Below are 57,671 nucleotides of genomic sequence, written 5' to 3'. Positions count from 1 at the left end.
GGCAGCGAGAAGGACAGCCCGCTGCGCGTCTCCAACGTCGTCTTCATGGGGATGGGGGAGGCGCTGGCCAACTACAAGGCCGCCATCGGCGCGATCCGTCGCCTGACCGACCCGGCGCCCGACGGGCTGGGCCTCTCGGCCCGCGGCATCACGATGTCGACGGTCGGCCTCGTCCCGGCGATCGACAAGCTGGCGGCGGAGGGTATCCCCGTGACGCTCGCGCTGTCGCTGCACGCGCCCGACGACGCCCTGCGCGACGAGCTCGTGCCGATCAACACCCGGTGGACCGTCGACGAGGCCCTCGACAGCGCCAAGCGCTACTACGACGTGACCGGGCGGCGGGTGTCGATCGAGTACGCCCTCATCCGCGACATCAACGACCAGGCCTGGCGCGCCGACCTGCTCGGCGACAAGCTGCGGGCCCGCGGCAAGGGCTGGGTGCACGTCAACCCCATCCCGCTCAACCCCACCCCCGGCTCGAAGTGGACTGCCTCGCGCCCGGGTGTCGAGCAGCAGTTCGTCGAGCGGCTCCGCGCCCACGGCATCCCCACCACGGTGCGCGACACCCGGGGCCAGGAGATCGACGGGGCCTGCGGGCAGCTCGCGGCCTCGACCGCCTGACCGGCCGCGGTCATGTGAACGGTTCACGTGCCCGGAGCCTGCTCACCTGACAGGAACCCTGGGCAGCCGGGACGATGGGCCTCAGGGCGTCTCTGCGTACCGTCTTGCTCTCGGCAAGGTAGGAGCATGACTTTGCTGAAGAGGCACTGGCCCACCGCAGCACCCGCGACGGCTTCACCGCCGTGGCCAGGGTGACCACGGCCAGCCGTCAGTTCACCCTGACCGGGGTGACCGTGCCGGTCAGCGCCGAGCTCGGGGCCACCGCGCCGCCCGAGGGACGGCGGCACCAGGAACGGCTCCAACCTCGCCTCGGTCATGTCTCGACGGCGACCACTACGTCATCGACGGAGAGAAGATCTCCGTCACCTCCGGCGACCGCAGCGACGCCGTGGTGGTCTGGGCGACCCTCGACAAGTCGCTCGGACGGGAACTCGCCCGGGCCCTCCGGCCGTTCACCGGCCGAGCCCACCCCACTGAAAGCAGCGATGGACCACCACGACAGACCCTCGGCCGCCCCTCGACGCCCGGAGCGGGGAGTAGGCGGCCGGTGAGCGTGCTCGTGTCCGTCGCGACCCTCCTGCTCGGCGTCGTCGTCGTGCTGCTCATCACGGTGGCGACCGGCTGGTTCGTGGCACAGGAGTTCGCCTTCATGACGGTCGACCGCTCACGGCTGGCGGCTGCGGCGGCGGGGGGTGACCGCGGCGCCGCCCGCGCGCTCGGCGTCACCGGCCGGACCTCGTTCATGCTCTCGGGCGCGCAACTCGGCATCACCGTGACCGGCCTGCTCGTGGGCTACGTCGCCGAGCCGTTGATCGGCTCGGCCCTGGGTGACCTGCTCGGGGGTGCAGGCATCCCCACGGCGGTCGGCCTCACCGTCGGCACCGTGCTCGCACTGCTCTTCTCCACCGTCGTGCAGATGGTGTTCGGCGAGCTCGTCCCCAAGAACCTCGCGATCGCTCGGCCCGAGCCGGTGGCGCGGCGACTCGCCCGCTCCACGACCATCTACCTCGCCGCGGCAGGCTGGCTGGTGGGCATCTTCGACGCCGCGTCCAACACCCTGCTGCGGCTGCTGCGCATCGAGCCCGTGCACGACGTCGAGCACGCCGCCTCCCGGCGCGACCTCGAGCACATCGTGGCCGACTCCGAGCGCAGTGGTGACCTGCCACCCGAGCTGTCGCTCCTGCTCGACCGGGTGCTCGACTTCCCGACCCGCGACGTCGAGCACGCGATGGTGCCGGGCTCGCGGGTCGACGTGGTCCACGAGGGCACCGGGATCGAGCACGTGCGCGGGCTGATGGTGACCGGGCACTCTCGCTATCCCGTGCTCGACCACGACGGGCAGGTCGTCGGCGTGGTGCACCTGCGCGACGTCCTCGGCTGGTCGCCGAGCTCGGGCGAGGTCCGGGCCGCCGACCTCGCGCGTCCGGCGCTGGTCGTGGCCGGGGCGATGACCCTGCCCCACGCGCTGGCCGAGATCTCCGGCCGCCGTGAGCAGCTGGCCTGCGTGGTCGACGAGTACGGCGGCTTCGCCGGCATCCTCACGCTCGAGGACCTCGCCGAGGAGCTGGTCGGTGAGATCAGTGACGAGCACGACGGCCCCGACGTCGGCTCCGGCGGGCCGGTCGGCCCCCAGCGGGTCGGAGCCGACCTCCTCTGGGTCCTGCCCGGCGACCTCCCGCTCGACGAGGCCGAGCGGGTGCTCGGACGTGACCTGCCCCGCGGCGGCTACGAGACCGTGGCCGGGCTGCTGATCGCCGAGCACGGGCGCCTGCCGCAGGTGGGTGACCAGCTGCGGGTGGCGCTGGTGGAGCAGGTTGCCGACCTGCTCGGCGACGCCGAGCCGCCCACCGCGCTGCTCGAGGTGCTCGCCCTCGCCCGGCACGTGCCGTCGCGGGTGCAGGTGCGCCTGGCCGCCGACGCGACGCGGGGGCAGGAGCCGGCGTGAACGACCTCCTCGTTCTGGGCGTGAGCGTGGCCCTGGTGGCCGCGAGCGCGTTCTTCGTCGCCGTCGAGTTCGCCCTGCTCGCGGCCCGACGGCACCGGCTCGCGGATGAGGCCGGGTCGAGCCCGGCCGCCCGGGCGGCGCTGCGCAGCGCGTCCGAGCTCACGCTGCTGCTGGCGGGCTCCCAGCTCGGCATCACCGTGTGCACGCTCGCCCTCGGTGCCGTCACCAAGCCCGCCGTCCACCACTGGTTGACGCCGGTCTTCACCGGATGGGGGGTGCCGGCCTGGGCCGCCGATGTGCTGGGCTTCGTGCTGGCCCTGCTCGTGGTGACCTTCGTGCACCTCGTCGTGGGTGAGATGGCCCCGAAGTCGTGGGCCATCGCCCACCCCGAGCGGTCGGCGCGGATGCTGGCCCTGCCCATGCAGGGCTTCATCCGGCTCACGCGGCCGTTGCTGGTCGCCCTCAACGAGGCCGCCAACTGGTGCCTGCGACGGGTCGGGGTCGAGCCCGTCGACGAGACGTCGATGGGGCGCGACCCGCAGACCCTGCGCCACCTGGTCGAGCACTCGGGCCGGGCCGGCACCCTCGAGGCGGGTCAGTCGACCCAGCTGAGCAGCGTGCTGCAGCTCGCCGACCTGACCCTGGGTGACGTCGTGAGCACCGGGGCGGCGACCGCGGTGTCGGTGGGTGCCACCGCCGCCGACGTGCAGGAGGCGAGCCGGCGCACGGGGCACCTGCGCATCCTCCTGCGCGGTGCCGACGGGCGGGCGCAGGCGATGGTCCACGCGCGGGACACGCTCGCGCTGCCGGCGGAGGCGGGGGTCGAGTCGGTCAGCCGACCGCTGCACCTCGAGCCCGCGGATGCCCCCGTCTACGCCGTGCTCGCCCGCATGCGGGCCACGAGCACGCACCTGGTGGTCGTGCGCGACGCCGAAGCCCACGCCGACCGTGGCGTGGTCACCCTCACCGACATCCTCACCCGCCTCCTCCCGTCCGGGCCGGATGGATCGGCGGTCCCCTGAGCCCGGGTCAGATCGACCCGTGGCGCCAGAGGGCATCCACGTGGCGGCTGTCCGTCCCGCAGCAGCCGCCGAGCACGTTGAGCTGGGGCAGCCGGTCGCGGATGAGCGCGACGTCGGCGACGAGGGTCTCGGGGTCGCCCTCGTCCAGACCCTCGGCCTCGTCGAGCTCGGCGTGGCTGAGGAGGGAGGCGTTCGGGCGCAGGGTGACGATCCGGTCGTGCCAGTCGGCGGGTGCGCCGAGCGCCCGGTCGATGTGGCGGGGGTGGGCGCAGTTGACGCCGAAGTAGTCCGGCGCGGCGGCGTCGTCGACGGCGCGAACGGCGTCGGCCAGCGTGGTGCCGTCGGGCAGCCGACCGTCGGTCTCGACGGTGAAGGACACGGCCACCGGGAGGCCGACGTCACGGGCGGCCCACACCAGGCCGACGGCCTCACCCACGTGGGTGAACGTGTAGCCGGTGGCGAGGTCGGCCCCTCCCTGCGCCAGGGCCGCCAGCTGCGCGGAGTGGTAGGTAGCGGCCTCGTCGGGCTGGAGCAGCAGGTCGGGCGCATAGCCGTCGCGCCGCGGGCCGATCGTGCCGACGACGAGCACGTCCTGGATGCCCTCGTGCGTGAGGTAGCGAGTGGCCAGCTGGCGCAGCTGCTCCACCGCCTCGACGTTGACCGCGGCGACGTCGCCCGCCGACCACCCCAGCAGGGCTCCCCAGTCGGTGCTGGCTCGCCAGGTGCCCGTCTCGAGGAGCAGGCCGGCGCGCGCCGTGGCGGCCGTCGAGGCATACGCCTCGTAGTAGCTCTCGAGCAGCCGTCGTCCGTCGGCGGTGCGCACGAGGGGGAACGCCGCGAAGTGCGGGAGGTCCTCGCCGTGGTGGAAGATGAGGTCGGTCTCCAGCCCGCCGTCGGTGACGAACGGGTGGGCGCTGTGGTGCGGCAGGCGACTCACCCCGCCTTCCTACCACCCCTCCCCGTTCCGAACCAGGGAAACCCTTGGTTCTGGAGGTCCCGGCCCTCGAAACCACTGGTTTCCTTGGTCCGGAACGCGGGGGCGGGGTCAGGGCGCGAGGAGGGCGATGGCGGCGTCGACGTCAGCCACGACGTGCACGGCGGCACCGAGCGCTCGTCCGGCGCCCAGTGACGCGAGGAGCGGCGCCACGGGAAGCGTTTCGTGCCAGTGCTTCTCGTCGACGAGCACCAGCCGGGGCAGGGGCGTCCGGGGCGGTGCGTAGTAGAGCCGGGTCGCGAGCTGGAAGACCTCCTGCACCGTGCCTGCGGCGCCGGGCATGACGACCACGCCCGCGTCGCAGCGGGCGAGCAGGCCGTCCTCGCGGATGGCGTTGGAGAAGTACTTCGCGATGCCGTCGGCGAAGACGTTGGGCGGCTCGTGACCGTAGAACCACGTGGGGATGCCGAGGGAGCGTGGTGGCCCGGGCGCGCGCCCGAGCGCGGCGCGCACGTCGAGCGCCAGCCTGGCCCAGGCGGTGACGTCGGGGGAGAAGGACGGTATGGAGCCGAGCCTCGTCAGCGCCTGCTCGAGGGCCGCGTCGGACGGGGCGACCGCCCCGAGGTTGGCCGCCTCCATCGCCCCCGGTCCGCCCCCCGTCGCGACGAGCAGACCCGTCTGGGCGAGGCCGCGACCGAGGCGGGCCGCGGCGGCATACGGGGAGGTGCCGCGGTCGGCGGCGTGCCCGCCCATGACGCCGACGACCCGCCGACCGAGCGTCCACTCGTCGAGGGCGTCGGTCACCGAGTCGTCGTGGATCGCGCGCAGCAGGGTGGCGTAGGCGTCGTGAGCCAGGCGCTTGTCGCGCGACCACTCATGGGCGCGGGCATCGGGCGTGTGCGAATAGCCTTGTGAAAGATGGGAGTAGAGCTCGTCGCCGGTGTAAAGGGTCGCTCGGTAGACGTCGACGGGGGCGTCGGGTGCCGGGGGGAAGACGATGGCGCCGTGCGTGCGCAGGTGGTGGGCCGCCCGCTCGGGGAGGATGCCGCCGAGCACGACCAGGCCGCGGGCGTCACGGGTGGCGAGCAGCGCGTCGGTGCACGAGGTGAGGTCGAGGTCCTGCAGCCGCAGACCGTGCAGGGAGCGCCCGGCCGCCAGCCACTGCGCGAGGACGGCTGCCTCGTGGATCTCGTGGATCTGCTGGTGCACACCGGCATCGTAGGCGAGCGGGCCCCACGCGCCCAGTGCTCCAGCGGCGCTAGCGTGCTGCCATGACGACCAGCACCGGTGCCGAGTGAACCCCGCCGACCCCTGTCCCTGCGGCGGCGGCGAGCGGCTCGGCGCGTGCTGCGGTCCCTACCTCGCAGGCGAGCTGCTGCCGACGGCCGAGGCGACCATGCGCTCGCGCTACACCGCCTACGTGCTGGGCGACCGCGAGCACCTCCTGCGCACGTGGCACCCGCGCACGAGGCCTTCCAGCCTCGAGATCGCCGGCCCCGACGACGACTGGCTCGGCCTCACCGTGCTCCGGGTGGAGGCAGGCGGGCTCGACGACGAGACCGGGGTCGTGGAGTTCGAGGCGCGGCACGCGGGCGCCACACCCTCGGACGACGCCGAGGTGATGCACGAGGTCAGCCGCTTCGGGCGGCGGGGCGGCCGCTGGGTCTACGCCGACCCCGAGTGACCCCTTGAGCAGCCAGAGAATCACCCCCGGAGGCCCTGCAGGGGGCGGCTGCGTGACTTGAGCTCGACCAGGGTGTCCACCGTGAGCCTCGTCTCGCCGTCAGCGGCCGCGGCGCCCGATCGCCCCCACTGCCCGACCCGAGGTGGCGGTAGTGGCGGGTCAGCGCCTCCCGGTCGGCCACCCGCGCGACGAGCGCGAGCAGGGCGTCACGGAAGGCGGCGTCGCCGCTGTAGACCAGGGGCGAGCAGAGCCACTCACCGACGGTCGCGTTGCCCCGCACCGCCAGTCGGGCGGCCTTGGCCAGATCCCACCGCCCACGTCGAAGACGGCGTCCACCGGGGTCTCGACCAAGTCGCGCACCGGCCAGGGCGAGGCGTATCGCTCGAGGGAGCGCACGTAGAGGAAGCGGCAGTCGTCGTCGCTGTCAGGGCTGGGGAAGCCCCACGCACGGCTGCCGCTCTCGATGGCCCAGGGGATGGTGACGTGCTCGGAGGCCGCCACGCGCGCGAGCCGCCGGTCGATCTCGGCGACGACGTCGCGGTCCATGTCAGGGTCGAGGTGGCGCACGGCCAGATCCTCGCACGCGGACGGAGGCGAGGCCGCTGCACACCGGCTGGGAGGATCAGGGCGTGACCGGTGTGCTCGAGGGCTTCGCGACGATCGCGGTCGTCGTCGCGGTCGGGTGGCTGCTCGCGCACCTCGACATCCTCGACGCGACCGCACAGAACGTGCTGAGCAGGCTGGCGTTCTACGTCGCCTCGCCTGCCCTGCTGGTCGTCGTCATGGCGCGCACCCCGCTCAGTGCGGTCTTCTCGGCCAACCTCGTCTCGTCGGTGGGGAGCGTGGTGGTCACCGTGCTCGTCTACCTTGCGCTCAGTCGTTGGCGCTGGCCGACTCCGTTGGGAGAGAGCACGATCGGTGCACTGTGCGCCTCCTACGTCAACGCGGGCAACCTCGGCATCCCCATCGCGCTCTATGTGCTCGGCGACGTCTCGCTCATGGCGCCGACCCTGCTCCTGCAGCTGCTGATCATCACCCCGGTCGCGATGGCGCTGCTCGACGCCGACGCGAGGGGGACCCGACCGACCCTCGGCCGCAGCCTCGGGCGGGTCCTGCGCAACCCCGTGACCATCGGCGCCCTCGTCGGCATCGTCGTGTCGGCGGTGCGCAGCCACGTGCCCGACCTCGTGCTCCAGCCGGTCGAGCTGCTCGGCAACCTGGCGGTTCCGGCCATGCTGATCGCCTTCGGCATCTCGCTGCGACGGGGGCCGCTGCCCGGAGCCGGGGGCTCGTGGGGTCACGTGAGCACGCTGGTGGCCCTCAAGCTCGTCGTGCAGCCGGTGGCCGCTGTGGCGATCGGGGCGGGGCTCGTGGGTCTGCGGGGGAACGCGCTCTTCGCGGCGGCGGTGACGGCAGCCCTGCCGACGGCGCAGAACATCTTCACCTACGCCAACCGCTACAACCGGGGGCTGCTGCTGGCTCGCGACGCGATCTTCGTCAGCACCCTGGCCTCGGTGCCGGTCATCCTCGTCATCGCCGCCGTCTTCGAGCTCATGGGCCGGTGAGCTCGGCAGCAGGGTGAGATGACTGGATGACACGCGACCGTCGCGTCGCCGCCCGGCGGGTCCTCGTTGAGGGGGCCGGCGCCAGAGCGGAGGGCCGCCCCGGACGCCGACGAGCAGGCCCCGTCCTTCCGGCGAGGATGCTGGACCGGTCCTCCCGGCCGCGCTCGTGCCCGCACCAGACGACCCGGCGGACCGAGCACCGGGTCATCGGGCTGCGGGTCTCCCGCCGGTGGGGGCCGGCGCGGATCGCGTACCACCAGGGGTTGACCGTCTCGACGGTCCACCGGACCCTGACCCGCTACCGGTGCCTGCGGCTGACCTGGACCGACCCCGCGACCGGGGCCCCGCTGAGAGCCCGACGCCGGCACGTCCTTCGCTACGAACGGGCTACGCCCGGGGACCTGGTGCACGTCGACATCAAGAAGCTCGGCCGCATCCCCGACGGCGGCGGCCACCGCATCCACGGCCGCCAAGCACGCATCGGGAACAGCTCCGCCCACCGAGACCCCGCACGGCCGCAGAAGGTCCACGGCCGACCGAACCTGGGCTACGCCTGACCAACGAGACGAAGGAGACCACGACCGCGTTCATGGCGCGAGCCCTGGACCACTTCGCCAGTCTCGGTGTGAAGATCGCCCGGGTCATGACCGACAACGGCTCCGCCCACCGCTCCCACCTGTTCGCCGACCTGGTCACGACGCACCCGGCGGCGCTTCACCCCGCCCCACTCTGACAGCAACCGGTGAGCGTGACGAGCTCGCAGATGTCCGCGTTCGCGGGATTCGAGACGGTCCCGGCACCCGGTCCGGGTGGTCAGGTCGGGACGAGGCAGGGCCTGTCGGCGTACCGTTTCGCCTCCTCGACGACGCGGCCGAGCGTCCGGTCCACCAGGTCCTGGTCGGCGTCCAAGCGTCGGAACCGAGGGACGACGCTGGTCTCGAGCCATCGCCATCGGTCGTCGAAACGCGTGATCCTCGGGACCGTACGGGTCCTCAGCGCGGCAGCGAACCCGCCGGTCAGCGAGTACGCGGAGAACGACGTGAAGTACCTGACCTCCTGCCGGAGGCCGCGCACCTCGAAGGTCGTCGTCGAGCCCATCGATACCAGCCGGGCGAAGGTGCCTGACAGACGGTCGAAGAGCGGCTGCACCACAGCGCGCTGCTCGTGTTCGAGGAGAGCGAGGTTGCCGGCCCAGACGATGTCGGCGGCCTCCCGCCTGGCCTCCTTCGGCGACCCCTGGTCCGACAGAACCGCGCGACCCCGGTCGATTGTCTCGAAGGCGGAGAGCAGCCCGGCGTACTCGCGGTGTGGCCGCAGCAGCCGCCGCAGGTCCTCCACGCCGTCGGCGGCGGCGAGGTAGGCGAGGTGGACCCAGACGATGTCGTCATAGATCGCGTTGTTGACCTCACGCATGGTGTTCGCGTCCTCCGTCAACAACCGACGGCGGCTCAGGCTGCGTGGGAGGTCCACATAGCCGCTGCGGTCGGCGTCCAGACGGAAGGGGAACAGCACCAGGCGAGCGTGGTGAGAGGCGATCGCGGCCATGCCAGCCCACTTGAAGCAGGTCGGCTGCTGCGCGTACAGCCACGCATAGCGCGAGGAGATCTCCATGTTGCGGTGAAAGGTGCAGCACGGTGGACTCAGCAGGGCGTCAGCCGCGGCACGCCATCCCGCCACGGTCTCCGGCGGTCCGTTCGGGAGCGCGTGCTCCAAAGCTCCCATGGTCGGCCACCTCCTTACCGCCGGGCGCCGTGTCGGGGCGGCAAGATGCCCGACTCAGTGTGCACCCTGCCGCCCGGGAACAGCCCGATCGGGTTCTTACGAACCGCCGACGCCCAGTCGGAATGACGTGACGCCCTCAGTTGAGGGAGTTGCGGGCCGGCCCCTCGCTCACGCATGCATGTTCAGGGGTGACCGGACGAGGACTTCGCCTCGCTGCTCGATGTCGAGAGGTACCGGACGATGTCGCCGTCCGGGTCCAGCAGGGCAACCCGCGGCACGTCCGCGACGGCCAGCCGCCCTCTGGCGACGGGCTTCGCGCAGCAGGTTGGCCGGTTCGAAGACCGAGGGCGCCGCGTAGTCCTTCGGTCGCAGCAGCGGAAGGACGTTGTCGGTCACCCCGCTATCCCCACAGAACCCGCGGCGCCGCGGACCGGCGGCGGCCAGCACGGCCCCCAGACCGGGAGACCGTTCGGTGCGCGCGGTCACGCGCCCGCCCCCGGGAGGGCCGGACCTTGGTGGTCCGTTCGACCCTCCTTGAAAGTCTCGGGCACGGGGTCACCGTCGCTCGCGCTCCTCAGGGCGAGCCGGGTCGACTCGTCGGCGAGCCAGGCCAGTGCGGCGTCGAGGACTGCCATCGGTCGGCGGGTTGCGCCGGCCACCCGTCGTCCGAGCCGCCGGGCGGCGCCGCCGAAGTCGCTGGCCGCAACGGACGCGCCCAGCACCGCGCCGGCGAGCGAGATGGTGGGAAAGCGCTGCAGCCGCTGCACCAGGCGCAGCGACTGGTCCCGCAGACCCTCGCTGCCCGCGGCGCGATGGACCCACACCGCGATCAGGACCACCAGCGCAACCCGCGCGGCGCGTCGAAGGGCCTGGTCGGATCCGATGCCGCCGACCAGTCCGAAGGCCAGGGTTGAGAGTGCCAGCGGCAGTGCGAGCAGCAGACCCTGCCCGAACGTCCGCCCGTCCGCGGGCGTGACGACCCATAGGACGGCCAGAGACACCACCACCCCACCCAGGATCCAGGCGTCGGTCCCCGAGAGCGTCACCGCGAAACCCACCATGGCCACGGCCACCAGCAGTCCGGCCCGCGGATGGGCTGGCATGGGTGGCTTCGGTGTCGCCGAGTCCGGGTCTACCCCGCCGCCCTGCCCCGCGTGGTCGTCCCAGTTGCGCAGCCCGCGGCGGAGCACCCACGCCTGCACCAGTCCCGCGCCCAGGGACCACACCACAAGCATCACCACGGTCAGCCACAGGGCGGCGGCTTCTCCCTCTGGCAGGAACCCGAGCCGCTGGCGCAGCTGTTCGTAGCTTCCGACGTAGGCGTCGAGCCCGGTCAGGACCAGGATCGACAACGCGCTGGTCGCGACGTAGTAGCCGGTGCGAACGCCCGCCCCGGCCAGCGCCAGGGTCAGCAACGACCGCCCTCGGCGCTGCAGCACCCCGAGCCACGGTGCGCTCACCGCGTGAGGCATGGGGATGCCCATCCGGGCGGGTCCCATGATGGCCATGGTCTCCACGAGGCTGGCCGTGGCGGCCGCATAGCCCGCCCGGCCCCCATGGAGCTGCGCGGCGCGCGCTAGAGGAACGCCGCCAGCGACGCCGACGACCCAGCCGAGGGGCACCGCCCGGGCGGCAAGAAAGGTCAGCGCCGCCACGCTGGCCATCCCGGACAGCTCACGGGTGCGCTCGTCGGCCGTCCCGTCTGGGCTCGCTGATGGGCGCGTGCCGTTCACCCTCGCAACTTCAGCACTGTCCCGGACATGCCGCCGATGCTACGGTGCTTGAGCCCTCAACTTTATGATGTCCACCCGACGGATGCCCAGTGCCAAGGGCGGCCGCGGCCGTCCTCCCAGCTGAGCGACCCCCGTGCCCTGTGCTCGCTCGTCGGCTTCTCAACTGCCAGATCGAGCGGGCCAACCCCGCCCGTGAGGCTTACTCGTGGGCGACCTTCAGTGACTCGAGGCCAGACGCGAAGATGGACGGGTGACCCCGACTCGACCGGACCTGCGCAGGCTCTTGGGGCACCCTGCCTACCGCCGGCTCTGGTTGGCTCGGACCGTCTCGCAGGTCGGCGACGTCGCCCAGTTCACGACCCTGGCGCTGCTGCTGGTCGCGCTGACGGGCTCGGGGCTCGGCGTGTCCGGGGCGGTGCTGGCCGAGATCGTCCCGGTACTCCTGCTCGCGCCACTCGCTGGCAGCCTGGTGGACCGCCTCCCGCGCGTGAGGGTGATGGTCACCGCCGACCTTGCCCGGGTCCTGCTCGCCGGGGCCTTGGCCGTCTGGCACGACAGCGCACTCATCGCCTACGCGGTCGCCTTCAGCCTGTCCTGCGGGCAGGTGTTCTTCTCGCCAGCCGCGCAGTCGCTGCTACCTTCCGTCGTGGACGACGACGAGCTCGTCGTCGCGAACAGCGGCATCTGGACCGCTGCGGTCACTGCCCAGATCCTCGTGGCGCCCGTCGCGGCCCTGCTCGCCGTCAACGTCGGGTTCGGGGTGGCTTTCGCCGTCAACGCTGTCAGCTTCGCCCTCAGTGCGGCGATCCTGGGGGGCCTGCGCGAACCCACACGGGCCACGCCAGTCCAGGTCGCCAACCCGTTTGCGCACGCCCGCGAGGCCGTCGCGACCCTGGCCGTGCTGCCGCTGCTCAGGGCACTCGCTGCCGGGCAGTTCCTGGCAGCCTTGTCCGCCGGCGCCACTAGCGCGCTGCTCGTCGTCCTCGCCCACGACCGCCTCGGCGGTGATAGCAGCTTCGGCCTGCTCGTCGCGGCGATCGGGGCCGGCGCGGCCCTGGGGCCGCTGCTGCTCCTGCGTCACATCACCGATCCACGACGCCCGCTGTTCGTCTTCGGCCCCTACGCCGTCCGCGGGGCCGTCGACCTCGTCCTCGCTGTATCGACCAGCGTCCCCCTCGCCGCGGGCGCGCTGCTGTTCTACGGGGTGTCCACCTCGACCGGCAACGTCACCTTCAGCAGCCTCATCCAATCCCACGTCCCGGAGGACCTCCGCGGTCGGGCCTTCGCCGGTTTCGACATGCTCTGGCAGACGGGCCGGCTTCTGAGCCTGCTCGGGGGCGGACTCCTCGCGGACGCCGTCGGGATCCAAGCCGTCTACCTACTCGGGGGCCTACTGCTCCTCACCGCCGCGGCTGTCGGATCACTCGCGGCCCGCGCCGCCGCCCAGCAGAGCGACCAATCCGGATACACGGGAACGCCTACTCCCTAGCCAAGTTCAGGGTCAACAGGGGCACGATCGCTCGCCGGTCTCACGCCTGGCGATATCGCCCGACTGTCCTTCCACGACTCGTCCACAGCACCACGACCGACGGGGCTCCGCTCCGAGTCCCGGGCTGGGGCGACGAAACCGCTGGTCACAACGCCGCCCCCCCAGGATCGCCACGACCAGGGGGCTCATCCTTCTACTCATGTGCTTCCCCCACGCCACGCATCGATTCGCGGCCACCGCACCTGGCGTTCGACCGATCACGCTGACGGCGCTGACCCCATGACCCCCCGGCCAAGGTGGTCCGCTTGGCGGACGGTGGTGTGGTTCGGTGTCGTCTCGCTCACGGCTGACATGGTCTATGAAGGCGCCCGCTCCATGTACGGCCCCGTCCTTGCAGCCCTCGGGGCCAGCGCGACCGCCGTGGGCCTGGTCACTGGTGCTGGCGAGGCCATGGCCCTGGTCCTTCGCCTCGTCTTCGGTCCCCTGGCGGACCGGACCGGCGCCTACTGGGGGCTGACGACCCTCGGCTACGGCCTTACCGCTTTCTGCGTGCCGCTTCTGGCGGTCGCCCCCCGGCTCGGCGGTCTGGGACTGGCCGCTGCCGCGGTGCTGATCCTGCTCGAGCGGTCGGGCAAGGCAATCCGCAGCCCCAGCAAGTCGGCGTTGCTGGCACACGCCGCGACCTCGGTCGGCCGGGGCCGCGGCTTCGGCGTCCACAAGGCTCTTGACCAGATTGGTGCCTTCGCCGGGCCGTTGCTGGTCGCCGGTGTCGTGGCGGCCACCGGGTCGATCTGGCCCGGCCTGGCCGTATTGGCCATCCCCGGCGCGGTCGCCATGGTCCTGCTTGCCGTGATCCGACGGGCAGTGCCGGACCCCAGCGTCTACGACCCGACGCCCACGCCTCCTGCAGCACAACCCGTCTTGGGCCGAGGGGTACGCGAATGGTTCGGGACGGCGGTGGGGGCGGGCCTGCCACGGACCTTCTTCGCCTATGCCGTGGCCGCCAGCCTCACCACCGGTGGCTTGGTGACATTCGGGATCATCGGCTACCACCTCGTCATCGACCACCTGGTCCCGGTTGCGTCGGTGCCCGTGGTGTACGCGGGCGCCATGCTCGTCGAGGCGGTCGCCGCTCTTGTCGTCGGCGCGGTCTACGACCGGACCGGAGGCAGGGCCCTGACGGTGGTTCCGGTCCTGGTCGCCGCTGTGCCCGCCCTGGCCCTGACCCGGACCCTGTGGGTAGCGCTGCTCGGCGTGGCGCTCTGGGGTTTCGCCTACGGCGTCCAGGACTCGACGGTCAAAGCGCTGGTCGCCGAGCTCGTCGACGCACCCCGCCGGGCGACGGCCTACGGCGTGTTCGCGGGAATCCAAGGAGCGTTCGCGATCGTCGGGGGCGGTGTCTCGGGCTGGCTCTACGACAGGTCGCTCACCGCACTGGTCGTCGTCGTGGGTCTCAGCCAGGCACTGGCCCTGCTCCTCTTCATCCGGACGGCACGCCGCCTACCTGGGCGACAACAGTGACCGGGGTGCGCTCCCGCCGAGGATGCCGCGGCCGCACCCGACAGGTCGGTGGCGGGACTCATCTCCGCCTGCTCGGCAGGCGTCGACCAGTGCCCCTATTCGCCGCGATAGCGGCCGTCCCACGCCGCCGCGAGTGGCCCGCTCACGGGGGTCGATCAGGCGTCCCTGCACCCGTTGTTGCGCAGGACGCGGTCCGCCACACCCTGCACATGGTCACCGCTACTGGCTGGGCCTCGCCACCGACACTGGCCCTGGTGCCGGGGTCGGTTCCGTGGCCAGGTCGACACCGAGCCCGGTTGTGGTGCGGGGGGAGATCGTGACTCCGGTGGGCTGGATGCCTGCGCGGCGTGCGATGCCCGCACGAACGGACTCGACGAGGTTGTCGCTGAGCAGCGGACCGGTGTACGTGATGTCGAGTTCATGGCTGCGGATGGTGGTGGTGTAGTTGCCGAGTGCGTCGGACAGGATCCCCTCGTGGGCAATGGCGCCCGCGAGGGCGGACGGCTTGGCCGAGTCGACCGTGAACCTGAGGTCGTGGACCAAAACCGATACGACCTGGTACGCCGCGATGTCGGGGACTCGTCGTGGCTGCCCGAGCGCGGGGTCGATCAGGTGGGCGTCGGTGAGAGTGGTCGCGGCGGGGAAGGCCAACACCAGCTGCGGGGCCAGGGTCTCGAGGAGGGCGGGGTCCAGCACGGATGCGGAGATGATGGACAGGTTCAGGTGGAGGCGGCCTGCCGCACGGTCCACCTCCTGTTCCACGAGCCCCAGGTCGGCGGCGCCGTCGGTGGGGCGGATGGCGATGACCACGCGGCGCCGGACCATCAGTCCATCGAGGCTCACCTGGGGTCGGTCGTTCCCGACGTCAGAACCGGCCTCTGCCGCCGCGACCGAGGCTGTGACCGGGGCCTAGGGCGAGGGCTGGGGCTGGGGCTGGGGGCGGAGTCTGTGGGGGTGGCCAGCGTCGTACAGCCACCGAGCGCGAGGCCCAGCAGCAAGATGGAGAGCGCCCGGAGCGCCTGGCCGATCTTCATGTGCCGGGGGGAAGCTCGGGCCGGTAAACCGGGGGAAAGGCGTCCGGGGGCAAGGGGTCGGGCACCGCCGGGTCGGACGTGACGGGGTCGTTGTCGGTCGGGTTGCCCACGGAGAACTGCACCATCATGTCGTGGTCCTCGTGGGTGATGTTGTGGCAGTGGACCATGAACCTGCCGTTCCCGTGGGGTTGCGGGGCGAACTGGATCAGCGCGGTGACCGACTCGCCCTCGCCGGCGTAGAAGACGTCCTTGGGACCCTGCTCCCAGGCGAACGGCATACCGCCGTGGGTGTTGCGGGCGATGATCTTCCCGTTGATCAGGTGGATGTGCACGGGGTGGAACCAGCCGCCGGAGGAGTTGGTGATGGTCCACTGCTCGACGGAGAACGGCTGCGGGTTGGCGCACAGCTCCGTGAAGCCGCTCGCCTCCACACCGGCCCAGCTGACCCCGTTGATGGTCCACTCGCCGTCCTTCCGCTCGAACAGCAGGTGGCGTTTTGCCACAGCCATGGCCGGGGTGAGGTCCATCGTGGGGATGCCGCCACGGGCCGCATCCGGTGCCGGGCCGGGGTCCAGGGTCGTGGGCACGGCGGTGAAGGTCGACGCCGGCCCGGAGTCGGCCACCACCTGGAAGCGCATGATCTTGTCGGTGTTGGCGAAGTCGACGTTGTTCTTGTTGCTGAGGTTGCGCAGGTCGACGCTCTGCCCGACCCGGTACCCGCGGAAGTCGATGAGGATCTCGTAGCGCTCGGCGTTGCCGTGCCGCCAGGACTGGAGGGTCTGGACGACGGGCAGCATCCCCGCGTCGGTGGCCACGAGGTGGACCGGGTCTCCGTTGGACAGGGTGAAGCGGTACGAACGTCCGATCGAGGCGTTCAGCACCCGGAACCGGTAGATCCGAGGCTTGACCCGCATCGTCGGCCACGGCACCCCGTTGACGAGGATGACGTCTCCCCACAGCCCCGTGGTGTCGTTGTCGTCGAACGCGAGTGAGCCGTCGGCGCTGAACTCCGCGTCCGAGACCATGAGCGGCACATCGAACTCACCCTGGGGCAGCTGCGCCTGCTCGAAGGGGTCGGACATGGGGAAGAAGGCAGCCATCCCGGAGTACACGTTCTGGGCGGTGACCATGTGCCGGTGGTCGTGATACCACAGCGTGCAGGCCTCCTGGGTGTTGGGGTAGTAGTAGGTCTTCACGGACCCCGGGACGGTGATGTCGTTGGCGTACCCGTCGTACTGGGGCAGCGACTCCGAGCCGTGCAGGTGCGTGACGATGTCGATGGCCTGGGGGTAGACGAGACCCTTGACCGGGTAGCCGTTGCGCATCCGCAGCTCGATCCGGGTGCCCTGTCTCGCCCTGATGGTCGGACCCGGGAAGAGTCCGTTGTACCCGGCCACCGTGGTCAACAAGCCCGGCACAACCTGAAGCTGCCCCAGCCGCGCAGTGAGGGCGAACCGCTCGAATGGCTGCCCATCGGGGTCGTGCCCTGTCTCGTACGGTGTCAGCTCCGGCGGCCGCACAAATACGCCCGCGAAGGGGACAGGAGTGTTCGTGGCCGCAAGCCTGCTCACACTGCTGGAGTCGGCACTCGCCCCTGCACTGTTGACCGCGGCCACGCCCAGGGCGCCCACCGCACCCCCTTTGAGTACTGCCCTACGAGACGTCATCGCCATCCGATCACCTGCGTTAACACGGCGTCCGCCTCCACCCGAGCCACGCTAAGAACCGGGCCTTGCGGAAACCTTGAACGGCCCCAGGTTTGGGCACGAGTTCCGGAACGCGTCACACCGCCGCAGGGACGAGCAGACCCTCATGCCGGCCTCGGCCCCGCCACACGGGGGTACGCCTGGGCGCATCTCGTCCTGCGTCTGCCGCGACCCGATTCCACCCCCCCGCAACGGAACGGATCAGGGGACGTGGTGTGTCTTCCCTCGAAGAGAGTTTCATTCCGATTGATGGGCTGGATCCCCAGGAGGTGCTCGTGAAGCGAGTCGTCATCGGGCTCGTCGTGCTCAGCGCCGCGGGTTGCGGAATCGCCGGCGACCACGGTAACAACGTCCCCGGGTCGGAGGTTTCGACCACATCGTCGGGCAACCCGCAGCGCGGGTCAGCGTGCCGCACCACGCCCACGACGGGCGACTCCACGATCATGGTCGACTGGGTCGACATGGTGCAGCTGCACGGAGTGCAGTACGTCTCTGGTCTCGATGGCAGCGTTCCCGCCGTCGCACCGAACCAGCTGGGGCCCGTCGTGGGGCGGGTGCAGTGCCAGCTCAACGTGTTGAGGTTTCAGACGGAGCCCGGCCCGGCGGTGGACGGTGACGCCGCCTTCCTCCCGATCGGCACAGAATTGCACGCCATCCGCGGGTACCAGCCAACGTGCCGGGTGGTCGCACGGGTCGGCGGCGTGAACCGCGTCTACCTGGCTCACGCGGACGTCGACGGGGTCTCGACACCCGTCCCGTGCGCCAAGCCGACTTAGCAGCTTCCTGGCCTCTCATCGGTACACCCCCGAAAATTGCGTCATTCCGCCGGGAAGCGGCCGCCCTCCGCCGAGAGCATTCGACCTGATCCGCCTGTCCGCCGACAGCGAAACGGGATGAGTCCTTCCCGAGCGGCACGGCGCCTACCGTGGAGAGATGGGAGACGTCGTGCGCCTGCACAGGGCCGAAGCGACCCGCGCGTCAGCAGCCGAACCGTTGTGGCGCGAGGTGATCGGACGGCAGCTACGCGAAGAGCGCACGATCCGGGGTGAGCGCATCCTCGACGTGGCGGCCCGTGCCGGCGTCTCACCGCAGTACCTCTCCGAGCTCGAGCGCGGCAGGAAGGATGCGTCCTCGGAGGTGCTGTCAGCCGTCGCCGGCGCTCTGGACACCAGGGTGCTGGACCTGGTGCGCGGAGCAGCTGGGCAGCTGGCCCGATCAACGGTGCGGTCCTCCGGGCCGGTGTGCCTCGCCGCCTGACCGAGCCGTCCGGCGCCTGACGTCGCCGCCTCACTCAGGCGTCGCGGGACGCCAGCACCGAGTCGACCACGCCGTAGTCCACCGCGGCACGAGGCGTGAGGATGAGGTCCCGGTCGGTGTCGCGCCGGACCTGCTCGGTGCTGCGGCCGGTGTGCGCGGCGAGGATCTCCTCCTGCATGGTGCGTACCCGTTCGACCTCGTCGGCCTCGAGGATCAGGTCGGGGATCGCGCCCCGGCCCTCCGCGGCCGGTGCGTGGATGACGACGCGCGCGTGCGGGAGGATGCTGCGCCGGCCCGGGGCTCCGCCGGCCAGGAGCACCGCCGCTGTCGCGGCAGCCTGTCCGACGCAGGTGGTCTCGACCGCGGGCCGGATGAACTGCATCGCGTCGTAGATGGCCAGGGTCGCCGGGATCGAACCCCCCGCCGAGTTGATGTACAGGGATACGGGGGTGTCGGGGCTGTCGTTCTCGAGGTGCAGCAGCTGGGCGATGACGGCGTTGGCCACGCCGTCGTCGATCCCCGTGCCGAGGTAGATGATCCGGTCAGCGAGCAGCCGGCTGTAGATGTCGACGGTTCGTTCACCCTGGTTGGTGCGCGTCGTCACGTACGGGATCGGGTAGCTGCTCAACGCGTCGTCCCCAGCCCGACCGGGGTGCGGCGGGTCGGCAGCACGTCGTCGACCGTGCCGACGATCGCGTCGACGAACCCGTAGGCCCGCGCCTCGGCAGCCGTGAACCACCGGTCGCGACGCGAGTCCTCCTCCACCTGCCCCACCGGTTGCCCGGTGTCCTCGGCGATGCACGCGAGCACGGTGTCCCTGGTGTGGCGCAGGTCGTCCGCCTGGATGGCGATGTCCATCGCCGTTCCCCCGATCCCGGCCGATCCTTGGTGCAGCAGCACCTTCGCGTGGGCCATGGCGTAGCGCTTGCCCTTGGTGCCCGACGAGAGAAGGAACTGCCCCGCGCTGTAGGCCATGCCGACGTTGACGGTGCTCACGTCGTTGGGGATCGCACGCATACAGTCCCGGATCGCGAGCATCCCCGGCACCGACCCGCCCGGCGAGTTGATCAGCAGGCGGATGTCCGTGTGCGGGTCCTGGGCCGACAGGAGCAGCAGCGCCGTGCACAACCGGTTGCTGTTACGGGCCTCGAGGGGTTCACCGAGCAGCAGCGTGCGCCGCTCGAACAGCTGGCGGTACAGCTCCTGGTCCAACCCCTGCGCCGGATCGACATCGACTTCGCTCATGGACCACAGCCTCGGACAGCAGGGACCCGTCGGGGAAGGGCGCGCTGCTGAGGGCAGCGCTGCTCACAGCAGCGCTGGGAGGCGCTGCCGGGTTCCTCGTCCTTGTCACGCACCACCGGTCGGTCACGAGCCCGGGCGTGACTTCGAGCGCTCTTGGGGATCAGCAGGTCCTGCGGTCGTCAGCGGTAGGCAGGACTTGGCGGTGCCACGGCGACATCACCAACGGGGCCGGTCGACGGGTCAGCGACGGGCCGGGGGGCTCGAGGCGCGCTCGAAGACCCGCTTCGACGCCTGCTGGTGCCCGAGCCGGCGCAGCGCCAGCAGCAGTGGCTCGACGAGCGGGACGCCGAGTGCGACGTAGCGCACCGCCTCCTCCCGCGACCCGGTCGGCACCCGCTCGACCTCGTGCGTGGCGATGGCCATGACGTGTTCGCGGTAGTCCTCCAGCACCTCGTTCGGCAGGTCGAAGCCGGCCGCCGCCAGCGAGTCGAGGGCGGTCGCCACCGCCTCGTGGCTGGTGCACCAGGTGTCGGACGGGTCCCACCCCCAGTCGCGCAGCATCGCGTGCACCGCCTCGTGCGAGTCGGTGATCCGGCCGCCGGTCTCGGCGAGACCGCGCAGCTCCCGGCCGGTTCCCGAGGCGACCCCGAGCAGGTCGTGCATCGACTCTGGTGGGTGGGCGAGGGCGTCGAGCACCTGCTTGATCCGGGCCAGGCTCATACCGCCCACGGTGGCGAGCGCCTTGACCATCCGCAGGCGCTGCACGTGCGAGTCGTCGTACGACGCCTGGGTGGCCGACGTGCGGACCCCCTCGTGGAGCAGGCCCTCACGGAGGTAGAACTTGACCGTGGCGACCGGCACGTCGGCCCGACGGGCCAGTTCGGAGACCCTCATCCCGACCTTTCCGGTGAGTGCGGCTGCGACGTATCGGATAGCCACACTACCCAATGCGGTCGTGCCTTCGACGGCGACCCGCCACCCAGTAGGCGACGCTGTTGCCGGGGTTGGCGAGGACGAGCACGTGCCACAGCCGACGGGGGCCGCGGATGCGCTCGCCCGACCGCGCGGCCATGTCGCACCAGGCGAGCACACCGCTCAGCACGGAGGCGCTGACGAGGAGCACGGTGATGCGGGGGTCACGGCGGGTCATGACCCCGGTCTGGCAGACGTCGGGTGCGTGTCGGGTGGACCGAGGTCCTGCCGGCACCTCAGTGGCCGGTGAGCCGGCTCAGCAGGCGACCCAGCCGCGCCGGCCGGCCGGTGCGAGCCTCCTCGGCGTCGGCGAGCTCGGCCAGCCGCAGGCCGGCACTCACGCCGAGCCACCGCAGCGGCTCGGGCTCCCAGCGCCGCGAGCGGTGCCCGACGAAGGACAGGGCCGCCGCCTGCGAGGGACGCCCGGTCACGAGCTCGGCCAGGGCGCACCCGGCGAGCTGGCTGAGAGCCACCCCGTCGCCGACATAGGCCCCGGCGCTGCCGAGCCCGGTCTCGGGGTCGTGGCGCACGCTGGGGTGCCAGTCGCGGGCGATGCCGAGCGGCCCGCCCCAGGCGTGGGTGAAGCGGGTGTCGCCCGGCAGGCCGGGCAGCAGGTCGAGCAGGCTGCGCCGCAGACCCGCGTGCACCGCAGGGTCCTCGTCGTAGCCGGGCTCCACCCCCGACCCGAGATGGTACGGAGCGCCCCGGCCGCCGAACACCAGCCGGTCGTCGATCGTGCGCTGCCCGTAGACGACGAGGTGCCGGTGCTCGCTGAAGGTCTCGTAGCGGGCCAGCCCGATCTGCGACCAGGTCTGCGGTGCAAGGGGTTCGGTGGCCACGACGAGGGAGTAGACGGGGACGACCTCACGCTCCGACCCCGGCAGCGACGGTGTCCAGGCCTCGGTGGCGCGCAGCACGTGGCGGGCGCGCACGACGGCACCGCCGCCGGTGGCGACCCGACCGGGCTCGAGGGCGATCACGCGTGTCCCCTCGTAGATGGTCGCTCCGCGCCGTTCGACCGCGTCGCCGAGCCCACGCACGAGGGCGTAGGGGTGGATGCGCGCACAGTCCGGCGTCCAGGTGGCACCGTCGACACCGTTGCCCTGCAGTCGATCTCGGGCCTCGGCCCGGTCGAGCCACACCGTCGGCAGCCTCCACCGGGCGTCGTCGGCAACACCCGCGCGGGCACTCGATACCTGGGCCGGGCCACGGGCCACGACCAGGCTGCCACCCTTGCGGAACCCGCAGTCGATCCCCTCCTCGGCCGCCAGCGCCCCGAGGTCGTCGACGGACTCGCGGAGCGCGGCCACCAGAGCGTGGGTCGCCGCCGGGCCGTGCTCCTTCGCCATGGTGTCGAGCCCCACCGGGTAGAGCGCCGAGACCCAGCCGCCGTTGCGCCCGCTGGCCCCGAAGCCGACCGACTCGGCCTCGAGCACGACCACCCGCAGCGACGGGTCGAGCCGCAGCAGGTGGTAGGCCGTCCAGAGGCCGGTGAAGCCGCCCCCGACGACGACGACGTCGGTCTCGACGTCGCCGTCCAGTGGTGGACGCACCGAGGGGGTGTCGTGGTCCCACCAGAGGGGGGCGGTCACGGCATACGGCCTCGTGGTCGGGGTGTCGGGTGCGGGCTCAGAGGTGGGCCGAGGCGCCCGCGAGCACCGAGCGCAGGCGCGAGGTGATGTCGGCGAACTCGGGGGGCCCGATGGTCAGGGGCGGTGCGAGCTGGATCACCGGGTCTCCGCGGTCGTCGGCCCGGCAGTAGATGCCGGCGTCGAAGAGCGCACGAGACAGGTAGCCACGCAGCAGCCGCTCGCACTCCGCGTCGTCGAAGGTCTCGCGGGTGGCCTTGTCCTTGACCAGCTCGATGCCGTAGAAGAACCCCTCGCCTCGTACGTCGCCGACGAGCGGCAGGTCGAGCAGGGTCTCGAGTGACGCCCGGAACGCCGGTGCCTGCTCGCGCACGTGGGCGTTGAGGCCCTCGCGCTCGAAGATGTCGAGGTTGGCCATGGCGACCCCGGCCGAGACCGGGTGCCCACCGAAGGTGTAGCCGTGGGAGAAGCTCGTCGTGCCGTGGCGGAAGGGCTCGAAGAGCCGGTCGCTGGCGATCATCGCGCCGATGGGGGAGTAGCCCGAGGACATGCCCTTGGCGCAGGTGATGATGTCGGGCACGTAGCCGAGGTCCTCGCAGGCGAACATCCCGCCGATGCGCCCGAAGGCGCAGATGACCTCGTCGGAGACCAGCAGCACGTCGTACTCGTCGCAGATCTCGCGCACCCGGTCGAAGTAGCCGGGAGGCGGCGGGAAGCAGCCGCCGGAGTTCTGCACCGGCTCGAGGAAGACGGCAGCCACGGTGTCGGGGCCTTCGAACTCGATCGCCTCGGCGATGCGGTCGGCGGCCCAGCGCCCGAAGGCCTTCGGGTCGTCGCGCAGCCCCTCCGGGGCGCGGTAGAGGTTGGTGTTGGGCACCTTGAACGCGCCCGGCACGAGCGGCTCGAACATCTCCTTGGCGGAGGGGATGCCCGTGATCGACAGCGCGCCCTGCGGGGTGCCGTGGTAGGCGACGGCGCGGCTGATCACCTTGTGCTTGCCCGGCTTGCCAGTGAGCTTGAAGAACTGCTTGGCCAGCTTCCACGCCGACTCGACGGCCTCACCGCCACCGGTCGTGAAGAAGACCCGGTTGAGGTCGCCGGGGGCGTAGGCCGCCAGCCGCTCGGCGAGCTCGATCGCGGGGGGGTGGGCGTAGGACCACAGGGGGAAGAAGGCGAGCTCGCGGGCCTGGCGGGCGGCGGCCTGGGCCAGCTCCTCGCGGCCGTGGCCGACCTGGACGGTGAAGAGGCCGGCGAGGCCGTCGATGTACTCGCGGCCGCGGTCGTCCCAGATGCGGTGGCCCTCGCCGCGCACGATGATCGGGATCTGGGCGTCGTGACCTCCGAGCGAGGTCGGCTCGTAGACCGACTGACGCGTGAAGTGGCCCCAGAGGTGGTCGCGGGCGGCGTCGGCGTACGGTGTGCCGGCGGGTGTCCGGGCGGTGGCGGTCTGGTCAGCGGCGCTCGGGGTGGTCGTGGATGCAGCGGTAGTGGTCATCGTGTTCCCCAGTTGTAGTGTTGCTTGTTGAGTTTCAGGTAGACGAACGTCTCGGTCGACAGCACGCCCGGCAGGCCGCGCAGACGCCTCGAGACCAGCTCGAGCAGGTGCTCGTCGTCCTCGCAGACGACCTCCACGATCAGGTCGAAGTTGCCGGCGGTGGTCACGACGTAGGTCACGTCTCGCATGGCGCTGACCGCGGCGGCCACCGGCTCGATGTCGCCGGTCGTGCGCAGGCCGATCAACGCCTGGCGGTCGAAGCCGAGCTGCAGGGGGTCGGTGACCGCGACGATTTGGATGACGCCCGAGTCGATGAGCCGCTGCACCCGCTGCCGGACGGCGGCCTCGGAGAGGCCGACCTCACGGGCAATCGTGACGTAGGCTCGTCGTCCGTCTTCCTGGAGCAGCTCGATGATCTTCTTCGCGATCTCGTCGAGCACCGGACGCCCGGGCTCCCGCTGCTCCTTCGTCGGCGTGCTCATACCGTGACGATAGAACGAATTCCGTCGCAAGTCGAGAGTTTTGCGAGTCGAACCGTGGGAAATCCAATCTTTACATTCGGATCCCACGTCTTTCGGGCCTAGCGGGGGTAGGGTCGCGTTCCATGACCGACACCGCCGCTCCAGCCTCTCCCCGAGTCCTGCGCAGCTTCGTCGGTGGCGACTACGTCGACTCGCTGACGGAGGTCCGCAGCGACGTGGTGGACCCGTCCACCGGGAAGGTCGTGGCCACCGCCCCGGTCGACGGCGCCTCCGACGTGGACCGGGCGTATGCCGCCGCCAGCACCGCCTTCCCCACCTGGGGCCAGACCACGCCGAGCGAGCGCCAGCAGGCGCTGCTGAAGTTCGCCGACGCCGTCGAGGCGCGGACCGACGAGTTCGTCTACCTCGAGGCACAGAACACCGGCAAGCCCAACGCCCTCACCGCCAGCGAGGAGGTGCCGCCGATGGTCGACCAGCTGCGGTTCTTCGCCGGCGCCGCCCGCGTGCTCGAGGGGCGCGCCGCGGGGGAGTACATGAAGGGCCACACCTCGTGGATCAGGCGCGAGCCGATCGGCGTCGTCGGGCAGGTCACCCCCTGGAACTACCCGATGATGATGGCGGTGTGGAAGATCGCTCCGGCACTGGCGGCCGGCAACACCGTCGTGCTCAAGCCCTCCGACACCACCCCCGAGACGACGCTGCTGCTCGCCGAGATCGCCTCGGAGTTCCTGCCCGCGGGCACCTTCAACGTCGTCCTGGGCGACCGTGACACCGGGCGTGCGGTCGTCGAGCACAAGACGCCGGCGCTGGTGGCGATCACCGGCTCGGTGCGGGCCGGTATGCAGGTGGCGGAGTCGGCCAGCCACGACCTCAAGCGCGTCCACCTCGAGCTCGGTGGCAAGGCGCCGGTGGTCGTCTTCGACGACACCGACATCGAGGCCGCCATCGCCGGCATCGCCGCCGCCGGCTACTTCAACGCCGGGCAGGACTGCACCGCGGCCACCCGGGTGCTCGTGTCGGCCGGCATCCACGACGAGTTCGCGGCCGGGTTGGCGGACTACGCCCGCAACCACGTCCGGCTCGGGATGCCCGCTGACGCGGACGCCGTGCTGGGGCCGGTCAACAGCGCGGCCCAGCTGTCGAGGGTGCAGGGCTTCATCGACCGCCTTCCCGACCACGCCTCGATCGGCACCGGCGGGGCTCGGGAGGTCGCGATGGGAGACGGCTTCTTCATGCAGCCCACGGTCGTCTCCGGGCTGCGACAGGGCGACGAGATCGTGACCGACGAGATCTTCGGCCCGGTCATCACCGTGCAGCGGTTCACGGACGAGGCGGAGGCGATCGGCTGGGCCAACAGCGTGCAGTACGGTCTGGCCAGCTCGGTGTGGACCAGGGACTTCGGGCGCGCCATGCGGGTGAGCAAGGCTCTCGACTTCGGCTGCGTGTGGATCAACACACACATCCCGGTCGTGGCCGAGATGCCGCACGGGGGGTTCAAACACTCGGGCTACGGCAAGGACCTGTCGATGTACGGCTTCGAGGACTACACCCGTATCAAGCACGTGATGGCCAACCTCGACAGCTGACCCCCGGTCGAGACCGGCTCGGTCCGACTGATTACCCCTCTACTCTCCGCAACGACGCGGTGACTCACGCTCCTTCGAAAGGTCTCTCCCGTGCGCGATCTCGACAGTCTTCCGTTCCAGGCGGCCCTGGCCCGGGGCGCCTTCACCCGCCGGACCCTGATGACGGGGGTCCTGGGGGGAAGCGCCCTGGCCCTGGCCGCCTGTGGCAGCGCCGGCCGCAGCCCGGCCAGCAACGCCAGTGGGGGTGCCCAAGCCGCCCCGGTGGCGAAGGCCGCCACCGACCTGTCCGCCACCCAGAAGCTGGTCAACTGGTCGAACTGGCCCGTCTACATCGACGTCAACGACAAGACGAAGTCCCGACCCACGCTGGACGCGTTCACGAAGCAGACCGGCATCAAGGTCAACTACACCGAGGACTACAACGACAACGACGAGTTCTATGCCAAGGTCCGACCCCTGCTCGCGGCGGGGAACGACACCGGTCGCGATGTCTGGTGCAGCACCGACTGGATGGTGGCCCGGCTCATCCGGCTCGGTTACGTCCAGAAGCTCGACCTCGCCAACATCCCCAACCACGCCAACGTCATCGCCTCGCTCACCGACGTGGAGTTCGACCCCGGTCGCCTCTACTCGCTGCCGTGGCAGAGTGGTTTCGCCGGGATCGCCTGGAACCCGAAGGCCACGAGCGGCAAGAAGGTCGAGAGCGTCGACCAGCTCCTCACCGACCCCACGCTCAAGGGCAAGGTGACCCTCCTGACCGAGATGCGCGACACCGTCGGCCTGGTGATGATGGCGATGGGCAAGAAGATCGAGAGCTTCACCGACGCCGACTTCGACGCCGCGATCGCCGAGCTCCAGAAGGCGAAGGACTCCGGTCAGATCAAGGGGTTCACCGGCAACGAGTACACCAAGCCGCTCGCCTCCGGCGACACCGCCGCGTGCATCGCGTGGACCGGCGACGTCGTGCAGCTGCAGGCCGACAACCCGACGCTGGGCTACGTGCTCCCAGCCACCGGCTGCACCCTGTGGTCCGACAACTTCGTCATCCCCGGGATGGCCCAGCACAAGAAGAACGCCGAGACGCTGATCAACTACTACTTCCAGCCGGCGGTGATGGCCAAGGTCGTCGAGTACGTGAACTACATCTCGGTGGTCAAGGACGTCGCCCCGATCCTCGCCAAGAGCGATCCCACCATCGCCAAGAACCAGCTCATCTTCCCCGATGCGGCGACCCTCGGGCGAGCGCACGTCGTCCGGGGCCTCAGTGCCGAAGAGGAAACGCGCTACAACAAGGCCTTCCAGACCCTGATCACGGGCTGATGGTGACCACGGAAGGGGCCGGGGACCTGCGGATCTGCGGGGTCACCAAGACCTTCGAGACCTTCACGGCGGTCGACGACATCGACCTCGACATCCCACGCGGGTCGTTCTTCGCCCTCCTCGGGCCGTCGGGGTGCGGCAAGACGACGACACTGCGGATGGTCGCCGGCCTGGATGCTCCCACGAGGGGCTCGATCCTCATCGGGGACCGGGACATCACGACCCTCAAGCCCCACCAGCGCAACGTCAACACCGTCTTCCAGTCGTATGCCCTCTTCCCCCACCTCGACGTGCTCGACAACGTCGCCTTCGGGCTGCGTCGGCGCGGTGACAAGGAATGGAAGGTCAAGGCCCGCGAGGCGTTGGAGCTGGTGCAGCTCGACCACATCGCCACCAAGAAGCCAGCGCAGCTCTCGGGGGGGATGCAGCAGCGCGTGGCCCTCGCGCGCGCACTGGTCAACCGGCCCGACGTGCTGCTGCTCGACGAGCCCCTCGGTGCCCTCGACCTCAAGCTGCGCCGCCAGATGCAGATCGAGCTCAAGCGGATCCAGTCCGAGGTGGGGCTCACCTTCGTCCACGTCACCCACGACCAGGAGGAGGCCATGACGATGGCCGACTCCATCGCGGTCATGAACGGGGGCAAGGTTGAGCAGCTCGGCGACTGCGCCACGCTCTACGAGCACCCGACCTCGGCCTTCGTGGCGAACTTCCTGGGTCAGTCCAACCTGCTCAAGGTGCAGATAGTCGGTCCGCCGGATGACGGCCTGGTCCCCGTGACCACCCATGGTCTACCCCTGTCCATCAGCGCCGAGCACCTCCCCGAAGGGGCCACCGAGGTGTGGGTCGGGGTGCGCCCCGAGAAGCTGCACCTGGGCGACGGGGGAGGGCCCAACCGGCTGGACGGAATGGTGACCGACGCCTCCTTCACCGGTGTCGCGACGCAGTACCTCGTGCGGATGCCCTGGGGTCAGGAGCTGACGGTGACGCAGCCCAACGACGGCTCGGGCCGGGCCCGCGTCCGCGACAACGTCACCCTGTCCTGGTCCAGCCGGCAAGGGTTTATCCTCCCGGCCACCGAGGCCCCGGACGCCGGGAAGGACGTCGACCGTGGCTGAAGCCGTTCTGCAGGCGCCCCGGCCGGACGGCCCGAGTGCCGCGGTCCGCCACGTGCGTCGCAACTGGGTGCCCTACCTGCTGCTGGCGCCGGGCCTGCTCTGGCTGCTCATCTTCTTCGCCGTGCCGACCCTGTCCCTGGCCTCGCAGTCGCTGCAGACCGGTGACATCGACAACGGGTACGCCCTGACCTGGCACTGGCAGACCTACACCGACGCGCTGTCGTCCTACTGGTCGCAGCTGCTGCGGTCGGTCATCTACGCGGGGACAGCCACCGTCCTGACTCTGGCCTTCGGCTACCCGTTGGCGTGGTTCATCGCCCACCGCTCCGGCCGCTGGAAGAACATCCTGCTCATCCTCGTGATCGCGCCCTTCTTCACGAGCTTCCTGATCCGGACCCTGGCGTGGCAGACGATCCTCGGGGACTCCGGTCTGCTCGTCAACCTGACTGAGGCCACCCACACGACGTTCCTGCTCGACGGGTTCAAGGCGGTGCTGCGGGCACTCGGCCTGATCTCCAACGACCAGCTGCTCTTCTCCCCCTTCGCCGTCATCTGTGGGCTGACCTACAACTTCCTGCCCTTCATGGTGCTGCCCCTCTACGCCAACCTCGAGCGGCTCGACCTGCGGCTGACCGAAGCAGCGTCCGACCTCTACGCCTCGCCCGTGCAGACCTTCCGACGGGTCATCTGGCCGCTCTCACTGCCGGGCGTCGTGGCGGGGACCCTGCTGACGTTCATACCGGCGACCGGCGACTTCATCAACTCCGTCCTGCTCGGCAGCACGCAGACGACGATGATCGGGCAGGTCATCGACGGGCAGTTCCTGCGGGTGCTCGACTACCCGACGGCGGCTGCGCTGTCGTTCGTGCTGATGGCCCTGATCATCTCCATCGTGATCTTCTACGTCCGTCGCGCGGGCACCGAGGAGCTGGTCTAGATGTCGTGGATCCGCCGCAACCTGGTCATCATCGTCGGGCTCGCCGTCATGGTCTACGTGCTGCTGCCCAACCTCGTCGTGATCGTCTACTCGTTCAACAAGCCAGCTGGGCGTTTCAACTTCAGCTTCACCCAGTTCTCTATCGACGCCTGGACCAACCCCTGCGGTACCCCGGGCATCTGCGACTCCCTCGGCCTCAGCCTGCAGATCGGCGTCGTCGCGTCTCTCGTGGCGACGGTGCTCGGCACGATGGTGGCCTTCGCGCTCGGACGCCACCGGTTCCGCGGCCGGGCCGCGACCAACCTGCTCATCTTCCTGCCCATGGCCACGCCCGAGGTGGTGATGGGGTCCAGCCTGCTGACCCTGTTCATCGCCCTGGGTGTGCCGTCCGGACGCACGACGATCCTCATCGCCCACATCATGTTCTGCCTGTCCTTCGTGGTGGTCACGGTGAAGGCTCGGGTGGCATCGCTCGACCCCCGGCTGGAGGAAGCTGCCGCCGACCTCTACGCCGGCCCGGTCCAGACGTTCCTGAAGGTGACCCTCCCCCTCGTCGCGCCCGGTATCGCGGCTGGTGGGCTCCTCGCCTTCTCGCTCTCGTTCGACGACTACATCATCACCAACTTCAACGCCAGCCCGTCCTCGGTCACCTTCCCGATGTACGTATGGGGTGCGGCCCAGCGTGGAGTTCCCGTCCAGATCAACGTGATCGGATCCGTCATGTTCCTCGGCGCACTCGCCATCGTTGCCATCGGCCAGGTCGTCAGCGCCCAGCGCTCCAAGGCGGTTTGACACGTGCGCATCCTCATGATCGGCGCCGGCGGCGTCGGCGACGCCGCCGCCCGTATCGCCGTCGAACGCGACTTCTTCGAGGCCCTCGTCGTCGCCGACTACGACCTCGCCCGGGCGGAGGCGACCGTTGGTGCCGCCTCCGGCCGGCGCGCTGGGGAGTCGCGGCTCGTCGCCGCGCAGGTCGACGCCTCCGACGCGTCGGCGGTGGCGGAGCTCGCGCGCGAGCACCGGGCGACCCACGTCTTCAACGCGGTCGACCCCCGCTTCGTCATGCCGATCTACCGGGGGGCGCTGGCGGCCGGCGCTTCGTACCTCTACATGGCGATGAGCCTCTCGCAGCGCCACCCCGAGGCGCCGTACGAGAAGGTGCACGTCAAGCTCGGCGACGAGCAGCTGGCGATGGCGGGGGAGTGGGAGGTGTCGGGGCAGCTGGCGCTGCTCGGCATCGGCGTCGAGCCCGGGCTGTCCGACGTCTTCGCCCGGTATGCCGCCGACCACCTCTTCTCGTCGATCGACGAGCTGGGCACGCGCGACGGCGCCAACCTCGCGGTGCGTGACGCCGACGGCAACGAGACCTTCGCCCCCGGCTTCTCGATGTGGACGATCATCGAAGAGTGCCTGAATCCGCCTGTGGTGTGGGAGAAGTCGCGCGCCGACGCCGCCGGCGGTGACGTCGAGGCGGGCTTCTTCACCCTGCCACCCTTCAGCGAGCCCGAGGTCTTCGACTTTCCCGAGGGCATCGGGCCGGTCGAGTACGTGCACGTCGAGCACGAGGAGGTGCTGCTCATGCCGAGGTGGGTCGACGCGCAGCGCGTGACCTTCAAGTACGGCCTCGGCGAGGAGCTCATCACGATCCTCAAGACGCTGCGCACCCTCGGTCTCGACCGCACTGACCTCGTGACGGTCAAGGGCGTGCAGGTCTCGCCGCGAGACGTCGTGGCCGCCGTGCTGCCCGACCCGGCGACGATCGGGCCGATGATGACCGGGAAGACGTGTGCCGGGCTGATGGTGACCGGCAAGGGAAAGGACGGGGAGCCTCGGGCGACCTACCTCTACCACGTGGTTGACAACGAGGTCACGATGGCGGAGTGCGGCGCGCAGTGCGTCGTCTGGCAGACGGCCGTCAATCCTGTTGTCGCGCTTGAGCTCCTGGCCACCGGCGTGTGGTCGGGCGCGGGGGTGCTGGGGCCCGAGGCGCTCGACCCGGTGCCGTTCCTCGAGCTGCTCGCGGCGCCGAAGCCGCAGGGGTACGGCTCGCCGTGGGGGATGGAGGAGCGGAGGCCCTGAGCGGGCGCTGGCCAAGGCCCTCGCGTCCGCCTCGCGGAGGCCTCTAGCCCTCCGTCACGCGGACGCAGCGTGGGCGCTGGGGCCCTGCGTCCGTCTCGCGGAGGGTTCTAGCCCCCGGGGACGCGGACGTCGGGCGTGGGCTTTGGGATCACGACCCAGGGTGCTCAGCAATAGGCTCGGGGCCATGACCCGCTACGGCAGCCAGTTCGGCCCTGACATCACCTTCCTCGGCGTCGACCGGTGCGACCTCGACGACGAGAGCACGTATGCCGGTGCTGACGTCGTCATCCTGGGCGCCCCCTTCGACGGCGGGACGTCGCACCGGCCCGGCACGCGCTTCGGCCCGCAGGCGATCCGGATGACGGACTACCTGCCGCACGACGGGTCGCGGCCGTCCCTGGCGCTGCGCACCGACGGGCTGCAGGACCTGCGGGTCGTGGACGCCGGTGACGTCGAGATGTACTCCGGGGACATCGAGGTCGCGCTGCCGGCCCTCGAGGCCGCGGTCGAGAAGGTGACCCGGGCGGGCTGCATACCGGTCGTGCTGGGGGGAGACCACTCCATCGCCTACCCCGACGCCAAGGGCGTGGCCAACGTGCTCGGGCACGGGCGGATCTCGATGATCCACTTCGATGCGCACGCCGACACCGGCGACATCGAGTTCGGCTCGCTGTGGGGGCACGGGCAGCCGATGCGTCGGCTGATCGAGTCGGGCGCACTGCGCGGCGACCGCTTCCTGCAGATCGGGCTGCGCGGCTACTGGCCACCACCGGCGACGCTCGACTGGATGGCGGGGCAGTCGATGCGCTCCTACGAGATGACCGAGATCGTCGAGCGCGGGCTCAAACCGTGCCTCACCGAGGCCTTCGGCATCGCGATGGACGAGTGCGAGGGCGTCTTCCTCTCGGTCGACATCGACGTGTGCGACCCGGGGCACGCACCGGGCACGGGCACCCCGGAGCCCGGTGGGCTGTCGGCGCGCGAGCTGCTCGACTCGGTGCGCCGGATCTGCCTCGAGCTCCCTGTCGTGGGAATGGACGTCGTCGAGGTCAGCCCGCCCTACGACCACGCCGACATCACGGCCGCGCTGGCCAATCGTGTTGTGCTGGAAGCGCTCTCGGCGATCGCGCGGCGCCGGCAGGACGAGCGCGACGGCACCCGGTGGGACCCGGCCCAGCCCCTGCTCGACGGCCGCGCCCCCATCCCCGGAGGCTTTAGTCCCCCACAGTGAGAGTGCACCGCGCGGTGGGGCGCTCGTGGTCCTGGGGCTGGCCGCCGTCGTCTTCGCCGTCGGGTACGCGCCGCTTCCGGCCCGTGCGTCGCTGAGCGTGAACAGCACCCACTGGGCGCGTTCGACTCGGGGTGGGTGGTGACCAGCCCGGGGTCGTCACGGTCGAGCCGGGCGACGGCCTCCCCGATGCGGTCTCATGTCGCCCTGGCCGGTGCCACAGCCGCGCCGTAGCGCTCGACGCAGAATGCCGCCAGCCGGCTGGCCAGCGCCGACAGTGCGGGGGCGGCGTGGTGGTCGGGCTGCCACGCGGCATACAGGCTGATGTGGACGGGGCCGTCGGGTGCCGCGATGCGCAGCGGGCACAGGCCGAAGCGGGGGTCGTCCGAGAGCACCGCCACTCCGCGGCCGGCAGCCGCGAGCGCCTGCGCCACCTCGGGCGTACCGACCTCCACCACCGAGTCGTAGGCCGTGCCGGCACGCGCGAGCGCCTGGTCGAGGGCGCGCCGGGGGTGGAAGTCGCTCGAGAGCAGCAGCAGGTCACGGGTGACGAGCTCGGCGAGGGTGACGTGCCCGCGCTCCGACCAGGGGTCGTCGTCGCGCACGTAGGCCCAGACCGGCAGGTCGGCGACGGACAGCGTCGCGAGACCGGCACCGGGGGGAGTCGTGCCGATCGCGAGGTCGGCGCCCCGGGGGAGCGCGGCATAGACGCTCACCGGCAGCTCCTCCCAGACGGTCGGCATCGGGTCGTCGGGCCCGAGCCGCGCGAGGAAGGGAGCGATGACGTCGGTGAGGGTCGTGCCCGGAGCGGCGATGGTCAGACGCTCGAGCCGACCCAGCGCCAACGCCTGTGCTGCGGCGACCGCAGCGTCGGCTCGCGCGATGAGGTCCCTGGCCAGCGGGAGGAACTGGCGTCCCGCCGCCGACAGCTGGAGCGACCGCTCGCTGCGGGAGAAGAGGCCCACCCCGAGCTCGCGCTCGAGCTGGCGCAGCTGGCGCGAGAGGGAGGGCTGCGTGACGTGGACCCGGCTGGCGGCCGCGCTGACCGAGCCCGCGTCGGCGACGGCGATGAGATAGCGCAGGTGACGCAGCTCCATACGGTGTGATCATGCCTCATGAGCATGCATGGCGTGCGCAGGAAGTATTGGACAAGCATGGTGGGCGGGAGGAACCTAGACCCATGACCGACACCCTCGCCGCGCCCACCGTGTCTGACGCCCCCGCCGCCGCTCCGGCCGTGCGGCCCGAGATCGAGCAGCGGCGTCTGCTGCAGACCGCGATCCCCGGCCCGAAGAGCGACGCCCTGCAGGCGCGCAAGCTCAGGGCCGTGTCCTCGGGGGTGAGCACCGGGCTGCCGGTCTACATCGAGCGCGCCTCCGGCGGCATCCTGGTCGACGTCGACGGCAACCAGCTCATCGACTTCGGCGCCGGGATCGCGGTGACCTCGGTCGGCAACAGCGCGCCCCGGGTCGTCGAGGGTGTGCAGCGTCAGGTCGCCGACTTCACCCACACCTGCTTCATGGTCACGCCCTACGAGGAGTACCTCCAGGTCTGCGAGGAGCTCGCCGCCGTCACCCCGGGCGACCACGAGAAGCGTTCTGCGCTCTTCAACTCGGGCGCGGAGGCCGTCGAGAACGCGATCAAGGTCGCGCGTCACGCGACCGGTCGTGACGCGGTCGTCGTCTTCGACCACGCCTACCACGGGCGCACCAACCTCACGATGGCCATGACGGCCAAGAACATGCCCTACAAGGACGGCTTCGGCCCCTTCGCCGGCGAGATCTACCGCGCGCCGATGGCCTACCCCTACCGCTGGCTCGGTGGCGCGCAGGCCTGCGCCGACGAGGCCTTCGAGACCTTCACCTCGCTCGTGCACGCGCAGGTCGGTGAGGAGCGCACCGCTGCGGTCATCCTCGAGCCGATCCAGGGCGAGGGCGGGTTCATCGTGCCCGCACCGGGATTCGTGCGTCGCGTCGCCGACTGGTGCCGTGAGCACGGCATCGTCTTCATCGCCGACGAGATCCAGACCGGCTTCTGCCGCACCGGCGACTGGTTCGCCAGCGACCACGAGGGCGTCGTGCCCGACCTCATCACCACGGCCAAGGGCATCGCCGGCGGGCTGCCGCTCGCTGGGCTCACCGGCCGCGCCGACCTGATGGACTCCGTGCACGCCGGTGGCCTCGGCGGCACCTACGGCGGGAACCCTGTTTCGTGCGCGGCGGCGATCGGCGCGATCGCGACGATGCGTGAGCTCGACCTGGTCGGCCGCGCCCGCGAGATCGAGGCCATCTTCCGCCCCCGCCTCGAGGCCCTCGCCTCGCGCCACGAGCAGGTCGGCGACATCCGCGGTCGTGGCGCCATGCTGGCGATCGAGCTCGTCACCGACCGGGCCTCCAAGACGCCGGACGCCGCGCTGACCAAGGCCGTCAACGCCTACTGCCACCAGCAGGGTCTGGTCACCCTCACGGCCGGCACCTTCGGCAACGTCTTCCGCTTCCTGCCCCCGCTGGTGGCCCCCGACCACCTGCTCACCGAGGGTCTCGACATCCTCGACGCGGCCTTCGCCACCGTCGCCTGACCCGCCGCGCCGGTCTCGCCCCCACCCCTCGACTTGTTGCGGTGAGCGCCGGGCATCTCGGGCGCTGAGCCCAACATTCGCGGCGCTCACCGCAACAAGTGGGTATGAAGAACTGCCCAACCGTCTTCCCCTAGGAGTCCAGTCGTGCCCGTCAACATCTCCCAGCTGCTCGAGTCGGTGCCGAAGGGCCTCTTCATCGGCGGCTCGTGGCGCGACTCAACGACCGGTGCGACCATCGCCGTGGAGGACCCGGCGACCGGCGACACGCTGGCGCACGTCGCCGACGCGACCGTGGCCGACGGGAAGGCCGCGCTCGACGCGGCCGTCGCTGCCGCGTCCGACTGGGCCGCCACCCCGCCGCGCGACCGGGGCGAGATCCTGCGCGCTGCGTGGGAGCGCATCCAGGAGCGGGCCGACGACTTCGCGATGCTCATGACCCTCGAGATGGGCAAGCCCCTCGCCGAGGCGATGGGCGAGGTGACCTACGGATCCGAGTTCTTCCGGTGGTTTGCCGAGGAGGCCGTGCGCATCAGCGGCCGCTGGTCGACCTCCCCCAACGGCGCCACCCGTCTGATGACCATGAAGCAGCCCGTCGGTCCTGTCCTGATGATCACGCCGTGGAACTTCCCGCTCGCCATGGGCACCCGCAAGATCGGCCCGGCCATCGCCGCCGGCTGCACGATGGTGGTCAAGCCGGCAACGCAGACGCCGCTGACCATGCTCGCGCTGGCCCAGCTGCTCGACGAGGTCGGCCTGCCCAAGGGCGTGCTCAACGTCGTCACGACGAGCCACACCGCCGACGTCTGCGAGCCCCTGGTCCGCGACCCGCGCCTGCGCAAGCTGACCTTCACCGGCTCGACCCCGATCGGCAAGATGCTCGTCGAGCAGTCGGCCGAGCAGCTGCTGCGGGTCTCGATGGAGCTCGGCGGCAACGCGCCCTTCCTCGTCTTCGCCGACGCCGACGTCGACAAAGCCGTCGAGGGCGCCATGCTGGCCAAGATGCGCAACATCGGTGAGGCCTGCACCGCCGCCAACCGCTTCTACGTGCACGAGTCCGTGGCCGACGAGTTCTCGACGAAGTTCGCCGCGCGGATGGGGGCGCTGACGATGGGCCACGGCACCGACGAGGGCGTGACCGTCGGCCCGCTCATCGACGCCAAGGCCGTCGCCAAGGTGACCGAGCTGCTCGACGACGCCGTCGCGAAGGGCGCGAAGGTCGTCGTCGGTGGCCAGCCCCACCAGGGCGCGGGCCACTTCTTCGAGCCGACCGTCCTCACGGACGTGCCGTTGGACGCCCTCCTGCAGAAGGAGGAGATCTTCGGTCCTGTCGCCCCGATCACGACCTTCACCGACGAGGACGAGGCGGTGCGCATGGCCAACGACACCGAGTTCGGCCTCGTGGCCTACCTCTTCACCCAGGAGCTCAGCCGGGCCATCCGCGTCAGCGAGCAGCTGGAGTACGGCATGGTCGGCGTCAACCAGGGCGTCGTCTCCAACCCCGCCGCGCCGTTCGGTGGCGTCAAGCACAGCGGCTTCGGCCGTGAAGGCGGCTTCGAGGGTATCGAGGAGTACCTCGAGACGAAGTACGTCGGCATCGCTCTCTGAGGGCGGCGTGGGGCAGCCGTCGGCACGCCGTAGGCTCCCCCCGTGCACCTGAGCCCCCGGACCCGCGCGTGGGCCACGCTCGTCGTGGCGCTGGCGGTCGTGCTGCTTGCGATCCTCCTGCCGCGGCTCACGGCGGGGTCGACGTCGGCCGAGCCGACGGCCCGCACTTCCGTCAGCCCCCGCACCTCCGTCAGCACCCGCACCTCCGTCAGCCCCCGCACGACACCGACCGGCACGTCGGTCGCGGAGTCAGACCTCGACGGGCCGGCCCGCGCGACCCTGGCGCTCGTCCGCGCCGGGGGCCCGTTCCCCTACCCCCGCAACGACGGGGTGACCTACCACAACGCCAACCGGGTCCTCCCGATCCAACGCGACGGCTACTACACGGAGTACACGGTCCCCACGCCCGGCTCGTCGTCGCGCGGGGCCCGGCGGATCATCGCCGGCCAGGGCGGGGACTACTACTACACGCGCGACCACTACGACTCGTTCGCCCGCATCCGCCTCGGCGCCTGACCGTCCGGGTGCGCGAGGATGGGGCGGTGACCACCGCCTTCCCCCGTGCCCCCCACGCCCCCCGCCGAGTCACCCTGCTCGGCTCCACCGGGTCGATCGGCACCCAGGCCATCGAGATCGCCCTGGCCAACCCCGACCGCTTCCGCGTCACGGGCCTCAGCGCCGGCGGCTCCGACCTGCGCCTGCTCGCGCAGCAGGCGCACGCGCTGCGTGTCGAGACGGTGGCCGTGGCGCGCGGCACGCAGGAGCAGGTGCGCGACGCCCTCGATGCCGTATGCCGCGACGCCGGCGACGCGGCATACGCGCCGGAGGTGCTGGTCGGGGACCGCGCGAGCACCCAGCTGGCGGCCCGTGAGGCCGACGTCGTCGTCAACGGCATCACCGGCGCGATCGGCCTCGAGCCGACGCTCGCCGCGCTGGAGGCCGGGCACACCCTGGCGCTGGCCAACAAGGAGTCGCTCATCGTCGGCGGCCCGCTGGTCAGGGCGCTCGCCCGCCCGGGTCAGATCGTGCCGGTCGACAGCGAGCACAGCGCGATCGCGCAGTGCCTGCGCGGAGGCACGGCCGACGAGGTGCAGCGTCTCGTCGTGACCGCGAGCGGTGGCCCGTTCCTCGGCCGCAGCCAGGCCGAGCTGGCCGGTGTCACCCCCGAGCAGGCGCTGGCGCACCCCAACTTTGCCATGGGCCGCGTCGTCACGACCAACAGCGCGACGCTGGTCAACAAGGGGCTCGAGGTGATCGAGGCGCACCTGCTCTTCGACGTGCCGTTCGAGCGGATCGACGTCGTGGTGCACCCGCAGCAGATGATCCACTCGATGGTGGAGTTCGTCGACGGCTCGACCGTCGCGCAGGTGTCACCGCCGTCGATGCTCATCCCGATCGCGATGGGGATGGCCTGGCCCGCGCGCGTGCCCGCCGCCGGCCCGGCCTGCGACTGGAGCCAGGCGTCGACCTGGCAGTTCCTGCCCCTCGACGACGAGGCCTTCCCCGCGGTGGCGCTGGCCAAGCGCGCTGGCCTCGCGGGCGGCACGACTCCGGCTGTCTTCAACGCAGCCAACGAGGTCTGCGTCGACGCCTTCCACGACGGGCTCATCCCCTTCACGGCGATCGTCCAGACCGTGTCCAGAGTCGTCGAGGAGCACCTGCAGACCGCCGACCTGACGGCCGGTCTCGACCTGGCGGCGGTGCTCGCCGCCGATGCCGCGGCCCGCACGCGTGCGCGGAATGTCCTGGGTCTGGGGGATGATGGTTGAGGGGTTGCGCGCACCGGACCCCCGCACCGCAGCAACCGGCACCGCTTCACAGTTAGGACCCCCGTGACCGTCGTCGCCTACATCCTCGGAGTGCTCGCCATCGTCGTCGGCGTGGGGCTCTCCATCGCCCTGCACGAAGTGGGTCACCTCGTGCCGGCCAAGAGGTTCGGCGTCAAGGTCACGCAGTACATGGTGGGCTTCGGCCCGACCGTCTGGTCGCGTCGGCGCGGCGAGACCGAATACGGCCTCAAGGCGGTCCCGCTGGGCGGCTACATCCGCATGATCGGCATGTTCCCCCCCAAGCCCGGCGCCGACCCGATGCTGCTGCGCGCGTCCTCGACCGGCCGCTTCAGCCAGCTGATGGACCAGGCGCGCCAGGACTCGATGGAAGAGGTCACCCCCGGAGACGAGCACCGCGTCTTCTACCAGCTGTCGGTGCCCAAGAAGGTCACCGTGATGCTCGGCGGGCCGATCATGAACCTCGTCATCGCCACCGTCCTGATCACCGGCTCCCTCACCCTGTACGGCGTCCCGGTGGCGAGCAACGGCGCCCAGGTCGTCGCTGTGAGCGAGTGCGTCGTGCCCGCCGCACAGGCGGCGGCCAAGACCGCCTGTGCGGCCAGCGACCCGAAGACCCCGGCCTACCTCGCGGGCCTGCGCCCCGACGACGTCATCACCTCGATCAACGGCACCACCGTCACCCCGACCACCTCGCTCAGCCAGCTGATCCAGCCGCGCTCGGCCCAGGCCACCACGTTGACCTGGCTCCGCGGCGGCACGCCGATGCAGGCGACGGTGACGCCGGTGACCAACACCGTGACCCGGGTCGACGCGCAGGGCCAGATCGTGCGCGACGCCGCCGGCACGATGCAGACGGTGCAGGCCGGCTTCCTCGGCGTCACGTCGCAGGTGCAGACGGTGCAGGAGCGCCAGTCGGTCACCGCCGCGCCGGGCGCGGTCTGGGGCGCCTTCACCCAGACGGCGGGTGTCGTGCTGCGCATCCCGCAGAAGATCGTGGGCGTCGCCCAGGCCGCCTTCGGTGGCGGTCAGCGCGACCCCAACGGCCCGATCTCGGTCGTGGGCGTCGGGCGCATCGGCGGCGAGATCGCCGCGAGCAGCATCTTCCCCGACGGCACGGCCGGCAAGGTCAACATGCTGCTGCTGTCGCTGGCCTCGCTCAACATGGCGCTCTTCGTCTTCAACCTCATCCCACTGCTGCCCCTCGACGGTGGTCACGTCGCGGGCGCCCTGTGGGAGGGGCTGAAGCGCCGCGGGGCCAAGGCGCTCGGCAAGGCCGACCCCGGGCACGTCGACGTCGCCAAGGCCCTGCCCGTCGCCTACACGATGGCCATCGCGCTGGTGAGCATGTCGGCGCTGCTGATCTACGCCGACCTGGTCAACCCGGTCAAGCTCTTCTGACGAGGGCCGGCGCCGTCGGCCGAGGCCGTCGGCCGCGGCCGGTGGCTGGTGGCGCGGCATGCGCCTTCACGTGAAGCCGTATGTGGCCGATCTCGCGTCGATGTCCGCATACGCCTTCACGTGAAGATGTATGCGTGGCGGGGGCGTGGCCGAGGGTCGCCGCGGGTCGGAAGTGGCCTGTGGACAGTCGGAATCGGACCCTCGCCACGCGGCAGTCTTGACCCGTGAGCATCCTCCAGGCCCAGGTGGCGACGTACCCCCTCGACCTGCGGGCACCGTTCACCTACCGGGCTGCGCGCCTCAGCGGGATCAGCAGGGCCGAGCTGGGGTCACCGGCCTTCGTTCGACTCTCCCACGGCGTCTACGTCTCGCGAGCGATCACCCGGACCCTGCTCGTGCGCACCCAGGCAGCGCTGCTCTCCGCCCCGGACTCGGCCGTCGTCAGCCACCACACGGCCGCGATGCTCTACGGGGGATGGGTCCCCGCCTCCTCGAAGATCCACCTGACGATGCACGTGAGCCTCAACTGCGAGCAGCTCGGCATCCGCGCCCATCGGGTGAAGCGGCCCCCGCCTGCATCGAGGTGGCGAGGCGTCCGGATCACCTCACCCGAGCGCACCTTCTGCGACCTGGGGTCGAACCTCGATCTCGTCGAGCTCGTGGTCCTCGGCGACCGGCTCGTCCGTCGCAACCGGACGACGCCTGAGCGCCTTCGGTCGGCGGCCGCCGAGTGGGACGGCCCTCATGCGGCGACGCTGAGGCGCGCTGCCGGGCTGGTGCGCCCGCACGTCGACTCACGGCCCGAGACGCTGCTGCGGATGCTGCTGGTGCTGGCGGGGCTGCCCGAGCCCGAGGTCGACATCCGCTTCTACGACCGCGTCACCGGCGACCTGCAGCGGCGGCTCGATCTGGGATACCGCACGCTGCGCCTGGCCATCGAGTACGACGGAGCGCAGCACTTCGAGGACGAGGAGATCTACGAGTCCGACATCGAGCGACACGAGGAGCTCCGCGAGAAGCGCCACTGGCAGGTCACGCGCGTCACCAAGAAGGGGGTCTTCGAGGTGCCCCTGACGACGCTGCGTCGGGTAGACGGCGCGAGGGTCGACCGGGGGGCGAGACCCACGGTGTTCCGCGACGAGTGGCAGGCGTACTTCCCGGGGAAGCAGGCCTGACCCGGGGCGAACCGAGGGCCAACCGACCGTCCTCGGGCTGCAGGCGTCGCATACGGCTTCACGTGAAGCCGTATGCGCCCCAGATCGGAAATCTGGCCGCACAAGGCTTCAGATGAAGTCGTATGTCGCCCGATCAGCCCGGGGCCAGGCCGGGGGGTGCCGGTCAGCCCGGACCCGCTCCACCTTCCGGGGGCTCGCGGGGCGATAATGGAGCCATGACCGTCTCGCTCGGTATGCCGGCCGCTCCGGCACCCACCCTCGCCCCCCGTCGCCCGACCCGCAAGATCAAGGTCGGCAAGGTCGAGGTCGGCGGTGACGCGCCCATCTCCGTGCAGTCGATGTGCACCACGCCGACGACCGATGTCAACGCGACGCTCCAGCAGATCGCCGAGCTGACCGCCACCGGCTGCGACATCGTGCGGGTCGCGTGCCCCACCCAGGACGACGCCGACGTCCTGCCGCAGATCGCTGCGCACAGCCAGATCCCGGTGATCGCCGACATCCACTTCCAGCCGAAGTACGTCTTCGCGGCGATCGAGGCCGGATGCGCGGCCGTGCGGGTCAACCCCGGCAACATCCGCAAGTTCGACGACCAGATCAAGCAGATCGCGGCAGCCGCGAAGGACCACGGCACCTCGATCCGCATCGGGGTCAACGCCGGGTCGCTCGACCCGCGCCTCCTCGCGAAATACGGCAAGGCCACGCCTGAGGCGCTCGTCGAGTCGGCCGTGTGGGAGGCGAGCCTCTTCGAGGAGCACGACTTCCACGACTTCAAGATCTCGGTCAAGCACAACGACCCGGTGATCATGGTCAAGGCCTACCAGCTGCTGTCCGAGCGCGGCGACTGGCCGCTGCACCTCGGCGTGACCGAGGCGGGCCCAGCGTTCCAGGGCACGATCAAGTCGGCGACGGCCTTCGGGGCCCTCCTGTCCCAGGGCATCGGCGACACCATCCGCGTGTCGCTCTCGGCCCCCCCGGTCGAGGAGGTCAAGGTCGGCATCCAGATCCTGCAGTCGCTCAACCTGCGCCCCCGCAAGCTCGAGATCGTGTCCTGCCCGAGCTGCGGCCGCGCCCAGGTCGACGTCTACACCTTGGCCGAGCAGGTGACCGCCGGTCTCGAGGGTCTCGAGGTGCCGCTGCGGGTGGCCGTCATGGGCTGTGTCGTCAACGGTCCGGGCGAGGCGCGCGAGGCCGACCTCGGGGTGGCCAGCGGCAACGGCAAGGGCCAGATCTTCGTCAAGGGCCAGATCATCAAGACCGTGCCCGAGAGCCAGATCGTCGAGACGCTCATCGAGGAGGCCATGCGCATCGCCGAGTCGATGGAGCCGGTCGACGACGGCACCGGTGCGCCCACCCGCCCCAGCGTCTCGGTCAGCTGACACGACGACGTCGAACTTCGTCATCGACCGGTAGTCGATTTCCGCCTCGGTAACGGCGAGGATGGTCCCCATGCTGCGCACGAGCTCTCCGGTGCGCGCCCTCTCGGCTGCAGACCGTGACGAGGCGCTCGCGCTCTGTGCGCGCAACCCGGCGGCCAACGTCTTCGTCGCCTCGCGCATCGAGGAGGGCGTGCTGCGGGCCATGCCCGGCTCCCTGCTCGGCTACCGAGACGCCGGTGAGCTGCGGGGCCTGATGTGGGTCTCGGCCAATGTGGTGCCCGTCGAGTGCGACGACGAGGCGCTGCGGGCGATCTCGGTGCGCCTTCGTCGGTGGCACCGCGGCTGCGCGTCGATCTTCGGCCCCACCGACCAGGTCGAGCGGCTGTGGGACCACCTCGCACCCCACTGGGGGCACCCACGCGCGATCCGCTGGCGGCAGCCGCTGATGGCGACCAGCTCGCAGCCCGGTGGGCTGGGTGTGACGATCGACCCCCGTGTGCGGCTGGCCCGCAACGACGAGGTCGATGCGGTCCTGCCGGCGGCGGCAGCCATGTTCACCGACGAGATCGGCTACGCGCCCTACACCGGCTCGTCGCGTGGTTACCGCAACCTCATCGCCCAGCTGATCCGTGAGCGCCGCACCTACGTCTGGGTCGAGGACGGCGAGGTGCTCTTCAAGGCCGACGTCGGCTCGGCGTCGATCGGCGCCGCCCAGATCCAGGGGGTGTGGCTGGCGCCGCGGCTGCGCGGGCAGGGCCTGGCCGCGCCGCTGATGGGAGCCGCCACGTCCCTGGTCCTCACCCAGATCGCGCCCCTGGCCACGCTCTACGTCAACGACTACAACCGCCCGGCCAGGGCGACCTACGAAGCCATCGGTTTCGACCAGGTCGGCATCTTCAGCACCGTGCTGATGTAGCCCGACACGCCACCGACACGCCCACCGACACGGCACCCGACACAGCGACGGCCCGCCTCCCGAAAGGGAGACGGGCCGCCTGTGCGACGTGCTGGTGGTGCCTCGTGACTACTTGGTGTACTGCTCCAGGCTGGTGCCCGCGTACGCCTCGGCCGCGTTGGCCTTGGTGACGATGACCGGCGGGAGCAGGTTGGCCGGGACGACCTTGACCCCGTTGTTGTACGAGGTGGTGTCGGTCGTGGTCGGCTTGGCACCCGTCTGCAGGGCCTTGATCATCTCGATCGTGGCCGCGACGAGCTTGGTCGTGTCCTTGTTGATGGTGGAGTACTGCTCGCCCGCCATGATCGACTTGACCGAGTCGACCTCGGAGTCCTGACCGGTGACGACCGGGATCGGCTTGCCGGCCTGCTTCACCGAGGTGATGATGGCGCGGGCCAGGGTGTCGTTGGGGGAGAGGACCCCGTCGACGGTGGCGGTCGTGTAGTTGGCCGAGATCAGCGTGTCCATCCGCTTCTGGGCGTTCTCCGGCTTCCAGCCCTGGGTGACGACCTGGGTGAAGTCCTTCTGGCCCGAGACGACCTTGAGCGTGCCGTCGGCGATCTTGGGCGTGAGGACCGACATCGCACCGTCGAAGAAGACCTTCGCGTTGGCGTCGTCGGGCGACCCGGCGAAGAGCTCGATGTTGTAGGGGCCATTGGCTTTCTTGGCCTTCATGCCGTCGAGGAGCGCGGTGCCCTGCAGGACACCGACCTTGAAGTTGTCGAAGGCCGCGTAGTAGTCGACGGCCTGCGTGTCGAGGACGAGACGGTCGTAGGCGATGATCGTGGCGCCGGAGTCCTTGGCGGACTGCAGCTGGGTGCCGAGCTGCTTGCCGTCGATGGCACCGACGACGATCACCTTGGCGCCCTTGGTGACCATGCTCGAGATCTGGTTCTGCTGCTCGGTGACTCCGCCGTTGGCGAACTGGACGTCAGCCGTGAAGCCCGCCGACTTGAGACCGTCGTTGAAGAGCTTCTCAGCCAGGACCCAGTTCTCGGAGGTCTTCTGGGGGAGGGCGACGCCGATGACCGAGTTGGCCGGGAAACCCGCGGCCGCGCCGCCTGCCGTCGAGCCGGGGCTCGTTGTCGTCGTGTCCGAGCGACCACAGCCCGTGAGGGCGAGGGCGGCCACGGACGAGACGGCCAGCACCTTGGCGAAGGTACGCATGTGTTCTCTTTCCTGTTCTTGCGCTCAACCATGAGTCGCGTTGACACGCTCCGGGCGGCGCCCGGCGCGAGAGGGGGGTCAGCTGCGGCTGATGGCCGCGCCGATGGGCTGAGTCTCCGAGGCGGCGGGGTTGCCGCCGTCGGAGGTCAGGGGCGGGGCGACGGTGGAGTCGCCGGAGGAGGAGGAGCTGCCCCTGCCGCGCATGAAGACGCCGGTGATCGAGGGCTTGCCCTGGCTCTTGTTGTAGACGTCGAAGGCGACGGCGAGGAGCAGCACCAAGCCCTTGATCATGTACGTCGCGTCGGCGCCGATGCCCTTGAGCTGGAGGCCGTTGTTGAGCACCGCCATCACGAGGCCACCGACGATGGAGCCGACGACCGTGCCCACGCCGCCGGAGACGGCAGCGCCACCGATGAAGACGGCAGCGATGGCGTCGAGCTCCCAGCCGGTGCCGTCGAAGGGTCCGGAGGCCTGCGAACGGGCGACGAACATCATGCCGGCGAGGGCCGCCAGGATCGACATGTTCATCATCACGAGGAAGTTGATGCGCTTGCTCTTGACGCCCGACAGCTCGGCGGCGTGCCGGTTGCCACCCACGGCGTAGATGTGGCGCCCGGTGATGGTGCGGTTGGAGATGAACCCGTAGATCAGGACCAGCGCGACGAGGATCAGGCCCGAGTAGGGGAAGCCCTTGGTGCCGGAGGCGAAGAGCAGCATGACGGCCATGATCGCGACCGTGATGAGCGCGAGCCGCGTCCACATGATCCAGGCGTCCTCGACGGCGGCGCCGATCTTGGTGAGACGCGCACGGCCACGGACGGCCCCGACGACGATGCCCACGCAGGCCAGGATGCCGAGCAGCAGGGTGAGGTTGTTGTAGCCGGTGGTGGGCCCGACCTCGGGCAGGGTGCCTGCACCGATCTGCACGAAGTCGCTGGGGACGGTCACGGAGTTGGACTTGCCGATGTACTGGTTGACGCCGCGGAAGAAGAGCATGCCCGCGAGGGTCACGATGAAGGCGGGAATGCCGACGGTCGCGACCCAGAACCCCTGCCAGGCGCCGGCGACCGCACCGGCGGCCAGGCCGAGCAGCACCGCGAGGTACCACGGGAGGCTGTAGTTCTGGATCGCCAGGGCCACGATGATCCCGACCGCCGCGGCGACCGACCCGACCGACAGGTCGATGTGCCCGGCGATGATGACGAGCACCATGCCGATGGCCAGCACGAGGATGTAGGCGTTGCCCTGCAGGATGTTGTTGAAGTTGTTGGGACTGATGACGAGGCCACCGGTCCAGACGTGGAAGAAGACCATCAGCGCGACGAGGGCGATGATCATGCCGAGCTGGCGGGTGTCTCCACCGAAGATCTTCTTGACCTTGTTCATGGTTCCGTTCCTGCTGTGTCGTGGGTCGGGTGGGTGGAGGTCGTCAGACCAGGACGGCGGTGTGAGTCTCGACGTCGCCGCCGCCGTGCGAGTTCTTGGTCATCAGGCGCATCAGCGACTCCTGGTCGGCGTGTCCCTTGTCGAGGACGCCGGTGATCGCACCCTCGCAGATCGAGTAGATCCGGTCGGAGAGCCCGAGCAGCTCAGGCAGCTCGGAGGAGACGACGATGACGCCCTTGCCCGATGCGGCGAGCTTCTGGATGATGCCGTAGATCTCGAACTTGGCGCCGACGTCGATGCCGCGGGTGGGCTCGTCGAGGATCAGCAGGTCGGGCTCGGTGAAGAGCCACTTGCTCAGGACGACCTTCTGCTGGTTGCCGCCCGAGAGCTTGGAGATGCCCTCGTCGACGGTGGGGGCCTTGGTGCGCAGCTCGAGCCGGTACTGGTCAGCGAAGCGGTACTCCTCCGCGTCACTGACCTGCCCACCGTGGGTGATCCGCTTCAGGTTGGCGCTGACCGTCGTGCGCTTGATGTCGTCGAGCAGGTTGAGCCCGAGGGTCTTGCGGTCCTCGGTGACGTAGGCCAGGCCGGCGTCGATCGCCTGCGACACGCTGTACAGCGAGATCTCCTTGCCGTCCATGACGATCCGGCCCGACACGTAGGTGCCGTAGGAGCGCCCGAACAGGCTGCGCATCAGCTCGGTGCGACCGGCGCCCATCAGCCCGGCGAAGCCGACGATCTCGCCACGGCGCACGTAGAAGCTCTCGCGCTTGCACACCAGCCGGTCACCGACCTCGGGGTGGCGCACGGTCCAGTCGTCGACCTCGAAGAACTTCTCACCGATCGAGGGCGTGTACTCGGGGAAGCGGGACTCGAGGTCGCGACCCACCATCGCCTTGATGATGCGGTTCTCGTCGACGCCCTCGTCCTTGACCCGCATCGTCTCGATCGTCTTGCCGTCGCGGATGACCGTGATCGCGTCGGAGATCTGCTCGATCTCGTTGAGCTTGTGGCTGATCATGATGCAGGTGACGCCCTTGGCCCGCAGGCCGGCGATCAGGTCCAGCAGGTGCTGGCTGTCGGTCTCGTTGAGCGCCGCGGTCGGCTCGTCGAGGATGAGGAGCTTGACGTCCTTGCTCAGGGCCTTGGCGATCTCGACCAGCTGCTGCTTGCCGACGCCGATGTCCTTGACCTTGCTGTCGGGGTTCTCCACCAGGCCGACCCGGGCGAGCAGCTCGGTGGCCCGCTGCCGGGTGACCGTCCAGTCGATGCCGAAGCTGCCCCGCTGCTCGTTGCCCAGGAAGATGTTCTCGGCGATCGACAGCTCGGGGATGAGCGCGAGCTCCTGGTGGATGATGACGACGCCGGCGTGCTCGCTCTCACGGATGTTGGAGAAGTGGCGCACCTGGCCGTCGAAGACGATCTCGCCCTCCTCGGCCTGGTAGACGCCCGAGAGGACCTTCATCAGGGTCGACTTGCCGGCGCCGTTCTCACCGCAGATGGAGTGCACCTCGGCCCGCCTCACGACCATGCTCACGTCGGCGAGCGCCTTCACCCCCGGGAAGCTCTTGGTGATCCCTCGCATCTCGAGGATGACCTCACCCGGTGGGGGAGTCGTGGCCTTGGCCATGTCAACCTGGCTCATCGCGTCAAGAACCCTTTCGTCGGCGGCGTCGTTGCTAGCCCGTCGCTGATTGTGACCCGTGACACACGGGTCCCGACACCTTCCGGTGGAACTTTGTCGGTCACAAGGCGATAACGATTGACATCGTTGTCAGACTGAACATCGAAAGACAACCCCATCGATGTCTGGTCTGTCAAATACCGCGGACCGCCAAGGAATGGCTAGAAGCGCGAATCCCGCGGTGGTCGTTCACCGCTGGCGTGGAGGAACTTGACCGATGATGCTCATCGCACCCAAGATGTCGTGTTGTGTCAACGTTGTCACCCGCCGGGCCTGTGGACGGCCGCCCGGTCCGACCCGGCCGCCCCACCATGGCCGACGTCGCCACGCTCGCCGAGGTGTCGATCAAGACGGTCTCGCGCGTGGTCAACGACGAGCCCGGTGTGCGGTCGGAGACGGCGACCCGGGTCAAGGCGGTGATCGACGAGCTGGGGTTCCATCGGCACGAGGGCGCGAGCATGCTGCGCAAGGGTCGGTCGACCAGCATCGGCCTGATCGTCGAGGACCTCGCCAACCCGTGGTACTCCCAGCTCGCCGCGGCGATGGAGCGCGAGGCCCGCGGCCGTGGCCACTTCCTGATCTCGACCTCGGCCGAGGGCTCGTCGGCGCGGGAGGCTGAGCTGGTCGACGCCCTCGTCGCCCGACGCGTCGAGGGCCTCGTGGTCGTGCCGGCCTCGGTCGTCGCCAGCGCCGAGATCGCGAGCGCGGCGCAGGAGATCCCGGTCGTCTGCGTCGACCGGCCACTGCCGGGTCTCCTCGCCGACACGGTGCTCAGCGACAACGAGGGTGGAGTCCGATCGGCGGTCGAGCACCTGGTGGCGCACCGGCACCAGCGCATCGGCTTCCTCGGTGACCACGCCGGGGTCTGGACCGCCCAGCAGCGGCTGGCCGCCTTCTGCGCCTCGCTCGACGCCCTCGGCATGGTCGTCCCGGCCACCACCCGACTCGGTCCCTACGCGCCGGGCGAGGTCGCTGCCCTGCTGGCCCGGTGGACACAGGGGCCCGACCCCATCAGCGCCATCATCACGAGCAACAACCGCGTCACCCTGCAGGTCATCAGCGCCGTGCGTGAGGGCGGCCTCGACCTTGTGGTCATCGGCTACGACGACTTCGAGCTGGCCGACTTCCTCGACCCCCCGGTCACCTGTGTTCACCAGGACCCGGCGGCACTCGGAGAGAGGGCCATCCAGCAGCTCTTCGCGCGGCTCGACGGGGAGCGCGGCGAGCCCCGCACCTTCGTCATCCCGACCCGGCTGATCGTGCGCGGGGTGCCCCGCCGCCCGGCCCACACCCGCTAGGGCCGCGTCACACTCCCGCCGCAACCGGCCGTCCCGTCGGGCGTACGTGGTGGGATGTCGCGTATGAAGCCCTCCGCCAGCGTCGTGCCCCCACTCACCCGGGGGATCGGCGGCCTCGCCACCGCCTTCCTCGTCTCCGGAGTCGTCCACCTTGTGCGCCCGCAGGTCTTCGAGCCGACCATCCCCCCGCAGCTGGCGCATCCGCGTCAGCTCGTGATCTGGTCGGGTGTGGCTGAGATCGTCTGCGGCGCAGGCATGCTCGTGCCGCAGACCCGGCGCCGGGCCGGGCTGGCCAGTGCGGCCCTGCTGGTAGGCGTGTGGCCGGCGAACGCGCAGATGCTGGTCTCGGCGCACCAGCGCGCCCAGCGCTCGCCCGGCTCGTGGACGGCCCAGGCCGAGCGTGCGGTCACGGCCGTGCGGTTGCCGCTGCAGGCGCCGCTCATCCGTCTCGCGCTGCGAGCTGCGGGCCGCTGACCCCGAGGAGCTCGGGATCTCCAGGCAGGTCGGTCGTCTGCCGGACCACTCGTCAAACTCGAAGTGCGTAATACGAGGAACGTGTCAGAATCGGCGGTGAGACTTCGTCGGGTGATCGGATGATCGGGGTGCTCGGGGGCGCTGACGGGCGTCATCGCGCTGCCTCCGGCGGCGGTGTGGTCACCACACCGCGAGCTCGTCCGGACCAGGTCCGGACGAGCTCGGTCCTGCCCGGACCTCGGGGGTCGGTGGTCGCGGCTAGGCTTCGGTCCTGCCTAGCCGGCCGCACCGTCCGCACCCGCGGGCGCCCCCGTCGGCCACCCGAGGAGCCCACCGTGCCCATGCGCATGTCGAGCCTGTTCCTGCGCACCCTGCGGGAGGACCCGGCCGATGCCGAGGTGCCGAGCCACCGCCTGCTGGTGCGCGCCGGCTACATCCGCCGGGTCAGCCCGGGCATCTACACGTGGCTGCCGCTCGGGTTGAAGGTGCTGCGCAGGGTCGAGCAGATCGTGCGCGAGGAGATGGACGCGATCGGCGCGCAGGAGCTGCTCTTCCCCGCTCTCGTGCCGCGGGAGCCCTACGAGACGACGGGCCGCTGGACCGCCTACGGTCCCAACATCTTCCGGCTCAAGGACCGCAAGGGCAGCGACTACCTGCTCGCCCCGACGCACGAGGAACTGTTCACCCTCGCGGTCAAGGACCTCTTCAGCTCCTACAAGGACCTGCCGGTCTCGCTCTACCAGATCCAGACGAAGTACCGCGACGAGGCGAGGCCACGTGCTGGGGTGCTGCGTGGGCGCGAGTTCATCATGAAGGACTCCTACTCCTTCGCCGTCGACGACGCCGGTCTCGACAAGGCCTACGACGCGCACCGCGAGGCCTACATCAGGCTCTTCGACCGGCTCGGCTTCCACTACGTCATCGTCGAGGCGATGGCCGGCGCGATGGGCGGCAGCAAGAGCGAGGAGTTCCTCGCGACCGCCGAGAACGGCGAGGACACCTACGTGCGCTGCGCCAACTGTGGGTATGCCGCCAACGTCGAGGCCGTGCGCGTGCCCGTCCCGCCGGCGATCGACTGGGCCGGCGCCCCGGCGGCGCACGTGGAGGACACGCCCGCCACCCCGACCATCGCCAGCCTGGTCGACCTGCTCAACACGGCCTTCGCGCGGGACGACCGCGCCTGGGAGGCCGGTGACACGCTGAAGAACGTCATCGTCCAGGTCACCCACCCCGACGGCAGCACCGAGGTGCTGGCCATCGGCCTGCCCGGTGACCGCGAGGTCGACGAGAAGCGGCTCGAGGCCCAGCTCGAGCCCGCGACCTTCGAGGTCTTCGACGACTTCGCGTCCGTGCCACAGCTGGTCAAGGGCTACATCGGCCCGGGCGCGCTCGGCGCCGAGAAGCCCGGGGCGGTGCGCTACCTGCTCGACCCGCGCGTCGTCGACGGCACGAGCTGGGTCACCGGCGCCGATCAGGCCGGGCGGCACGTCATCGGGCTGGTCAAGGGCCGTGACTTCGAGGCCGACGGCACGATCGAGGCAGCCGAGGTGCGCCCCGGCGACACGTGCCCCAGCTGCGGCCACGCCCTCGAGGCGGCCCGCGGCATCGAGATGGGCCACATCTTCCAGCTCGGCCGCAAGTACGCCGAGGCGTTGGGGCTGAAGGTGCTGAACGAGAACGGCAAGCTCGTGACGGTGACGATGGGCTCCTACGGCGTCGGCGTCTCCCGCGCCGTGGCCTGCATCGCCGAGGGCAACCACGACGAGCTCGGCCTGGTCTGGCCGCGGCAGATCTCACCCGCCGACGTCCACGTCATCGCCCAGGGCAAGGACGACGACGTCTTCCTCGCGGCTGAGGAGATCACCCGGGGTCTCGAGGGAGGTGGTCTGCAGGTGCTGCTGGACGACCGGCGCAAGGTCAGCCCCGGCGTGAAGTTCAAGGACTCCGAGCTGATCGGCATCCCGACCATCGTCGTCGTCGGGCGTGGGCTGGCCGATGGCCTCGTCGAGGTCAAGGACCGACGCTCCGGCGAGGCGCGCGACGTCGCCGTCGCGGAGGCGGTGAGCCAGGTGCTCGCGGAGGTGCGCGGGGCGTGACGGGGCTGGTCGAGGCCCGCCCCGTCGAGGCGGTCATCTTCGACTGGGGTGGCACGCTCACGCCGTGGCACACGGTCGACCTCGTCGAGCAGTGGCGGGTCTTCGCCCGGGAGTACCACCTCGCCGACCCGCACCTGGTCGAGGACCTGACGGCGAGGATCCACGGCGCCGAGTCGGCTGGCTGGTCGCGGGGTCGGGTGGACGGGCACGCATCCGCGCGCATCGAGGACATCCTGGCCGAGGTCGACGTCGTGGCCGACGACCCGCGCCTGGTCGCCGGCCTGGCGGCCTACCGGCAGTTCTGGGAGCCGCACACGTGGACCGACCCGCAGGTCGCACCGTTGTGGGAGGGCCTGCGCACCAACGGGATGCGCGTCGGTGTGCTCTCCAACACGATCTGGTCGCGTGACTACCACCAGGAAGTGTTCGCCCGAGACGGGGTGCTGCACCTCATCGACGCCGACGTCTACTCGAGCGAGACGCCGTGGGTGAAGCCGTCACCCGAGATCTTTCGCTATGCCGCTGCGCAGGTCGGGGCTCCACCCGAGCGTTGCGTCTACGTCGGCGACCGCGCGTACGAAGACGTGCACGGTCCGCAGGCCGTCGGCATGCGGGCGATCTGGGTGCCGCACAGCGACATCCCGGTCGACCAGCAGGTGGCGGTGGACGCGACGCCCGACGCGGTTGCGCACGAGCTGATCGACGTCCTCGACATCGTGACCGCGTGGCACGCGGGCGGCGACCGCTGACGTGCTGGCCATCGACCCCACCGTCGCCGACCCGTCCCTGACCACCGCCCTCCTGCTGACCCTCGCGGGCCTCGTCGCCGGGTGGGTCGACGCCGTCGTCGGTGGGGGCGGACTGGTCCAGCTGCCGGCGATCCTCCTCGGGCTGCCGGGAGCGTCACCGGCGCAGGTGCTCGCCACCAACAAGTTCGCCTCGATCTTCGGCACGGCCACGAGCTCGGTGACCTACTACCGACGGGTGCGACCCGACCTGCGCACTGCCCTGCCGATGGCGGGCATCGCCTACGTCGGGGCGATCGGGGGAGCGCTGATCGGCCTGCAGATCCCCAAGGCGGCGTTCAACCCGATCATCCTCGTCTGCCTGGTGCTGGTCGGGGCCTACACCCTCTTCAAGCCCCAGCTGGGGACGGCGACGGCCCTGCGGTGGGACGGGGTGCGGCATACGGTCGCCGCGATGCTCACCGGCTTCGTCATCGGGGTCTACGACGGGGCGCTCGGCCCGGGCACGGGGTCGTTCCTCGTCTTCGCGCTGGTCGGGCTGATGGGCTACGCGTTCCTCGAGGCGAGTGCCAAGGCCAAGATCGTCAACGTCGCGACCAACCTCGGAGCGCTGACCGTCTTCGCCCCCGGCGGCCACGTGGTCGTGACGATCGGCCTCGCGATGGGGGTGGCGAACCTGGTCGGCGGCTACCTCGGCGCCCGCACCGCCGTGCGCCTCGGCAGCCGCTTCGTGCGCATCGTCTTCATCGTCGTCGTCAGTGCCTTCATCGTGCGGATCAGCCTGCAACTGCTGGGGGTCTGGGGCTGACGCGTGGCGCAGGCGTATGGGCAGGCGGCTCAGCGCCCACCCGTCAGTCGCGCGCCCGCACGGGGTCGTACGACGCCTTGCGGGCCGCTCTCCGCAGGGTCGCCAGCACGGCCGGCCCGAGCAGCGCGATCGCGACCGCGTTGGTGATGGCCCGCCCGGTGTCCCAGCCGCCGGTCGAGGTCACCAGCGTGAAGACCCCGAAGCGGTGCAGGTTGTCGAGCAGCGGGGCACCCGGCACGTAGGCCAGCGTCCCGTCGCCGAGCGACCCGGCGCCGGCGACGAAGGGCCAGAACCAGAGGTTCATCAGGGCTCCGAAGAGGTAGGCCGCCAGCACCCCGTAGACCGCGAGCATCGCCACCTCCCCCCGGCCTCTGGCGCGTCGGGGAAGCAGCCCCGCCCCCAGCCCGATCCACGCCGACGTCAGCATCTGGAAGGGCAGCCACGGCCCGACCCCGGCGGTCAGCAGGGCCGAGGCGAACATCGAGGTGCACCCGAGCACGAAGCCGAAACCCGGCCCGAAGACCCGACCCGCGAGCACGAGCAGGAAGAAGACCGTCTCGATGCCCGCGGTGCCGGCCCCCAGCGGTCGCATCGCCGCGTTGACGGCTGACAGCACGCCGAGCATCGCCAGTGCCTTCGAGTCCATCCCGCCCTCGGCCATCGACGCGAGCACGATGACGACGAGCAGGGGCAGCACCGCCGCGAAGACGTAGGGAGCGTCGACCGCGTGCCCCGCACCGGTCGGCGCCGCCTGCACGAAGAGCGGCCAGGCGAACATGGCCAGTCCGGCGACGGAGGCGACGACGAGGGCCACCGCCGTCCACGGCCCCATCCGCACGGCGGTACCGCCGAGCGTGGCGACGAGGTCGGCCGCCGCGGGGGAGCGGGGGGTCGGGCGCGACGCGTCCGCACGAGGTCGCTCGCGCAGGCTCATGGGGTCGCTCCCGTCGGGATGGTGCTGCCGGCCAGGGCCGTCGCGACCTCGTCGACGGTCAGCCACGGCTGCGGCGCCATGATCTTGGCGACCTGGGGGGCGAAGGACGGTGACGCCGCCACGACCGACGCCGTCGGCCCGTCGGCGATGACCTCGCCCTCCGCCATCACCACGACCCGGTCGGCGCAGGCGGCGACGAACTCCACGTCGTGGGTTGCGACCAGCAGGGCCCGCCCCTCGGCGCGCAGCTCGCGCAGCGCCTGGGCGAGGTGGCGCTTGGCCGTGTAGTCGAGCCCGCGCGTCGGCTCGTCGAGCAGCAGCACCGGAGGCTCGGCGGTCAGCTGCACGGCGAGCACCAGCGCCAGGCGCTGCCCCTCGGAGAGGTCCCGCGGGTGCTGCTCGCCACCGATGCCCGGCACGAGCCGGTCGAGCAGCGCCCGGCAGGTGCCGTGCGCCGAGCCGGTCTGGTCGTCGGCGGCGAGGCACTCCTCACGCACGGTGCGCAGGTAGAGCAGGTCGGCCGCCGTCTGGGGGACGAGCCCGACCAGGCGACGGGCAGCGTCGTCCGACAGCGACTTCGGGTCCTTGCTGCTGACCAGGACCGTGCCGCTGCGCCGTCGGCCACTGCCCTGCAGCGCCCACATCAGGGAGGACTTGCCTGAGCCGTTGCGGCCCATGAGGGCGGTGAGGCTGCCGCGCTCGAGCTGCAGGCTGACGTCGCGGACGGCCACGTGCTCGCCGTAGGTGACGGTGACGTGGGACGCCTCGAGCGCGGCACCTCCTGAGGGGTGACGGGCGAGCAGGGGGGACGGGTCGGCCGCCGCAGGCCGCACCCCTTCCAACCGCTCGCGCAGGGGTCCGGCGGCGCGCCGGGCGTCACGCACCGACAAGCGCAGGGGCGCCCAGCCGGCCAGCCGGCCGAGCTCGATGACGGGTGGCGCGATGGAGCAGGTCTGCATGACCACCTCGGGAGGGCCGCTGGTGACCACCCCGCCACCGGGTAGGTGCACGACGCGGTCGGCGAACTGCAGCACCCGCTCGAGCCGGTGCTCGGCGATCACGACGGTGGTGCCCAGGTCGTGCACGAGGCGGGTGACGGCGGCGAGCACCTCCTCGGCGGCGGTGGGGTCGAGCGCCGAGGTCGGCTCGTCGAGCACGAGCACCCGGGGGTGGGCCGTGAGCACCGAGCCGATGGCGACGCGCTGCTGCTGGCCACCGGACAGCGAGGCCAGCGGGCGGTGGCGCAGCTCGGCGATGCCGAGCAGGTCCAGGGTCTCCTCGACGCGCCGGCGCATCGTCTCCGGCGGCACGGCGAGCTGCTCCATCCCGTAGGCCAGCTCGTCCTCGACGGTGTCGGTGACGAAGCCGGCGAGCGGGTCCTGCCCCACCCAGCCCACGACGTCGGCCATCTCGCGTGGGGGGTGGAGCCGCGTGTCGTAGCCGCCGACGGTGACCCGCCCGGCCAGCCGCCCGCCCGTGAAGTGCGGCACCAGGCCGTTGATCGCCCCCAGCAGCGTCGACTTGCCGACGCCGGTGGAGCCGACGACGAGGGCCAGCTCTCCCTCCTCGATGTGCAGGTCGACGTCTCGCAGGGTCGGGACGGGCGCGTCGGCATACGTGACGCTGACCCCCTCGAGGCGGATCACCGCGGCCCTCCCGCCGGGACCAGCCGCAGCGGGGTCGCCACCGCCTGCGATGTCGGGCCGCCGCCTGCGGTGGACGCCGGCGGCGGCGTCAGCCACGCGGGCAGCGCCGCCACGACCACCGCGGCGAGCGGGAGCACCGACAGGGCGGGCCACGCAGCCGGGCTGACCGCAGGGTTGAGCACCACGGGGTCGACCTGCGCCGTGAGGGCGAGGGCCAGCCCGGCCACGGCCCCGCTGAGGGTAACGCCCCAGGCGGCGAGGTCGAAGGGATCGGGACGGTAGCGCGTGGTCCGGGTGCGCCGGCTCGCCGCGACCAGACCGCTCGAGGCGACGGCGAGGCCGGCCAGCAGCGTCGGCAGGGCCAGCAGCTGAGCGGTGGTGCCGTCGAGCACCGCATAGACCCCCACGCAGACCCCGATCAGACCGGCGATGGTGAGGCCACCGGTGACGAGTCGGCTACGCGCAGAGGCCTGCCCGTGGCGCCCGTAGCCGCGGGCGTCCATCGCGGCCGCGAGCAGCAGCGACCGGTCGAGGGCGTCGGCGAGCACCGGGATGACAACCGCGGTCACGGCGTGCCGGCCACGGCTCGGGCCTCCTCGCAGCCGCCGCGCCCGCTGCACGCGGACCACGCTCTCGGCCAGCTGCGGGAAGACCGAGACGGCGATGACCACGGCGGTGCCCACGTCGTAGAGCGCGGTCGGCACCGAGCGCAGCAGCCGCTTCGGGTTGGCGAGGGCGTTGCCCGCGCCGACGCACACGACCATGGTGGCCAGCCGCAGCCCGTCGTAGAGGCCGGAGAGCAACGACGAGCCGGTCACGTCGCCGAGCAGGCGGATGCCGGCGGCCCAGTCGGGCAGCGGGATCTGAGGCAGGTGCAGCAGCACCACACCGGTGTCGCCGCCGCCGAAGACGACCCGGAAGGCGACGCGCATGACCACGATGACCGCCCCGAGCACGAGATACATGCGGAAGGCTCGGCCCCAGGGGGTGTCGGAGCGGCGGCTGACCACGGTGAGGGAGGCGGCGGCGACGATCAGCAGGAGCAGCAGCGGGTTCGTGGTGCGGGTGGCCGCGGAGGCCAGGCCGAGCGCCCACGCCCACCACGCGACGGGGTGCACGGCGCGCGGCAGCCCGTAGGCCCCCGCCCGGTGCAGCCCCCGCGCGCCGGCCAGGCGGCGAGCAGCGGGCACCGCACGGGGGCGACGAGTGGTGCTCACGACGAGTCCGCGCCCCGGCGTCGGCGCCACGCGGTGCCCGCGCCGGCGACGAGGAGGAAGGCGAGGATGCCGACCCCGACGACGGTGCCGGTCGACGGCCCTGCCGAGCCGGCCGACCCCGGCGCCCCCGACGACGAGACGGGAGCAGCCGCAAGCTCACCCGAGACGACGGGCGGGGCTGCGGTCTGGGCAGTGGCGCCGGCTGCAGTGCTCGGGTCGGCCGACTCACTGCTCGGAGTGGCCCCACCTGGCCTCACGGGTGTGGGTGCAGCACCCGGAGTGGAGGCAACGGCGAGTCGCGGCGTGCTCCCACCGCCCGCGGATGTCGGTGCGCTCGCGCTGGAGCCAGAACCTGTTGCGGCAGAGCCGGATCCGGCAGCTGGCTTGGGAGCGGGGACGCCGGTCGCCGGTGTCGCCGGCCTGGCTGGTTTGGCTGGTCGCGTGGGAGCCAGTCGCGGTGCCGGGTTGCCCGAGCCGCTGGCGTTGAGCGAGAACGACCAGCCCTCGAAGCCTCCCGCCATCGCGCGATGCCCCTTCACGCCCTGTTGGCTGTACTGCCACGCGCCGTTGTCGGCGGCGTACCAGTAGCCCCAGAAGGCCGCGCTCGGCGGGGTGTCGAGGCACTGCTCGTGGTAGCCGGGCTGCCCGGTCACCGCGAGCGTCGTGGTGACCGCAGGCTTGCCACCGAGCCGGCAGATGAAGGAGTCACCCCAGCGGCGGGTGCCCTCGAGGCTGATCCCGGCGCCGACGAGCGCGTCGAGCCCGGTGCCGGATCCGGCCAGCGGTGCGGGCGCGCAGCGCACGACCACCCCGCCCCCGAGGGCCTGGAAGTCGACGACCACGGTGACGCCCGTGGCATCGGGGCAGTAGCCGGGCAGGCCCACGGCCTGCGCCGGCGCAGGGGCGGCGACGACCAGGGGCAGAGCCAGGGCGGCGCCGAGGCCGAGCGTCACAGCGGCCCGTCGCACCCGTGCCGGCAGCACCGACCGCGCCGCGTGTGCCGCGCCGACCTGACGCTGCGTCATCGCGCCCGCCCTCCGAGCAGGCGCCACGG

The 57,671-nt window shown here is 70.9% G+C and carries 53 protein-coding genes and 1 pseudogene (2 of these 54 only partly in view); 31 read left to right on the top strand and 23 right to left on the bottom strand.

The features are described from left to right. From rlmN to V3N99_02975, 3 genes are all read left to right on the top strand, one after another. Window positions 1–621 carry the 3' portion of a 23S rRNA (adenine(2503)-C(2))-methyltransferase RlmN gene (gene rlmN, locus V3N99_02985; protein ID MEO3935703.1) on the top strand. Its footprint begins 576 nt before the window's first position, so the window shows 621 of its 1,197 coding nt (coding positions 577–1,197); its start codon lies beyond the left edge, outside the window; the stop codon is at window positions 619–621. A gap of 547 nt (window positions 622–1,168) precedes the next feature. Beyond that, a complete protein-coding gene (locus V3N99_02980; GenBank protein ID MEO3935702.1) occupies window positions 1,169–2,566 on the top strand; it encodes a hemolysin family protein in 1,398 nt (465 codons plus the stop codon). After that, window positions 2,563–3,588 carry a hemolysin family protein gene (locus V3N99_02975; GenBank protein ID MEO3935701.1) on the top strand — a complete coding sequence of 342 codons (1,026 nt, stop codon included), beginning with the start codon at window positions 2,563–2,565 and terminating at the stop codon, window positions 3,586–3,588. Before V3N99_02980 ends, V3N99_02975 begins: the two co-directional genes overlap by 4 nt. Before the next feature lie 7 nt (window positions 3,589–3,595). Here V3N99_02975 and V3N99_02970 read toward each other — a convergent pair whose 3' ends face one another. Both V3N99_02970 and V3N99_02965 read right to left on the bottom strand, forming a co-directional pair. Beyond that, window positions 3,596–4,525 (bottom strand): homocysteine S-methyltransferase family protein, encoded by a 930-nt coding sequence (locus V3N99_02970; protein MEO3935700.1) that lies wholly within the window; start codon window positions 4,523–4,525, stop codon window positions 3,596–3,598. Between the two features lie 108 nt (window positions 4,526–4,633). Next, entirely contained in the window at window positions 4,634–5,731 is a 1,098-nt protein-coding gene (locus V3N99_02965) for a Rossmann fold nucleotide-binding protein (protein MEO3935699.1), read from the bottom strand. Window positions 5,732–5,816: 85 nt separating this feature from the next. Between V3N99_02965 and V3N99_02960 the strand changes: the two genes are divergently transcribed. Continuing rightward, window positions 5,817–6,206, top strand: coding sequence for a YchJ family metal-binding protein (locus V3N99_02960; GenBank protein ID MEO3935698.1), 390 nt, complete (start codon window positions 5,817–5,819; stop codon window positions 6,204–6,206). Here the strand turns inward: V3N99_02960 and V3N99_02955 are convergent. After that, a pseudogene (locus V3N99_02955) lies at window positions 6,154–6,752 on the bottom strand (nucleotidyltransferase domain-containing protein). The gene V3N99_02960 and the pseudogene V3N99_02955 sit on opposite strands and share 53 nt — an antisense overlap. Window positions 6,753–6,835: 83 nt before the next feature. Between V3N99_02955 and V3N99_02950 the strand changes: the two are divergent. The 3 genes from V3N99_02950 (at window position 6,836) to V3N99_02940 (ending at window position 8,504) form a co-directional block, all read left to right on the top strand. Further along, window positions 6,836–7,771 (top strand): AEC family transporter, encoded by a 936-nt coding sequence (locus tag V3N99_02950; GenBank protein ID MEO3935697.1) that lies wholly within the window; start codon window positions 6,836–6,838, stop codon window positions 7,769–7,771. Window positions 7,772–8,034: 263 nt separating this feature from the next. Next, window positions 8,035–8,328, top strand: coding sequence for a hypothetical protein (locus V3N99_02945; GenBank protein MEO3935696.1), 294 nt, complete (start codon window positions 8,035–8,037; stop codon window positions 8,326–8,328). Window positions 8,329–8,360: 32 nt separating this feature from the next. Further along, window positions 8,361–8,504, top strand: a complete 144-nt coding sequence (locus V3N99_02940) for a hypothetical protein (GenBank protein ID MEO3935695.1) — start codon at window positions 8,361–8,363, stop codon at window positions 8,502–8,504. An 80-nt stretch (window positions 8,505–8,584) separates the two neighbouring features. Here V3N99_02940 and V3N99_02935 read toward each other — a convergent pair whose 3' ends face one another. Further along, window positions 8,585–9,382 (bottom strand): hypothetical protein, encoded by a 798-nt coding sequence (locus V3N99_02935; GenBank protein ID MEO3935694.1) that lies wholly within the window; start codon window positions 9,380–9,382, stop codon window positions 8,585–8,587. Window positions 9,383–9,975: 593 nt separating this feature from the next. Then, window positions 9,976–11,226: a hypothetical protein gene (locus tag V3N99_02930; GenBank protein MEO3935693.1), complete on the bottom strand. Its 1,251-nt coding sequence runs from the start codon at window positions 11,224–11,226 to the stop codon at window positions 9,976–9,978. 250 nt (window positions 11,227–11,476) lie between these two features. On the opposite strand from V3N99_02930, the gene V3N99_02925 reads away from it, so the two are divergent. Both V3N99_02925 and V3N99_02920 read left to right on the top strand, forming a co-directional pair. Then, on the top strand, window positions 11,477–12,715 hold the full coding sequence (locus tag V3N99_02925) for an MFS transporter (protein ID MEO3935692.1): 1,239 nt from the start codon (window positions 11,477–11,479) through the stop codon (window positions 12,713–12,715). Between the two features lie 315 nt (window positions 12,716–13,030). Then, entirely contained in the window at window positions 13,031–14,236 is a 1,206-nt protein-coding gene (locus V3N99_02920; protein MEO3935691.1) for an MFS transporter, read from the top strand. A gap of 219 nt (window positions 14,237–14,455) precedes the next feature. Here V3N99_02920 and V3N99_02915 read toward each other — a convergent pair whose 3' ends face one another. Together V3N99_02915 and V3N99_02910 are read right to left on the bottom strand one after the other, a co-directional pair. Then, window positions 14,456–15,079 (bottom strand): hypothetical protein, encoded by a 624-nt coding sequence (locus tag V3N99_02915; GenBank protein ID MEO3935690.1) that lies wholly within the window; start codon window positions 15,077–15,079, stop codon window positions 14,456–14,458. A 187-nt stretch (window positions 15,080–15,266) separates the two neighbouring features. Beyond that, window positions 15,267–16,688, bottom strand: a complete 1,422-nt coding sequence (locus tag V3N99_02910; GenBank protein ID MEO3935689.1) for a multicopper oxidase domain-containing protein — start codon at window positions 16,686–16,688, stop codon at window positions 15,267–15,269. A gap of 563 nt (window positions 16,689–17,251) precedes the next feature. On the opposite strand from V3N99_02910, the gene V3N99_02905 reads away from it, so the two are divergent. Beyond that, window positions 17,252–17,752: a hypothetical protein gene (locus V3N99_02905; GenBank protein ID MEO3935688.1), complete on the top strand. Its 501-nt coding sequence runs from the start codon at window positions 17,252–17,254 to the stop codon at window positions 17,750–17,752. 157 nt (window positions 17,753–17,909) lie between these two features. Further along, complete coding sequence (locus V3N99_02900; protein ID MEO3935687.1) at window positions 17,910–18,233, top strand: helix-turn-helix transcriptional regulator; 324 nt, start codon at window positions 17,910–17,912, stop codon at window positions 18,231–18,233. Window positions 18,234–18,267: 34 nt separating this feature from the next. On the opposite strand, the gene V3N99_02895 is transcribed toward V3N99_02900, so the two are convergent. The 7 genes from V3N99_02895 to V3N99_02865 form a co-directional block, all read right to left on the bottom strand. Continuing rightward, the gene (locus V3N99_02895; protein MEO3935686.1) at window positions 18,268–18,861 is read right to left on the bottom strand and encodes an ATP-dependent Clp protease proteolytic subunit; all 594 of its coding nucleotides are present in this window, start codon (window positions 18,859–18,861) and stop codon (window positions 18,268–18,270) included. Then, entirely contained in the window at window positions 18,858–19,478 is a 621-nt protein-coding gene (locus tag V3N99_02890; GenBank protein MEO3935685.1) for an ATP-dependent Clp protease proteolytic subunit, read from the bottom strand. The genes V3N99_02895 and V3N99_02890 overlap by 4 nt, the downstream gene beginning before the upstream one ends. A gap of 240 nt (window positions 19,479–19,718) precedes the next feature. Next, a complete protein-coding gene (locus V3N99_02885) occupies window positions 19,719–20,372 on the bottom strand; it encodes a MerR family transcriptional regulator (GenBank protein ID MEO3935684.1) in 654 nt (217 codons plus the stop codon). A gap of 46 nt (window positions 20,373–20,418) precedes the next feature. Next, window positions 20,419–20,628, bottom strand: coding sequence for a hypothetical protein (locus tag V3N99_02880; protein ID MEO3935683.1), 210 nt, complete (start codon window positions 20,626–20,628; stop codon window positions 20,419–20,421). A 58-nt stretch (window positions 20,629–20,686) separates the two neighbouring features. Then, the gene (locus V3N99_02875) at window positions 20,687–22,042 is read right to left on the bottom strand and encodes an FAD-dependent oxidoreductase (GenBank protein ID MEO3935682.1); all 1,356 of its coding nucleotides are present in this window, start codon (window positions 22,040–22,042) and stop codon (window positions 20,687–20,689) included. 37 nt (window positions 22,043–22,079) lie between these two features. After that, window positions 22,080–23,534 carry an aspartate aminotransferase family protein gene (locus V3N99_02870; GenBank protein ID MEO3935681.1) on the bottom strand — a complete coding sequence of 485 codons (1,455 nt, stop codon included), beginning with the start codon at window positions 23,532–23,534 and terminating at the stop codon, window positions 22,080–22,082. After that, window positions 23,531–24,016: an Lrp/AsnC family transcriptional regulator gene (locus V3N99_02865; protein MEO3935680.1), complete on the bottom strand. Its 486-nt coding sequence runs from the start codon at window positions 24,014–24,016 to the stop codon at window positions 23,531–23,533. The genes V3N99_02870 and V3N99_02865 overlap by 4 nt, the downstream gene beginning before the upstream one ends. Window positions 24,017–24,138: 122 nt before the next feature. Between V3N99_02865 and V3N99_02860 the strand changes: the two genes are divergently transcribed. From V3N99_02860 to speB, 7 genes are all read left to right on the top strand, one after another. Further along, window positions 24,139–25,602, top strand: a complete 1,464-nt coding sequence (locus V3N99_02860; protein ID MEO3935679.1) for a gamma-aminobutyraldehyde dehydrogenase — start codon at window positions 24,139–24,141, stop codon at window positions 25,600–25,602. Between the two features lie 90 nt (window positions 25,603–25,692). Next, on the top strand, window positions 25,693–26,922 hold the full coding sequence (locus V3N99_02855; GenBank protein MEO3935678.1) for an extracellular solute-binding protein: 1,230 nt from the start codon (window positions 25,693–25,695) through the stop codon (window positions 26,920–26,922). After that, a complete protein-coding gene (locus V3N99_02850; GenBank protein MEO3935677.1) occupies window positions 26,922–28,037 on the top strand; it encodes an ABC transporter ATP-binding protein in 1,116 nt (371 codons plus the stop codon). The genes V3N99_02855 and V3N99_02850 overlap by 1 nt, the downstream gene beginning before the upstream one ends. Continuing rightward, on the top strand, window positions 28,030–28,974 hold the full coding sequence (locus V3N99_02845; GenBank protein MEO3935676.1) for an ABC transporter permease: 945 nt from the start codon (window positions 28,030–28,032) through the stop codon (window positions 28,972–28,974). The genes V3N99_02850 and V3N99_02845 overlap by 8 nt, the downstream gene beginning before the upstream one ends. Beyond that, window positions 28,975–29,766 (top strand): ABC transporter permease, encoded by a 792-nt coding sequence (locus tag V3N99_02840; protein ID MEO3935675.1) that lies wholly within the window; start codon window positions 28,975–28,977, stop codon window positions 29,764–29,766. It begins immediately after the preceding gene. Between the two features lie 3 nt (window positions 29,767–29,769). Continuing rightward, a complete protein-coding gene (locus tag V3N99_02835; protein MEO3935674.1) occupies window positions 29,770–31,053 on the top strand; it encodes a saccharopine dehydrogenase C-terminal domain-containing protein in 1,284 nt (427 codons plus the stop codon). A gap of 184 nt (window positions 31,054–31,237) precedes the next feature. After that, window positions 31,238–32,284: an agmatinase gene (speB, locus tag V3N99_02830; GenBank protein ID MEO3935673.1), complete on the top strand. Its 1,047-nt coding sequence runs from the start codon at window positions 31,238–31,240 to the stop codon at window positions 32,282–32,284. Window positions 32,285–32,478: 194 nt separating this feature from the next. Here the strand turns inward: speB and V3N99_02825 are convergent, their stop codons facing one another. Continuing rightward, window positions 32,479–33,378, bottom strand: coding sequence for a LysR family transcriptional regulator (locus V3N99_02825; protein ID MEO3935672.1), 900 nt, complete (start codon window positions 33,376–33,378; stop codon window positions 32,479–32,481). Between the two features lie 83 nt (window positions 33,379–33,461). On the opposite strand from V3N99_02825, the gene gabT reads away from it, so the two are divergent. From gabT to V3N99_02785, 8 genes are all read left to right on the top strand, one after another. After that, window positions 33,462–34,859 (top strand): 4-aminobutyrate--2-oxoglutarate transaminase, encoded by a 1,398-nt coding sequence (gene gabT / locus V3N99_02820; protein MEO3935671.1) that lies wholly within the window; start codon window positions 33,462–33,464, stop codon window positions 34,857–34,859. Between the two features lie 144 nt (window positions 34,860–35,003). Then, window positions 35,004–36,464, top strand: a complete 1,461-nt coding sequence (locus V3N99_02815; GenBank protein MEO3935670.1) for an NAD-dependent succinate-semialdehyde dehydrogenase — start codon at window positions 35,004–35,006, stop codon at window positions 36,462–36,464. 42 nt (window positions 36,465–36,506) lie between these two features. Next, window positions 36,507–36,980, top strand: coding sequence for a ribonuclease domain-containing protein (locus V3N99_02810; protein MEO3935669.1), 474 nt, complete (start codon window positions 36,507–36,509; stop codon window positions 36,978–36,980). Between the two features lie 26 nt (window positions 36,981–37,006). Then, a complete protein-coding gene (gene dxr / locus V3N99_02805) occupies window positions 37,007–38,233 on the top strand; it encodes a 1-deoxy-D-xylulose-5-phosphate reductoisomerase (GenBank protein ID MEO3935668.1) in 1,227 nt (408 codons plus the stop codon). 63 nt (window positions 38,234–38,296) lie between these two features. After that, complete coding sequence (locus V3N99_02800) at window positions 38,297–39,652, top strand: site-2 protease family protein (protein ID MEO3935667.1); 1,356 nt, start codon at window positions 38,297–38,299, stop codon at window positions 39,650–39,652. A 224-nt stretch (window positions 39,653–39,876) separates the two neighbouring features. Continuing rightward, window positions 39,877–40,827 carry a hypothetical protein gene (locus V3N99_02795; GenBank protein ID MEO3935666.1) on the top strand — a complete coding sequence of 317 codons (951 nt, stop codon included), beginning with the start codon at window positions 39,877–39,879 and terminating at the stop codon, window positions 40,825–40,827. A 215-nt stretch (window positions 40,828–41,042) separates the two neighbouring features. Beyond that, window positions 41,043–42,206: a flavodoxin-dependent (E)-4-hydroxy-3-methylbut-2-enyl-diphosphate synthase gene (gene ispG, locus V3N99_02790; protein MEO3935665.1), complete on the top strand. Its 1,164-nt coding sequence runs from the start codon at window positions 41,043–41,045 to the stop codon at window positions 42,204–42,206. Between the two features lie 70 nt (window positions 42,207–42,276). Beyond that, complete coding sequence (locus V3N99_02785; GenBank protein ID MEO3935664.1) at window positions 42,277–43,122, top strand: GNAT family N-acetyltransferase; 846 nt, start codon at window positions 42,277–42,279, stop codon at window positions 43,120–43,122. Window positions 43,123–43,230: 108 nt separating this feature from the next. On the opposite strand, the gene V3N99_02780 is transcribed toward V3N99_02785, so the two are convergent. The 3 genes from V3N99_02780 to V3N99_02770 all read right to left on the bottom strand — a co-directional run bounded on the left by V3N99_02780 (window position 43,231) and on the right by V3N99_02770 (window position 47,359). Then, window positions 43,231–44,328: a sugar-binding protein gene (locus V3N99_02780; GenBank protein ID MEO3935663.1), complete on the bottom strand. Its 1,098-nt coding sequence runs from the start codon at window positions 44,326–44,328 to the stop codon at window positions 43,231–43,233. 78 nt (window positions 44,329–44,406) lie between these two features. Continuing rightward, window positions 44,407–45,714 (bottom strand): multiple monosaccharide ABC transporter permease, encoded by a 1,308-nt coding sequence (mmsB, locus tag V3N99_02775; protein ID MEO3935662.1) that lies wholly within the window; start codon window positions 45,712–45,714, stop codon window positions 44,407–44,409. Between the two features lie 43 nt (window positions 45,715–45,757). Then, window positions 45,758–47,359: a sugar ABC transporter ATP-binding protein gene (locus tag V3N99_02770; GenBank protein ID MEO3935661.1), complete on the bottom strand. Its 1,602-nt coding sequence runs from the start codon at window positions 47,357–47,359 to the stop codon at window positions 45,758–45,760. Window positions 47,360–47,709: 350 nt separating this feature from the next. Between V3N99_02770 and V3N99_02765 the strand changes: the two genes are divergently transcribed. From V3N99_02765 to V3N99_02745, 5 genes are all read left to right on the top strand, one after another. Further along, window positions 47,710–48,696 (top strand): LacI family DNA-binding transcriptional regulator, encoded by a 987-nt coding sequence (locus V3N99_02765; GenBank protein ID MEO3935660.1) that lies wholly within the window; start codon window positions 47,710–47,712, stop codon window positions 48,694–48,696. Between the two features lie 63 nt (window positions 48,697–48,759). Then, window positions 48,760–49,170 carry a DoxX family protein gene (locus tag V3N99_02760; GenBank protein MEO3935659.1) on the top strand — a complete coding sequence of 137 codons (411 nt, stop codon included), beginning with the start codon at window positions 48,760–48,762 and terminating at the stop codon, window positions 49,168–49,170. Window positions 49,171–49,505: 335 nt separating this feature from the next. Beyond that, entirely contained in the window at window positions 49,506–51,266 is a 1,761-nt protein-coding gene (locus V3N99_02755) for a proline--tRNA ligase (GenBank protein MEO3935658.1), read from the top strand. Beyond that, window positions 51,263–52,015, top strand: coding sequence for an HAD family hydrolase (locus V3N99_02750; protein ID MEO3935657.1), 753 nt, complete (start codon window positions 51,263–51,265; stop codon window positions 52,013–52,015). Before V3N99_02755 ends, V3N99_02750 begins: the two co-directional genes overlap by 4 nt. A gap of 1 nt (window position 52,016) precedes the next feature. Continuing rightward, on the top strand, window positions 52,017–52,820 hold the full coding sequence (locus V3N99_02745) for a TSUP family transporter (GenBank protein MEO3935656.1): 804 nt from the start codon (window positions 52,017–52,019) through the stop codon (window positions 52,818–52,820). Window positions 52,821–52,863: 43 nt separating this feature from the next. On the opposite strand, the gene V3N99_02740 is transcribed toward V3N99_02745, so the two are convergent. The 5 genes in view from V3N99_02740 to V3N99_02720 are tightly spaced (each overlapping or abutting the next) and all read right to left on the bottom strand, a layout consistent with a single transcriptional unit that may run on beyond the window. Beyond that, window positions 52,864–53,754: an ECF transporter S component gene (locus tag V3N99_02740; protein ID MEO3935655.1), complete on the bottom strand. Its 891-nt coding sequence runs from the start codon at window positions 53,752–53,754 to the stop codon at window positions 52,864–52,866. Then, window positions 53,751–55,496 (bottom strand): ATP-binding cassette domain-containing protein, encoded by a 1,746-nt coding sequence (locus tag V3N99_02735; GenBank protein MEO3935654.1) that lies wholly within the window; start codon window positions 55,494–55,496, stop codon window positions 53,751–53,753. Before V3N99_02735 ends, V3N99_02740 begins: the two co-directional genes overlap by 4 nt. Next, window positions 55,397–56,617 carry an energy-coupling factor transporter transmembrane component T gene (locus V3N99_02730; GenBank protein MEO3935653.1) on the bottom strand — a complete coding sequence of 407 codons (1,221 nt, stop codon included), beginning with the start codon at window positions 56,615–56,617 and terminating at the stop codon, window positions 55,397–55,399. The genes V3N99_02735 and V3N99_02730 overlap by 100 nt, the downstream gene beginning before the upstream one ends. Further along, window positions 56,614–57,642 carry a hypothetical protein gene (locus tag V3N99_02725; protein ID MEO3935652.1) on the bottom strand — a complete coding sequence of 343 codons (1,029 nt, stop codon included), beginning with the start codon at window positions 57,640–57,642 and terminating at the stop codon, window positions 56,614–56,616. The genes V3N99_02730 and V3N99_02725 overlap by 4 nt, the downstream gene beginning before the upstream one ends. Then, window positions 57,639–57,671 carry the 3' end of a hypothetical protein gene (locus V3N99_02720; protein MEO3935651.1) on the bottom strand. Its footprint extends 1,659 nt past the window's final position, so only the last 33 of its 1,692 coding nucleotides appear in the window; its start codon lies beyond the right edge, outside the window; its stop codon occupies window positions 57,639–57,641. The genes V3N99_02725 and V3N99_02720 overlap by 4 nt, the downstream gene beginning before the upstream one ends.

It is taken from the genome of Dermatophilaceae bacterium Soc4.6, from assembly GCA_039889245.1.
Taxonomy (GTDB): domain Bacteria; phylum Actinomycetota; class Actinomycetes; order Actinomycetales; family Dermatophilaceae; genus Lapillicoccus.
Note: the sequence above shows the minus strand (reverse complement) of the source record. Positions and strands in the feature narration are given on the sequence as shown.

Bases quoted from the DNA above. Each gene is read 5' to 3' on its own strand.
- V3N99_02760 (MEO3935659.1), top strand. From the start codon at position 48,760: ATGAAGCCCTCCGCCAGCGTCGTGCCCCCACTCACCCGGGGGATCGGC.
- V3N99_02880 (MEO3935683.1), bottom strand. From the start codon at position 20,628: ATGACCCGCCGTGACCCCCGCATCACCGTGCTCCTCGTCAGCGCCTCC.
- V3N99_02940 (MEO3935695.1), top strand. From the start codon at position 8,361: ATGGCGCGAGCCCTGGACCACTTCGCCAGTCTCGGTGTGAAGATCGCC.
- ispG (MEO3935665.1), top strand. From the start codon at position 41,043: ATGACCGTCTCGCTCGGTATGCCGGCCGCTCCGGCACCCACCCTCGCC.
- speB (MEO3935673.1), top strand. From the start codon at position 31,238: ATGACCCGCTACGGCAGCCAGTTCGGCCCTGACATCACCTTCCTCGGC.
- V3N99_02900 (MEO3935687.1), top strand. From the start codon at position 17,910: ATGGGAGACGTCGTGCGCCTGCACAGGGCCGAAGCGACCCGCGCGTCA.
- V3N99_02780 (MEO3935663.1), bottom strand. From the start codon at position 44,328: ATGCGTACCTTCGCCAAGGTGCTGGCCGTCTCGTCCGTGGCCGCCCTC.
- V3N99_02935 (MEO3935694.1), bottom strand. From the start codon at position 9,382: ATGGAGATCTCCTCGCGCTATGCGTGGCTGTACGCGCAGCAGCCGACC.
- V3N99_02785 (MEO3935664.1), top strand. From the start codon at position 42,277: ATGCTGCGCACGAGCTCTCCGGTGCGCGCCCTCTCGGCTGCAGACCGT.
- V3N99_02860 (MEO3935679.1), top strand. From the start codon at position 24,139: ATGACCGACACCGCCGCTCCAGCCTCTCCCCGAGTCCTGCGCAGCTTC.
- V3N99_02740 (MEO3935655.1), bottom strand. From the start codon at position 53,754: ATGAGCCTGCGCGAGCGACCTCGTGCGGACGCGTCGCGCCCGACCCCC.
- V3N99_02770 (MEO3935661.1), bottom strand. From the start codon at position 47,359: ATGAGCCAGGTTGACATGGCCAAGGCCACGACTCCCCCACCGGGTGAG.
- V3N99_02765 (MEO3935660.1), top strand. From the start codon at position 47,710: ATGGCCGACGTCGCCACGCTCGCCGAGGTGTCGATCAAGACGGTCTCG.
- V3N99_02870 (MEO3935681.1), bottom strand. From the start codon at position 23,534: ATGACCACTACCGCTGCATCCACGACCACCCCGAGCGCCGCTGACCAG.
- V3N99_02885 (MEO3935684.1), bottom strand. From the start codon at position 20,372: ATGAGGGTCTCCGAACTGGCCCGTCGGGCCGACGTGCCGGTCGCCACG.
- V3N99_02865 (MEO3935680.1), bottom strand. From the start codon at position 24,016: ATGAGCACGCCGACGAAGGAGCAGCGGGAGCCCGGGCGTCCGGTGCTC.
- V3N99_02890 (MEO3935685.1), bottom strand. From the start codon at position 19,478: ATGAGCGAAGTCGATGTCGATCCGGCGCAGGGGTTGGACCAGGAGCTG.
- V3N99_02725 (MEO3935652.1), bottom strand. From the start codon at position 57,642: ATGACGCAGCGTCAGGTCGGCGCGGCACACGCGGCGCGGTCGGTGCTG.
- V3N99_02825 (MEO3935672.1), bottom strand. From the start codon at position 33,378: ATGGAGCTGCGTCACCTGCGCTATCTCATCGCCGTCGCCGACGCGGGC.
- gabT (MEO3935671.1), top strand. From the start codon at position 33,462: ATGACCGACACCCTCGCCGCGCCCACCGTGTCTGACGCCCCCGCCGCC.
- mmsB (MEO3935662.1), bottom strand. From the start codon at position 45,714: ATGAACAAGGTCAAGAAGATCTTCGGTGGAGACACCCGCCAGCTCGGC.
- V3N99_02840 (MEO3935675.1), top strand. From the start codon at position 28,975: ATGTCGTGGATCCGCCGCAACCTGGTCATCATCGTCGGGCTCGCCGTC.
- V3N99_02850 (MEO3935677.1), top strand. From the start codon at position 26,922: ATGGTGACCACGGAAGGGGCCGGGGACCTGCGGATCTGCGGGGTCACC.